64 protein-coding genes and 1 tRNA gene (1 of these 65 running past the window's edge) are annotated in these 57,002 nt (G+C 34.4%); 40 read left to right on the forward strand and 25 right to left on the reverse strand.

Annotated features, from left to right (window positions below):
• The first annotated feature begins 353 nt into the window (after positions 1-353).
• The 6 genes from ACFQZJ_RS13295 (at position 354) to ACFQZJ_RS13320 (ending at position 8,492) form a co-directional block, all read left to right on the forward strand.
• Complete coding sequence (locus ACFQZJ_RS13295) at positions 354-752, forward strand: BfmA/BtgA family mobilization protein (protein WP_379935185.1); 399 nt, start codon at positions 354-356, stop codon at positions 750-752.
• Positions 753-763: 11 nt separating this feature from the next.
• Positions 764-1,792 (forward strand): MobB family relaxase, encoded by a 1,029-nt coding sequence (gene mobB, locus ACFQZJ_RS13300; protein ID WP_379935186.1) that lies wholly within the window; start codon positions 764-766, stop codon positions 1,790-1,792.
• A gap of 3 nt (positions 1,793-1,795) precedes the next feature.
• On the forward strand, positions 1,796-3,376 hold the full coding sequence (locus tag ACFQZJ_RS13305; protein WP_379935188.1) for a type IV secretory system conjugative DNA transfer family protein: 1,581 nt from the start codon (positions 1,796-1,798) through the stop codon (positions 3,374-3,376).
• Positions 3,377-3,651: 275 nt separating this feature from the next.
• On the forward strand, positions 3,652-4,266 hold the full coding sequence (locus tag ACFQZJ_RS13310) for a recombinase family protein (protein WP_291960109.1): 615 nt from the start codon (positions 3,652-3,654) through the stop codon (positions 4,264-4,266).
• Between the two features lie 24 nt (positions 4,267-4,290).
• Positions 4,291-7,389: a type ISP restriction/modification enzyme gene (locus ACFQZJ_RS13315; protein ID WP_379935190.1), complete on the forward strand. Its 3,099-nt coding sequence runs from the start codon at positions 4,291-4,293 to the stop codon at positions 7,387-7,389.
• Positions 7,390-7,574: 185 nt separating this feature from the next.
• Positions 7,575-8,492: an Abi family protein gene (locus tag ACFQZJ_RS13320; protein ID WP_379935192.1), complete on the forward strand. Its 918-nt coding sequence runs from the start codon at positions 7,575-7,577 to the stop codon at positions 8,490-8,492.
• Between the two features lie 76 nt (positions 8,493-8,568).
• Here the strand turns inward: ACFQZJ_RS13320 and ACFQZJ_RS13325 are convergent, their stop codons facing one another.
• The 3 genes from ACFQZJ_RS13325 to ACFQZJ_RS13335 all read right to left on the reverse strand — a co-directional run bounded on the left by ACFQZJ_RS13325 (position 8,569) and on the right by ACFQZJ_RS13335 (position 10,618).
• Positions 8,569-8,910 carry a YegP family protein gene (locus ACFQZJ_RS13325; RefSeq protein WP_291960104.1) on the reverse strand — a complete coding sequence of 114 codons (342 nt, stop codon included), beginning with the start codon at positions 8,908-8,910 and terminating at the stop codon, positions 8,569-8,571.
• A gap of 117 nt (positions 8,911-9,027) precedes the next feature.
• A complete protein-coding gene (locus ACFQZJ_RS13330) occupies positions 9,028-10,389 on the reverse strand; it encodes a Dyp-type peroxidase (protein ID WP_379935194.1) in 1,362 nt (453 codons plus the stop codon).
• Positions 10,390-10,444: 55 nt separating this feature from the next.
• Positions 10,445-10,618: a hypothetical protein gene (locus ACFQZJ_RS13335; RefSeq protein ID WP_379935196.1), complete on the reverse strand. Its 174-nt coding sequence runs from the start codon at positions 10,616-10,618 to the stop codon at positions 10,445-10,447.
• Positions 10,619-10,765: 147 nt separating this feature from the next.
• Here ACFQZJ_RS13335 and ACFQZJ_RS13340 point away from each other — a divergent pair, with 147 nt between their 5' ends.
• From ACFQZJ_RS13340 to ACFQZJ_RS13475, 28 genes are all read left to right on the forward strand, one after another.
• Positions 10,766-11,113 (forward strand): helix-turn-helix domain-containing protein, encoded by a 348-nt coding sequence (locus ACFQZJ_RS13340; RefSeq protein ID WP_291960099.1) that lies wholly within the window; start codon positions 10,766-10,768, stop codon positions 11,111-11,113.
• A complete protein-coding gene (locus tag ACFQZJ_RS13345) occupies positions 11,082-11,693 on the forward strand; it encodes an ImmA/IrrE family metallo-endopeptidase (protein ID WP_379935198.1) in 612 nt (203 codons plus the stop codon). Before ACFQZJ_RS13340 ends, ACFQZJ_RS13345 begins: the two co-directional genes overlap by 32 nt.
• Before the next feature lie 314 nt (positions 11,694-12,007).
• The gene (locus ACFQZJ_RS13350) at positions 12,008-12,541 is read left to right on the forward strand and encodes a hypothetical protein (protein WP_379935199.1); all 534 of its coding nucleotides are present in this window, start codon (positions 12,008-12,010) and stop codon (positions 12,539-12,541) included.
• A complete protein-coding gene (locus ACFQZJ_RS13355; protein WP_379935201.1) occupies positions 12,538-13,356 on the forward strand; it encodes a tetratricopeptide repeat protein in 819 nt (272 codons plus the stop codon). Before ACFQZJ_RS13350 ends, ACFQZJ_RS13355 begins: the two co-directional genes overlap by 4 nt.
• Positions 13,357-13,529: 173 nt before the next feature.
• On the forward strand, positions 13,530-13,700 hold the full coding sequence (locus ACFQZJ_RS13360) for a hypothetical protein (RefSeq protein ID WP_379935312.1): 171 nt from the start codon (positions 13,530-13,532) through the stop codon (positions 13,698-13,700).
• Positions 13,701-13,844: 144 nt separating this feature from the next.
• A complete protein-coding gene (locus ACFQZJ_RS13365) occupies positions 13,845-14,510 on the forward strand; it encodes an NAD(P)-dependent oxidoreductase (protein WP_379935202.1) in 666 nt (221 codons plus the stop codon).
• A 29-nt stretch (positions 14,511-14,539) separates the two neighbouring features.
• Positions 14,540-15,055: a hypothetical protein gene (locus tag ACFQZJ_RS13370; protein WP_379935203.1), complete on the forward strand. Its 516-nt coding sequence runs from the start codon at positions 14,540-14,542 to the stop codon at positions 15,053-15,055.
• 1 nt (position 15,056) lies between these two features.
• Entirely contained in the window at positions 15,057-15,887 is an 831-nt protein-coding gene (locus ACFQZJ_RS13375) for a tetratricopeptide repeat protein (RefSeq protein WP_379935204.1), read from the forward strand.
• Positions 15,888-15,929: 42 nt separating this feature from the next.
• Positions 15,930-16,322 (forward strand): DUF4345 domain-containing protein, encoded by a 393-nt coding sequence (locus tag ACFQZJ_RS13380; RefSeq protein ID WP_379935205.1) that lies wholly within the window; start codon positions 15,930-15,932, stop codon positions 16,320-16,322.
• A gap of 290 nt (positions 16,323-16,612) precedes the next feature.
• On the forward strand, positions 16,613-17,710 hold the full coding sequence (gene tcmP / locus ACFQZJ_RS13385; protein WP_379935207.1) for a three-Cys-motif partner protein TcmP: 1,098 nt from the start codon (positions 16,613-16,615) through the stop codon (positions 17,708-17,710).
• 3 nt (positions 17,711-17,713) lie between these two features.
• Positions 17,714-18,478, forward strand: coding sequence for a DUF5131 family protein (locus ACFQZJ_RS13390; protein ID WP_379935209.1), 765 nt, complete (start codon positions 17,714-17,716; stop codon positions 18,476-18,478).
• 226 nt (positions 18,479-18,704) lie between these two features.
• Positions 18,705-19,313: a DUF4062 domain-containing protein gene (locus tag ACFQZJ_RS13395; RefSeq protein WP_379935211.1), complete on the forward strand. Its 609-nt coding sequence runs from the start codon at positions 18,705-18,707 to the stop codon at positions 19,311-19,313.
• Positions 19,310-20,797: an RNA-binding domain-containing protein gene (locus ACFQZJ_RS13400; protein ID WP_379935213.1), complete on the forward strand. Its 1,488-nt coding sequence runs from the start codon at positions 19,310-19,312 to the stop codon at positions 20,795-20,797. The genes ACFQZJ_RS13395 and ACFQZJ_RS13400 overlap by 4 nt, the downstream gene beginning before the upstream one ends.
• 384 nt (positions 20,798-21,181) lie before the next feature.
• On the forward strand, positions 21,182-23,116 hold the full coding sequence (locus ACFQZJ_RS13405; protein WP_379935215.1) for a carboxypeptidase-like regulatory domain-containing protein: 1,935 nt from the start codon (positions 21,182-21,184) through the stop codon (positions 23,114-23,116).
• A 228-nt stretch (positions 23,117-23,344) separates the two neighbouring features.
• The gene (locus tag ACFQZJ_RS13410) at positions 23,345-23,554 is read left to right on the forward strand and encodes a hypothetical protein (protein WP_103442984.1); all 210 of its coding nucleotides are present in this window, start codon (positions 23,345-23,347) and stop codon (positions 23,552-23,554) included.
• Positions 23,555-23,557: 3 nt separating this feature from the next.
• The gene (locus tag ACFQZJ_RS13415) at positions 23,558-23,806 is read left to right on the forward strand and encodes a hypothetical protein (RefSeq protein ID WP_379935217.1); all 249 of its coding nucleotides are present in this window, start codon (positions 23,558-23,560) and stop codon (positions 23,804-23,806) included.
• Positions 23,807-23,825: 19 nt separating this feature from the next.
• The gene (locus ACFQZJ_RS13420) at positions 23,826-24,038 is read left to right on the forward strand and encodes a hypothetical protein (protein WP_103442982.1); all 213 of its coding nucleotides are present in this window, start codon (positions 23,826-23,828) and stop codon (positions 24,036-24,038) included.
• 35 nt (positions 24,039-24,073) lie between these two features.
• Positions 24,074-24,691 (forward strand): hypothetical protein, encoded by a 618-nt coding sequence (locus tag ACFQZJ_RS13425; protein WP_379935219.1) that lies wholly within the window; start codon positions 24,074-24,076, stop codon positions 24,689-24,691.
• 37 nt (positions 24,692-24,728) lie between these two features.
• Positions 24,729-25,241, forward strand: coding sequence for a toxin-antitoxin system YwqK family antitoxin (locus ACFQZJ_RS13430; protein ID WP_379935221.1), 513 nt, complete (start codon positions 24,729-24,731; stop codon positions 25,239-25,241).
• 551 nt (positions 25,242-25,792) lie between these two features.
• A complete protein-coding gene (locus tag ACFQZJ_RS13435) occupies positions 25,793-26,362 on the forward strand; it encodes a GIY-YIG nuclease family protein (protein ID WP_379935223.1) in 570 nt (189 codons plus the stop codon).
• 43 nt (positions 26,363-26,405) lie between these two features.
• A complete protein-coding gene (locus ACFQZJ_RS13440) occupies positions 26,406-27,128 on the forward strand; it encodes an 8-oxoguanine DNA glycosylase OGG fold protein (protein ID WP_379935225.1) in 723 nt (240 codons plus the stop codon).
• A 16-nt stretch (positions 27,129-27,144) separates the two neighbouring features.
• Positions 27,145-27,963, forward strand: a complete 819-nt coding sequence (locus ACFQZJ_RS13445; protein WP_379935226.1) for a hypothetical protein — start codon at positions 27,145-27,147, stop codon at positions 27,961-27,963.
• Between the two features lie 59 nt (positions 27,964-28,022).
• A complete protein-coding gene (locus ACFQZJ_RS13450) occupies positions 28,023-28,418 on the forward strand; it encodes a hypothetical protein (RefSeq protein ID WP_379935228.1) in 396 nt (131 codons plus the stop codon).
• A gap of 41 nt (positions 28,419-28,459) precedes the next feature.
• On the forward strand, positions 28,460-29,098 hold the full coding sequence (locus ACFQZJ_RS13455; RefSeq protein WP_379935229.1) for an energy transducer TonB: 639 nt from the start codon (positions 28,460-28,462) through the stop codon (positions 29,096-29,098).
• Between the two features lie 14 nt (positions 29,099-29,112).
• Positions 29,113-29,748, forward strand: a complete 636-nt coding sequence (locus tag ACFQZJ_RS13460; protein ID WP_379935230.1) for a hypothetical protein — start codon at positions 29,113-29,115, stop codon at positions 29,746-29,748.
• Positions 29,749-29,901: 153 nt separating this feature from the next.
• Positions 29,902-30,153, forward strand: coding sequence for a type II toxin-antitoxin system ParD family antitoxin (locus tag ACFQZJ_RS13465; RefSeq protein WP_379935231.1), 252 nt, complete (start codon positions 29,902-29,904; stop codon positions 30,151-30,153).
• Complete coding sequence (locus ACFQZJ_RS13470; RefSeq protein ID WP_379935233.1) at positions 30,140-30,442, forward strand: type II toxin-antitoxin system RelE/ParE family toxin; 303 nt, start codon at positions 30,140-30,142, stop codon at positions 30,440-30,442. Before ACFQZJ_RS13465 ends, ACFQZJ_RS13470 begins: the two co-directional genes overlap by 14 nt.
• Before the next feature lie 14 nt (positions 30,443-30,456).
• Positions 30,457-30,678 carry a hypothetical protein gene (locus ACFQZJ_RS13475; RefSeq protein WP_379935235.1) on the forward strand — a complete coding sequence of 74 codons (222 nt, stop codon included), beginning with the start codon at positions 30,457-30,459 and terminating at the stop codon, positions 30,676-30,678.
• A gap of 42 nt (positions 30,679-30,720) precedes the next feature.
• Here ACFQZJ_RS13475 and ACFQZJ_RS13480 read toward each other — a convergent pair whose 3' ends face one another.
• The 9 genes from ACFQZJ_RS13480 to ACFQZJ_RS13520 are packed head-to-tail and all read right to left on the reverse strand — an operon-like array spanning position 30,721 to position 37,915.
• The gene (locus tag ACFQZJ_RS13480) at positions 30,721-31,086 is read right to left on the reverse strand and encodes a hypothetical protein (protein WP_379935237.1); all 366 of its coding nucleotides are present in this window, start codon (positions 31,084-31,086) and stop codon (positions 30,721-30,723) included.
• A gap of 7 nt (positions 31,087-31,093) precedes the next feature.
• Positions 31,094-31,927, reverse strand: coding sequence for a DUF4138 domain-containing protein (locus tag ACFQZJ_RS13485; RefSeq protein ID WP_379935239.1), 834 nt, complete (start codon positions 31,925-31,927; stop codon positions 31,094-31,096).
• Entirely contained in the window at positions 31,924-32,853 is a 930-nt protein-coding gene (gene traM / locus ACFQZJ_RS13490; protein WP_379935241.1) for a conjugative transposon protein TraM, read from the reverse strand. The genes ACFQZJ_RS13485 and traM overlap by 4 nt, the downstream gene beginning before the upstream one ends.
• 23 nt (positions 32,854-32,876) lie before the next feature.
• Positions 32,877-33,494 (reverse strand): conjugal transfer protein TraK, encoded by a 618-nt coding sequence (locus ACFQZJ_RS13495; protein ID WP_379935243.1) that lies wholly within the window; start codon positions 33,492-33,494, stop codon positions 32,877-32,879.
• Positions 33,495-33,504: 10 nt separating this feature from the next.
• Complete coding sequence (locus ACFQZJ_RS13500) at positions 33,505-34,347, reverse strand: hypothetical protein (RefSeq protein ID WP_379935245.1); 843 nt, start codon at positions 34,345-34,347, stop codon at positions 33,505-33,507.
• A 2-nt stretch (positions 34,348-34,349) separates the two neighbouring features.
• Positions 34,350-34,931, reverse strand: a complete 582-nt coding sequence (locus ACFQZJ_RS13505) for a conjugal transfer protein (protein WP_379935247.1) — start codon at positions 34,929-34,931, stop codon at positions 34,350-34,352.
• Between the two features lie 12 nt (positions 34,932-34,943).
• The gene (locus tag ACFQZJ_RS13510) at positions 34,944-37,343 is read right to left on the reverse strand and encodes a TraG family conjugative transposon ATPase (protein ID WP_379935249.1); all 2,400 of its coding nucleotides are present in this window, start codon (positions 37,341-37,343) and stop codon (positions 34,944-34,946) included.
• The gene (locus ACFQZJ_RS13515; protein WP_379935251.1) at positions 37,336-37,614 is read right to left on the reverse strand and encodes a hypothetical protein; all 279 of its coding nucleotides are present in this window, start codon (positions 37,612-37,614) and stop codon (positions 37,336-37,338) included. Before ACFQZJ_RS13515 ends, ACFQZJ_RS13510 begins: the two co-directional genes overlap by 8 nt.
• Before the next feature lie 31 nt (positions 37,615-37,645).
• On the reverse strand, positions 37,646-37,915 hold the full coding sequence (locus ACFQZJ_RS13520; protein ID WP_379935253.1) for a hypothetical protein: 270 nt from the start codon (positions 37,913-37,915) through the stop codon (positions 37,646-37,648).
• Positions 37,916-38,141: 226 nt separating this feature from the next.
• On the opposite strand from ACFQZJ_RS13520, the gene ACFQZJ_RS13525 reads away from it, so the two are divergent.
• The 3 genes from ACFQZJ_RS13525 (at position 38,142) to ACFQZJ_RS13535 (ending at position 43,711) form a co-directional block, all read left to right on the forward strand.
• The gene (locus ACFQZJ_RS13525) at positions 38,142-38,777 is read left to right on the forward strand and encodes an N-acetylmuramoyl-L-alanine amidase family protein (RefSeq protein ID WP_379935254.1); all 636 of its coding nucleotides are present in this window, start codon (positions 38,142-38,144) and stop codon (positions 38,775-38,777) included.
• A gap of 150 nt (positions 38,778-38,927) precedes the next feature.
• On the forward strand, positions 38,928-39,218 hold the full coding sequence (locus ACFQZJ_RS13530; protein WP_379935256.1) for a helix-turn-helix domain-containing protein: 291 nt from the start codon (positions 38,928-38,930) through the stop codon (positions 39,216-39,218).
• Between the two features lie 26 nt (positions 39,219-39,244).
• Positions 39,245-43,711 carry a hypothetical protein gene (locus tag ACFQZJ_RS13535; protein ID WP_379935258.1) on the forward strand — a complete coding sequence of 1,489 codons (4,467 nt, stop codon included), beginning with the start codon at positions 39,245-39,247 and terminating at the stop codon, positions 43,709-43,711.
• A 4-nt stretch (positions 43,712-43,715) separates the two neighbouring features.
• Here ACFQZJ_RS13535 and ACFQZJ_RS13540 read toward each other — a convergent pair whose 3' ends face one another.
• The 10 genes from ACFQZJ_RS13540 to ACFQZJ_RS13585 all read right to left on the reverse strand — a co-directional run bounded on the left by ACFQZJ_RS13540 (position 43,716) and on the right by ACFQZJ_RS13585 (position 51,836).
• Positions 43,716-44,483, reverse strand: coding sequence for an HNH endonuclease signature motif containing protein (locus ACFQZJ_RS13540; RefSeq protein ID WP_379935260.1), 768 nt, complete (start codon positions 44,481-44,483; stop codon positions 43,716-43,718).
• Positions 44,484-44,533: 50 nt separating this feature from the next.
• Positions 44,534-45,649: a hypothetical protein gene (locus ACFQZJ_RS13545; RefSeq protein ID WP_379935261.1), complete on the reverse strand. Its 1,116-nt coding sequence runs from the start codon at positions 45,647-45,649 to the stop codon at positions 44,534-44,536.
• 46 nt (positions 45,650-45,695) lie between these two features.
• On the reverse strand, positions 45,696-46,352 hold the full coding sequence (locus ACFQZJ_RS13550; RefSeq protein WP_379935263.1) for an ATPase: 657 nt from the start codon (positions 46,350-46,352) through the stop codon (positions 45,696-45,698).
• Positions 46,336-46,983: a hypothetical protein gene (locus ACFQZJ_RS13555; RefSeq protein ID WP_379935264.1), complete on the reverse strand. Its 648-nt coding sequence runs from the start codon at positions 46,981-46,983 to the stop codon at positions 46,336-46,338. Before ACFQZJ_RS13555 ends, ACFQZJ_RS13550 begins: the two co-directional genes overlap by 17 nt.
• Positions 46,980-47,270, reverse strand: a complete 291-nt coding sequence (locus tag ACFQZJ_RS13560; RefSeq protein WP_379935266.1) for a helix-turn-helix domain-containing protein — start codon at positions 47,268-47,270, stop codon at positions 46,980-46,982. Before ACFQZJ_RS13560 ends, ACFQZJ_RS13555 begins: the two co-directional genes overlap by 4 nt.
• Positions 47,271-47,596: 326 nt before the next feature.
• The gene (locus ACFQZJ_RS13565; RefSeq protein ID WP_379935267.1) at positions 47,597-48,433 is read right to left on the reverse strand and encodes an RteC domain-containing protein; all 837 of its coding nucleotides are present in this window, start codon (positions 48,431-48,433) and stop codon (positions 47,597-47,599) included.
• A 242-nt stretch (positions 48,434-48,675) separates the two neighbouring features.
• A complete protein-coding gene (locus ACFQZJ_RS13570; protein ID WP_379935269.1) occupies positions 48,676-49,602 on the reverse strand; it encodes a LuxR C-terminal-related transcriptional regulator in 927 nt (308 codons plus the stop codon).
• Positions 49,603-49,613: 11 nt separating this feature from the next.
• Positions 49,614-50,102 carry an asparaginase domain-containing protein gene (locus tag ACFQZJ_RS13575; protein WP_379935271.1) on the reverse strand — a complete coding sequence of 163 codons (489 nt, stop codon included), beginning with the start codon at positions 50,100-50,102 and terminating at the stop codon, positions 49,614-49,616.
• Between the two features lie 195 nt (positions 50,103-50,297).
• Entirely contained in the window at positions 50,298-51,521 is a 1,224-nt protein-coding gene (locus ACFQZJ_RS13580) for a site-specific integrase (RefSeq protein WP_379935273.1), read from the reverse strand.
• 239 nt (positions 51,522-51,760) lie between these two features.
• A tRNA-Lys gene (locus ACFQZJ_RS13585) sits at positions 51,761-51,836 on the reverse strand.
• A 137-nt stretch (positions 51,837-51,973) separates the two neighbouring features.
• Between ACFQZJ_RS13585 and ACFQZJ_RS13590 the strand changes: the two genes are divergently transcribed.
• Positions 51,974-52,489: a shikimate kinase gene (locus tag ACFQZJ_RS13590; protein WP_379935275.1), complete on the forward strand. Its 516-nt coding sequence runs from the start codon at positions 51,974-51,976 to the stop codon at positions 52,487-52,489.
• Here the strand turns inward: ACFQZJ_RS13590 and ACFQZJ_RS13595 are convergent.
• Together ACFQZJ_RS13595 and ACFQZJ_RS13600 are read right to left on the reverse strand one after the other, a co-directional pair.
• The gene (locus tag ACFQZJ_RS13595) at positions 52,481-52,978 is read right to left on the reverse strand and encodes a phosphoribosyltransferase family protein (protein WP_379935277.1); all 498 of its coding nucleotides are present in this window, start codon (positions 52,976-52,978) and stop codon (positions 52,481-52,483) included. The genes ACFQZJ_RS13590 and ACFQZJ_RS13595 overlap by 9 nt on opposite strands.
• Before the next feature lie 226 nt (positions 52,979-53,204).
• Positions 53,205-53,603 (reverse strand): RNA-binding S4 domain-containing protein, encoded by a 399-nt coding sequence (locus tag ACFQZJ_RS13600; RefSeq protein ID WP_379935279.1) that lies wholly within the window; start codon positions 53,601-53,603, stop codon positions 53,205-53,207.
• 74 nt (positions 53,604-53,677) lie between these two features.
• Here ACFQZJ_RS13600 and ACFQZJ_RS13605 point away from each other — a divergent pair, with 74 nt between their 5' ends.
• On the forward strand, positions 53,678-54,661 hold the full coding sequence (locus ACFQZJ_RS13605; protein ID WP_379935281.1) for an FKBP-type peptidyl-prolyl cis-trans isomerase: 984 nt from the start codon (positions 53,678-53,680) through the stop codon (positions 54,659-54,661).
• Between the two features lie 234 nt (positions 54,662-54,895).
• On the opposite strand, the gene ACFQZJ_RS13610 is transcribed toward ACFQZJ_RS13605, so the two are convergent.
• Positions 54,896-55,483: a porin family protein gene (locus ACFQZJ_RS13610; protein WP_379935283.1), complete on the reverse strand. Its 588-nt coding sequence runs from the start codon at positions 55,481-55,483 to the stop codon at positions 54,896-54,898.
• Between the two features lie 725 nt (positions 55,484-56,208).
• Here ACFQZJ_RS13610 and tgt point away from each other — a divergent pair.
• Positions 56,209-57,002 carry the 5' portion of a tRNA guanosine(34) transglycosylase Tgt gene (tgt, locus tag ACFQZJ_RS13615; RefSeq protein ID WP_379935285.1) on the forward strand. 337 nt of this gene lie beyond the right edge of the window, so 794 of the gene's 1,131 nt are visible here — the first part of the coding sequence; its start codon is at positions 56,209-56,211; its stop codon lies off the right edge, out of view.

Here is a 57,002-nt window from a genome sequence, read left to right on the forward strand (position 1 = left end):
AATCTCGGAGGTTTTTTTATATCTGCTATTCAAGAATCTGCAAGGGATTATAGTATTCGTTAAGGATACTTCTAAAATTGAGTATCTACAATCTTAAAAAATACTATTTGTTTTTCTTAGCCTCAAAACACCATTACATTCAAATGGAATGGTACGAAAATTTTCCGCGCGCGGAAAAAAGGAGTAGCAAGAGGGTAACACGCGTCGCGATGTTAGGACTCCTTTTTTATTTGCAAATCATTGATTTATAAGTGTTTGTGCTAAGATGGGATTTGTATGCTTTGGTGAACGAGCAAATTTTTCACTGAAAAACGCTGGCAGCCGAATAAAATCAACAAATTTTTCACGAAAAAATGGATAAAGGATATGAAAACGAGCGGTTTGAGAGTCTTAGCATTAAGACTACCACCGCTAATAAGTTTAGGAAGTATTGCAGGAAAATTTCCAAATCGCAATCGATGACCTTGCTTATGATGATAGAGTTTTTTGAAGACAATAAGATTTCTCCAATGGAATCGATGGGAACCAATATGGAAACTTTGGAGCGCTTAATAAAGAAGAGAATCAATGGAGTAATTGCTATTATGAAGGATATAGAAAAGAACCAGACCAAGCCAACCGTTACTATGATGCAATCGCTTTTTAAAGAAGCAGAACCGAAACGAAAAACACTCATACTAGAAAAGAAGGATTTCAAAAAAAATGAAAAACCACACTTCCATGAAGAACGAAAAGATGCTAACGAACATTAAAATCTAAGCTAATGTATATTTCAATTACGGCTCAAAAGCTAGGCGAAACATATACCCAAAGCTCTGCTGGATTTGTGGATTATCTGGAAAAGGAAAACCAAGGATTAGAACAGTCGGAAATGGAGCATTTTTTTAATCAAGATAGCGATGAAATAAGTGCTGCAGAAGTGGTTAAAGAAATAGATGGAAACACAGCTAAACTCAAAAAGAAAGAGCCGAAATTTTATTCTATAACCATAAACCCGAGTAAACGAGAACTACAACACCTGAAGAATAGTAGCGAAGATTTAAAACGCTACACTCGGGCGGTGATGCAAGATTATGTATCCTCCTTCAATCGACAAATCAATAGTAGGCCTATTACGGTTGATGATATTAAATACTATGCAAAAATAGAACACCAGCGAACCTTTAAGGGGAGTGATAAGCAAGTACAAGAAAACCAACCGTATGCGTCAAAAATTCTTCAACATAAACATGAGATTCGAAAAATAGAAAGGGAAGGGGCTGAAGGGAATGTTACCAAACTTCAACAGCAGATTAACCACCTAGAAAAGACAGCCCCTCATCAAATCAACGGAAAGCGTATTGTTCAGGGAATGAAAAAAGAAGGTAATCAAAGCCACATTCATATAATTATGAGCAGGAAGGACAAATCAAATTCTTACAGTCTATCGCCTGGCAGTAAATACAAATCATCTGAAACGGTTTTGAACGGTAAAAAGGTAAGACGAGGTTTTGATCGAGATGCTTTTTTCGAGAAAGCGGAAAAGCGGTTTGACAAAACCTTCGGGTACAAGAGAAATTATGCGGAATCCTATCAATCTAAAAAAGATTTTATTAAAAACCCCAAACGTTATTTCTCTGCCCTTCTTGGTCTTCCAACAAATGAAAGGGCAGTTGCTTTTAAAATTTTGGCGAAGTCGGGTGTACCCATAGCTAATATTCCTACCACACAAGTTCAACTGGCTTTGAAGGTAGTTCGGAGATTAAAGAAAGGGATAGACATTGCCGTAAAATCAAGTTCAATAGGTATTTAAAATATGGAAGCACACAATTTAGTTCTTTATGGTTGGATTTTTGTTGGAATGGGTTTGGTCCTTTTTAGTCTTTACCGAATAACGAGATATGCTTTCCTACTTTCAAGCCTATTGATTTTAGTCTGTCTTGCCCTGCTATGGGATGCAAATTTCATATACTATGCAAAAACGCTTTTGATATTAGGCTGTCCGCTCTTCTTAACCAATTTAGTATGTTATGTTTTTTTAAATAGGGATACCAGAAACTCTAAAAATATCTATCAGGTAAATCTAGAGGTAAAGGGAAGAAATCTTCAAATTGAAAACATTAAGCGAGGAGCTTCAGTTATTGGCTCGGCAGGTAGTGGAAAAACTGAAAGCGTTGTGTTTAATTTTCTAAAACACTTTAGAAAACATTCTTTTAGCGGCGTCATTCATGATTATAAGGATTTTGAAATCACAGAAATGGCCTATCCACTTTTCGAAGATAGCGACATAGATTTCCATATTATTTCCTTTGACGAGATATTTGAACGTGTGAATCCCATTCATCCCAAATACTTGCCCAATGAGGAAAGCGTAAATGAGATTACTAGGGTTTTAATGGAGAACCTTATGGAGCAAAAAGAGTCTTCAATTACGGGCGCATCAAAATTCTTTAATGATGCAGCAGAAGGACTTTTTGCAGGAATGATTTGGAAACAGCGAACTTCCTACCCAAAATACTGCACCCTGCCGCACATCATTGCTATTTACCATTTTTTAGATACGGATAGTCTTATTGCCTATTTAAGCTCGAACAACACCTCTAGGGCAATGGCAAATGCTTTTATTAATGGAAAGGATTCGGACCGACAAACTGCGGGAGTAAAAAGTACATTAGCAAATGCCTTAAAGAAAATAAGCACACAGCAAATTTTTATGGCGCTATGTGCGGATGAAGTCCCTTTAAATATCAATACCCGAAAAAAGCCGACTGTTATTTCGGTGGTTAATAATCCTAAATATGAGACTGCCTATTCTCCGATAATTGCAACGATTGTCCATACGATTACCAAGCAAATGAGTGTTCGAAATTCGAAACCATCTTTTTTGATGATGGAAGAGGCACCGACCATTCGATTGTTGAATATGCATCGCATTCCGGCGACCCTACGAAGCTATGACATTGCAACTATCTACGTAATGCAGGATAAGATTCAAAATGATATGATGTATGGAGACAAAGCAAGTAGAGCTATTTTGAGTAATCTATCTTATCAATTTTTTGGCAAGGCAAATGACCCCGACACCGCAAAATATTACGAACGTTTTTTCGAAATTGTTAAAAAGGAAACTACTAGTGTAAACCGTGGACACAATCTAAACTTTGATACTCGAATTACAACGGGTGAACGTGAAATACCAAAAATAAGGGCGGATGTCTTTTTTAGATTAAAGCAAGGGGAGTTTGTAACGTTTGCGGATGGGGAAGATAGGAAGGTACAATTTAAACTTCCTAAAATTAAAAAGCGATTGCCGAAACAAACTACAAAATACAGTCAAGAAGATATGGAAGAGAACTTTAATAAGATTTATATGGAGGTGCAATCTATTTTTAAATAATACCTGAGAAAAAGTTTTACTTTAAAATCCGTTGAAAAATTAATCCACAAATAAGTGTTTTGAATTAAGATTTTTTGTATTGTTTCGTAAAACGAGGGCTATTCGTAAATGGATACCGGCATTTTGAAGAGAATTATAATACGTGAATTTATTGTGTTTTATAACGACCGTTTTATTGAACTTTAGATTGCACCCTTGTTTATTGGTTTTAAAAAGTTTAAATTGACGTACTAATTTATTAGTATGTATTTTGACGTTTATTTAAACTTTATGTTATGGTTTTTGGTTACGCTAGGGTAAGTACCGCAGAACAGAATCTGGATCTGCAATTGGATGCCTTTTTAAAAGAAGGTATTGATGAAAAGAATATTTATACCGATAAAGTATCCAGTTCCCAAGAAGAACGTAAAAGTCTAAGTAAACTTTTGGAGTATGCCCGTGAAGGCGATACTATTGTGGTGTGGAAATTAGACCGCTTGGCCAGAAGCTTGATCCATTTTACAAATTTCATAAACCAGCTCAATGAAAAAGGTGTAAAGTTCCGCAGTATTACCGAACCATTCCTAGATACTACAGACAAGTCTTCGCATTCACAATTTATAGTAAACCTTTTTGCAGCCTTGGCGCAGTTAGAGCGTGACATTATTATTGAAAGGACAAAGGCGGGTTTGGCTTCTGCAAGGGCAAGGGGTAAAATACTTGGTGCCCCTACGGGAATCAGTAAAAAGAACCAGCAAAAAGCTATAATTTGCGAACAATACTTTAAAGAGGGTAAATTAAGCGTTTCTGAAATCTGCCATCGTGTAGGTATTTCTAGGGCAACTTATTATAAGTATTTAAAGTATCGAGGGCTTAAGGGGAAATTGAGGCCTTATAAACAAAAAGATTAATTATAGATATTGTACAAAACTGGAATGACAATAAAAGAATACATAGACATAGTAAGCAAAAGACTTCAATCTGGAATATCAAGAGAACATTCTTATAGAGGAGATTTAGAAACACTAATTAGAGAATTAGTAAGCGGAATTGAAATAACAAACGAACCTGCAAATGTAACCGATTGCGGAAACCCAGATTATGTAATTACAAAAGGAAAAATCCCTGTTGGTTATATTGAGGCAAAAGATATTGGAAAAGATCTTAACAGTAAATCTTACAAAGAACAATTTGGACGTTATAAAAAAGCACTTGACAATCTAATAATTACAGATTACATCTGGTTTCAATTCTTTCAAAACGGAGAGTTAGTTCACGAAATAAAAATAGGAGAAATTGAAAACAATTCCGTTAAACCAATTCCAGAAAACTTTTCAAAATTTGAGAACTTAATAAAAGACTTTTCTACCCACATTGGTCAAACCATCAAATCGTCAAAAAAATTGGCAGAGATGATGGCTGGCAAAGCACGTTTACTTCAAGATATTCTAGAACGAGCTATTACATCTGATGAAGAAACAAAAGAAAACACCTCTCTAAGAGGACAATATGATACGTTTAAAGAAATATTAATTCACGACTTAGAACCTAAAGGCTTTGCAGATATTTATGCTCAAACTTTAGCTTACGGAATGTTTGCAGCTCGTTTACACGACCCAACTTTAGATGATTTTAGTAGACAAGAAGCAGCAGAGTTAATCCCAAAATCAAATCCATTTTTACGTAAACTTTTTGGATACATTGCAGGACCAGATATTGATGATCGTATGGTTACGGTGGTAGATAATCTCGCAGAAGTATTTAGAGCAACAAATGTGGAGCAACTCTTGCATAACTTTGGAAAAAGCACACGAACTAATGACCCTATAATACATTTCTACGAAACGTTTTTGGCAGAATACGACCCAAAATTACGTAAAGCAAGAGGTGTTTGGTACACACCAGAACCCGTTGTAAATTTTATAGTACGTGCAGTAGATGATATTTTAAAAACCGAATTTGATTTACTCCAAGGTTTAGCAGATACGAGTAAAACGACAATAAAAGTTAATACGGATGTAGCCGACAAACGTTCTACAACAGGTTATAAACAAGTAGAAAAAGAAGTACATAGAGTACAAATACTAGATCCTGCAACAGGTACAGGAACATTTTTAGCAGAAGTGGTGAAGTTTATATACAACGAGAACTTTAAAGCAATGAAAGGTGCTTGGAGTGGTTATGTAGAAGAACACTTAATACCAAGACTAAACGGTTTTGAGTTATTAATGGCTTCCTACTCTATGGCACATCTAAAATTAGATATGTTGTTAACCGAAACAGGTTACAAATCCACTAAAAATGAACGATTAAATATTTACTTAACTAATTCTTTAGAAGAACACCACAAAGACACAGGAACTTTATTTTCTAATTGGTTAAGTAGTGAAGCCAATGAAGCCAATCATATAAAACGAGATACACCTGTAATGTGTGTTATTGGTAATCCACCTTATAGTGCCGAAAGTGCTAATAAAGGCGATTGGATAATGGATTTAATGCAGGACTATAAAAAAGAACCTGGTGGAAAAGTAAAATTAAAAGAAAGAAACCCAAAGTCTATAAATGACGATTATGTCAAATTTATACGTTATAGTCAACATTACATTGAAAAAAATAAGTCAGGAATTTTAGCATTTATAAATCCTCACGGTTTTTTAGATAATCCTACTTTTAGAGGAATGCGATGGAATTTACTTAAAACCTATGATAAAATATATACTATAGACTTACACGGAAATAGTAAAAAGAAAGAAGTAAGTCCTGACGGTTCTGTAGATGAAAATGTGTTCGATATAATGCAAGGTGTAGCTGTAACGTTTTTTGTAAAAACCGAAAATAAATCAAATAGTTTGGCGGAAGTTTTTCATTATGATTTATACGGTAAAAGAGAAGATAAATACGCGTTTTTAAATAAATCAAGTCTCAAAAATATTAAATTCAAACATTTGCCAAATGTCGAACCAATGTATTTTATGGTCGAAAAGGACTTCTCAACTTTTAAAGACTATGAAAAAGGATTTTTAATATCAGATTTATTCATTAAATCTGGAATGGGTATAGCAACTGGTAATGACAAAGAATATGTATCGTTCGATAGAAAAGAATTAGAAGAAAGATTTGAACATAATAAGCTAGTAAAAACTGTCAATTATAGACTGTTTGATAAAAGATATATCTATTACAATAATGACAAAATAGAAAGAGGAAGAGAAAGTCTAATGTCACATTTATTGGACAAGAATAATTTGGGTCTCATAAGTCTTAAACGTGTTCGTAATAATTTGACGTCTAAGTTTGGTATGGTTAATCACATAGTAGATAAATCAGTCATTTCAACTTTGGATAACGGTTATGTGTTTCCTTTATATCAGTACTATAATAGCAATCAAACGGAAATTGAAGTTTCGGCCAACAGAAACCCAAATTTAAACAAGGAAATCATAGGTAACTTTTCTAAGAAGATTGATTTAACTTTTACCAAAGAAAAAGAAGAAAGAAAGAATGTTTACGCACCAATAGACGTATTAGATTACATTTATGCAGTTTTGCACTCGCCTACCTATAGAGAGAAATATGAAGAGTTTTTAATGATTGATTTTCCAAGAGTACCTTATCCAAAAGACGAAAAAACTTTTTGGGATTTAGTGAAATTAGGAAAAGAAGTACGTGAAATTCATTTGTTAGAAAGTAATAAAATTGAGGATTACATTACGAGTTATGAAATGGCAGATAATGCAGAAAACGATCATAATGTAATTACCACAAAAATTGGAAAGAAAGATTGGGAAATAATCGACACCGAAAAACAATTGGGTAGGATTTGGATTAATGAAAGCAAATATTTTGACAATATTCCGGTAACTTCTTGGCAGTTTTATATTGGTGGTTACCAGCCTGCACAAAAATGGTTAAAAGACAGAAAAGAAAGAGAATTAAAATTTGAGGATATTTTACATTATCAAAAAATTATTGTTGCGCTCTCTGAAACCGATAGATTGATGAAAGAGATTGATAAAATAGAAATAGAGTAGATATTAAGGTGAACTAGAAATTTTGATTTAAATTAAAAAATGTTAAAAAATATTATAATAAGTGATAAAATATGTATTTTTGCTTATAACAGTACACACCACGCTACCCTTAAGAACAGCGTCCCAGGGTGTGTCTTTTGCTTTATACACCTTCTTGTTTTTAGAAATTTATTAATAAACTAAATATGTTCAGCAAAAAGGCACTAACCATAAAAGAGCAAATAGAGCAACTTCAACAAAGAGGCCTACATATACCTAACAATTTACTTGCTGAAAAATATTTATCCAATATAAGTTATTACCGATTAGGTGAGTATTGGTATGTAATGCAATTAGATAAGGAACAGCATATTTTTAAACCAAATAGTAAGTTTAAGGATGTGATAGCCCTCTATAATTTTGATGCTGAATTACGCTTACTACTATTTGATGTAATAGAAAAAATTGAAATCAGTTTACGTACCAAACTAATATATCATCTTTCGCATGAAATCGACCCATGGTGGTTTCAAAATTTTGAATTATTTAATGATAGTATGGCTTTAGTTAAAACTTTATCCAATTTACAAGAGGAATTAGAGAGGTCTAAGGATATTACGATTAAAAATCATTTTAAAAATCACAAGGATGACAAACGCTTTCCTCCAGCATGGAAGGCATTGGAGCAAACTAGTTTTGGGGCGTTATCAAAATTATATGGAAATTTAAAACCAACGGTACGTTCTAAAGATATTATAGCACAGGAATTAGGGGCTGTAAACCATACGTATTTGCCGAGCTGGTTACAGTCTATTGCCCAAATAAGAAATTATTGTGCACATCATTCAAGACTCTGGAATAGGAATTTACCAGGAACGGTGAAATTATTATCGAAGCCACCTCACCTATGGATAACCGAAGAGGGAAACATTCCAAAGCAGCATGAATTCAGTAAGCTTTATGTCCATTTGTGCCTTATGAAATATTTAATAAATGTTATCCAGCCAAAAAATAATTTTACTGACCGGTTAGACAATTTATTTACCAAATATCCAAATGTTGATTCTGATGCTTTAGGAATGAAACCTGATTGGACAAAAGAACCACTATGGCAACAACAGTAATTGTAAAATGCTAAAAAGTTCTAAAAAAGCAACGAATTATATCGTTGCTTTTTATTTTACAAAAATCCCGCTAATTCTATGATAAGTCTTCTACTGGTGCCGTTGGAGCGATAGTCTTAACAGCATATATACCGTTTTCACGTGAGGACACAGTTGTATATGTCTCACTTACACCTATGGGCTCTCCGTTTAAGGCTTTTAAGACAAAATAGTATTGGCCATTAGTAGCGTTTTTCCTATCATAACGCTCATCATTTGGAGAATTGCGTTTTACCGAATCAATACCGTTCAAACACCCTTGTTTTGAAGTATATCCTTCTCCATGAAGAATAATTTCACCATTTCTGGCTTTTAGTCTATAGCGGAATTCTGTGCCAGATTTGTAAATCTGGAATTTTGGATTTGTAATTGTACTCATAGATTTGAGGATTTGTATTAATAAAATTATTTTGAACCTTTTTAAGTCATTTTCAGGACTAAATTTCAATATATAATATGCTTGGCGTTTTATAAAAATAATTCGACTATGTAAAAATTAAATATTCTTTAAAAATGACAAGGATGGGGTAAAAAAGTACTCACCGCCTTTCATGGTCACAAAACCGCCTAGGGATTTATCCTCTCTAAGAACACTTGAATCATTGCCCCATTCTTTGAAATATACTTGTCCTCCAGTATCATTTCCCTGACCAATTATCGAATCAATACCATTTGGGCTATTCACTCCACCAGGAAAGCCAGTACTATTAGCCCAAGAGCTTTGCATTAATTCGAATTGACTACCAATATTACTATTATAGGCCATAAAAAGTAAACCAACCCCACTTTCTGCATTTTTGGATAAGTTACCTCCATATGTAATACCACGTCTAGGAAATTGAACACCATCAGGTATTATCGAATTTCTTTGATTCGTTTTTCTTATATGTGACCCAAATGGGCATTTTGAACCGGTTGTTCTATCTGAAGAATAATTAAAGTCATTCATTTTACCTGCCGAAGTAGGTTGCGGTGGCGAAATAGGAATCAATGGAGTGCCATTTCGATAACGTCCTACCATCTGGGCACCGGCGTAATCAACTGAAATTTGCATTTTCTCTGCTAATTTCTGCTCAGCGAGTCTAAATGCTTTTACATTCTGGTCTAGTTTTCTGAAAATCAAATAGCTGCCAAATGAATTTGGGCCTTCACCTCCAGGGTCTTCTACTAAAGCTAGGTTCAGTCTACCTTTTGGATTCCAATTTACTATACTAATTTTTCCATCATCAATTTTATCTGTTAGCATGTGGGGTTGCGAAATACCATCAACATATCCAAAGTGTTCTATGTGGTTGCCTTCATTATTTCTTATTCCTTTGCCTATTTCAACGTAAATTGATTTAATTACTTTATTGAGCTCTTTTTTTATTGTTGAAACTCTATTGCGTAAAATTTTTGAGCTTTTATTACTTACTATCATCACCGCGTGCCAATCTTTCTGATATTCCCCTTGCCAAAAATCTATCAAGGGGTCATTAAGGTTTCTTTGTTTAGATTTCATGCCATTTCGAAAGCTGCTATCCGTTGGAGTCTTATGCTCATCAATATCAAGAAATCGATATCCATTCATTGAGAAGCTAAAGTTTATAAAAGTCCTTAATCCATTACTTTCCCCTGTCTTAAATGCATCGCTATCGGCTTTTTGTTTAGCAGATGAAGTAATCCTGGCTACCAAATAATCCTTAATGAATTTTCGAGCACTTTGGGGGTTTTTGAATTCGATAAAGATATGCGCAGCATTATCTCGAGCATGAGGGGAAAGGATATTCCCCTGTAAATCGAACGACAATCTTTTAAACTCTTCCGAATTAGAGTTAATCGATTGATTTAAGTCAATCATTATATCTTGTTTATTCATAACGATAAGTATTATGTTATTGGTAAAATAGGTTTGGGGTTATATGGCTTATTGCTTAACTTTCTTTTCGTACTCCTTTAAATTTACCTCCAGTAGTCTTTATATCCATGAACTGACCGTTGTCGCTATTTCTCTTCACATATAGCTTTGTTTTAGGATTCAGAACTTGAGAACGATTTCTAACTGCTCCTTTTCTTGCATTGTCACCAACAGGTTTATTCTTTGCCATCTTTATATTATATTTATTTGTTATATATTTGAACTGTCTCTCAAAAGAAACGTTCGTCCCGACAAAGACACGAAATAATTTTTGTATCACCAAAGAAACATTTGTATTTTTAACGAAACGTTATTAACACTTTATCAACATCCTACAATGAACACTACTTTAGATACCGAAAAATTCTCGGAAATGATTAAATCAAAAAGGGGAAGCAAAGGGCTAAGATTACTAGCAAATGAAATAAGTATTAGTGCATCAACATTATCTAGAATAGAACAGGGAAACCTACCTGATATAGATACTTATTTAAAATTGTGTAATTGGTTAAATGTTTCAACGGAATATTTTGTATTAAAGAAAAAGCAAGATGAATTAAAAAACCATGGTGATGTAATAGCGCATCTAAGAGCTGATAAAACATTGCCCTCAACAACGGCAGAAGCATTAATTCAAATGATTAATCTAGCATATGAGTCAGCAAAAAAAGAAGCCCAAATTTAAAAGAGGTTTTAAAAAGTGGTCTGACGATAAATGCTTAGAGTTACGAAAGAAATTGGGGTTGAAGAATATATCTCCACTTTGTGGGTTTGACCTTTGCAAATTTTTTAAAATACCAATTTTAACTCCAGGTGAGATAAAAGGGCAAGACCCTAAGATGCTTAAGCATCTTTTGTCGAATGGAAGTAATGATTGGTCAGCAGCAACAGTTCCGTTAGGTAATGATAAATATTTGGTAATTCACAATAATACTCACAGTCTTCCCAGGCAGCAGAGTAATGTAATGCATGAGCTTGCACATATTATATGTGGCCACAAGGTAGATCAAGATAAGCTAAGCTTGGGGCTATCAGGTTTTTTGAGAGATTATAACGAGGAGCAGGAAAATGAAGCTGAATGGTTAGGTGCGTGTTTGCAACTACCCAGGCCCGCCTTAATTTGGGCGTTAAAAAAAGGAATGTCGGAGAGAGATATTGCAGATTATTTCAATGCAAGTATCGAAATGACCAGGTACCGTATAAATATAACTGGAGTCAAAGCACAACTTCATTACTCAAAGTTGAATCGTTATAACTATCCATGATTATGTAAGAATATAAAATAATAGACAACTCACCTGAAAATGAATTGACAAAGGAGGGCAATACCACCTTACAACAATTGAAAGTAATTTTACCTCAAGACGTCTATGAACGTCTCTTTATTCCCGGAACTATCTCGATCAAAGAAGATGCTGGTAATGAGAGCTATGAGATATCAAAAGTTTAATAAAAGGATTCTTTAAAGATTTTCAATAAACTCTTTTTCCACTATTTCTTAAATTGGACATATAAAAGATTTATATATCATATCATTTGTATCCTAACGTTTTTTGTAATTTCAAGAAAAATTTTGCTTATGAATAGTCTTTTTGAGATTAAGAAAATTTTGAGTGTAATACTATGCTCAATTCTATTCTCGTGTTCGGAATCGAAAACAAAAACGATAATTGAAAAAAAGTATTTCAACGACTTAGGTGAAATACCTTTTGATGAAAAACTTGATGATATAAATTTTAAAGTTTGCCATGAAGATATTACGTTTCCATTCAACTATGGAGGAGTAGGCTTAATCTACGAAGGCGAAAAAAAGGAGCTAGTAAAAACTTTCGCAGACAATTATCAATATTCTGAGAGAAAGGGGCAAAATGGTTTTATTACAATCCGTTTCATTATAAACTGTGAAGGAAAAGCTGGTAGATATAGAGCTGTAGGTATGGACTTTAATCTTAAGCCTAAAAAATTCGATGAGACGATCTTCAGTCAAGTATTAAATATAACTAAAAACCTTAGTGGATGGAAAGCATATGAATACCAAGGAAAAACTTACGACTATCAGCAATACCTGACATTTAAATTCGAAGACGGCAAATTAAAAGATATTTTACCATGAAAAAGTTTGTTTACATCCTAACTTTTCTATCATTTCAAACCAATATATTTGGGCAACAAAATTGCGAAATTTTAAAAGATGACCCTAAATGTTACCAAGCTTGTTTAACAATGAATCAAGAAAGTTTACATCATCAAGGTTCTTATGCATCCCAAAAGCATTTGAGCGATGCAATAGAAATGTGTCCTACTTTATCCAATGCATATTTTGAAAAATCAGTTGCCTTTTTAAAACGGGGTATGTTCATTGAATGGAAAGAGTTAATGGACAAAGCTGTAGAGATAAATCCAGAACAACATCTTTCATACCGAGCTTGGTGCCAGTTTATGTTTTTACATAACTATGAAGAAACCATCAAAGATTTAAACAAATTAGGAGAAATAAAAGGTACACCATTTATTGGCGTTGGTCAAAGTGGGGACTATGATTTACGAATGATTCTCGCACTTAGCTACAAATTAACTGACAGAAAGGAAAAAGCCATAGAAATAATTGAGATGGCAATGAAGGACGAGGATTACTATGTCGGACTTTATGATTATTTACACCTTGGGGTTATATCTCTTGAAAACAATAACCTGAATGAAGCATTAGAATCATTTAAAAAGCAAATAGAAGAAAATGAATTAGCAGAGGTATACTTCTATTTAGCTAAAACGTATTTAAGGTTAGATAACCCGTCCGAGGCTACAAAAAATATTGAGAAAGCATTCAAAATGTATAAGAGTGGTCGAAAAATGCACAGTAATTATTATCAATTTACCGACCAAATCTACGAACAAGACATATTGGATTTAAAAAACATTGCGGGCTAAAGCTTTACATAATAATTATTTTTATAAAAGGCCTTAATTCAATTTCTAACGTTCAATATGGGCAAAATAAAACATTTTCTCGGCGAACCAAAACAAAATAAAGGTTCAAATATAGGATTAATTAATTTTCAACTATGAAAGAGGGTCGTTTGACTGGCAAATATATTAGACAGATGCGCACGAAAAAAAAACTGTCACAAGTCGATTTGGGGAAATTGATTAATAGGCGCCCTGAACGTATTTGCGAATGGGAACAAGATACTTACTCTATCAAACTTGACGTCTTTCTGGAAATAGCTGACGCATTAAAATTCAAAAATTTCAATAAACTTTTTCGCAAATAAAAGTCTAAATAAAGGATTATTTAAAGCCAGTAAAATAAATCTTTTCATACTATTACTTAACTTGGGAGTTATCTCATATTCTTTGCGGAATTGTTTTCACCAAGCTAACATGCATTTGCCAATATCAATCGCTTAAAGAAATATATGAAAATATTAATACTCGGAGCAACTGGACGTACTGGGAAGTGGATTTTGGCGGAGGCTTTAGAACAGGGTTATAAGGTAAATTGTCTGGTTAGAAAACCGGAGGAAATCAATCAAAATCATAGTGCTTTAAAAATTTACAAGGGCTCACCCGAATCAATTTCAGAACTGGAATCAGCTCTAAAAGGTTGCGATGCAATAATCAGTGCTTTAAATATCTCCCGTAAATCGGATTTTCCTTGGTCGAAATTAAGAACGCCAAAAACATTTCTATCCGATGTAATGAAAAATATAATTACACTTACTACAAAGATCAAAATTGATCGAATTGTAGTTTGTTCAGCTTGGGGTGTTGCGGATACGGAAAAGGAAATTCCATTATGGTTTAACTGGTTTATTAAAAACAGTAACATCGGAGTTGCATATAAAGACCATGAAAGACAGGAAAATCTTTTAAAATCTTCTACATTAAACTGGACTATAGTAAGACCAAGTGGTCTCGTAGATTTAAGTAAGAGTCAGACTATAATTGAAAGTTATAACAACAAACCAAAACCTAAAATCACCATTAGTAGAAAAAGTGTAGCTGAGTTTATGGTTAATACTGTGTCCGATGAAAAACTGATCGGTAAGGCACCTGTAATTTCTGCAGAACTTATAAAATAAACAATGACATAGGTAAATCATAATAATACATGAATAAAGGTCTTTTCTATTTAGTAACATGCCTACTACTCACAAATTGTAATTCGCCAAAGGAGAAATCAGATTCTCAGGACGAAAAACCGGAAACAGTTGATAGTATTTATTTTGATAAAACAGTAGACGACCCTGATTTTAAACTTTGCCGTCCTTATGTTTACCAATATTTCAATGATTCCAAGGGTTTAATTTTCGAAGGAGGAAAACCGCTATTGGTAGAAGCGTTCAGTAACCAATATAATTCCGGAATTGTTCCAAAAGAAACAGGATTAGTCAGAATTCGATTTGTAGTTAATTGTAAAGGTGAAGCAGATAGATTTCGATTACTCGGAATGGATAACGACTACAAAGAAAAAGATTTTGACAAAACTATAACCGACCAACTTTTAAAAATCACAAAAAGCCTAAAAGGTTGGGGAGTCAAAGAATTAAGAGGGGATTCAGTGGATTATTATCAATACCTGATTTTCAGTATTAATGATGGCATAATAACGAAAATATTACCCTAGTATGAAACAGCTGATTTTTCTTTCTCTTTTTATCATTGTCGGTATTTCTTATGGACAAGGTAACTGCAATGCATATTTATGGCAAAAGGACACACTTAAATATGAAGCTTGTAAATTACTGGTAGATAATCAAGATAAATATTATCAATTCGATAGTCGCTTTCACAAACTGATGAAAGAAGCACTTGAAATTTGTCCTTACTATGCTTATCCCTATCGAGAACTTGCAGCCCCATATGTAAAAAGCGGTAATTTTTTAATGTGGAAGAAATACATAGACAAAGCTGTAAAATACAATCCAAAAGAATATTTATCAGTTAGGGCATCACTTCGATATAAATTTTTTGCAGACTACAAGGGTGCTATAAAGGACATTGATTCTTTAAGTAGTATTGTATCACATGACATTGGCTATAGTTCGAATGGAACATATCATTTAAATGTGGTGAAAGGACTATGTTTGAAATCTCTGGGTAGGACTGACGAGGCCATTGCAATAATTGCAAAACAAAGTGAAATAGAAGATGATTTTGGTATGTACAACTATTTACATTTGGGTGTTCTTTACATGGCAAAAGAAGACTACCAAAATGCCTTAGCCTCTTTTAAAAAACAATCAGTTATAAATAATCTCGCAGAAAATCAATATTATACCGCCTTATGTTATAAGAGTCTCAATGAACAGGCTAAGGCAGACAGTCATTTAAAGATGGCCTTGAATCTTTATCAATCCGAGCAAAGTATGTTTGATCCTTATAATGAATTATTTGACCAAATTTATTTATCTGATATAAAAAGGGAAATGGCGTCCATTGAGCAAAGTTTTAAATAATTTACAAGCCAATTAATTGAATGAAAAAAGGCTACAAAATATATGGAGATTAAAACTTGGATTTTTAAAAATATACACCTGTTAATCTCTTTATCCATTGTAGTTCCTACAGCGATAATTTATGGTTCGCCATCAGTTTTGCCTGAACATTTGGATATTCAGGTTAATTCTATCGATCTTTCAAATATGTTGAGAGCTATCATGTGCCTATATCTGGGAATCTCATTCGTATGGATATTTGGAATCTGGAAAACCGATTATTGGAAAATCGCTACTCAACTGAATGTTTTATTTATGTTGACTCTGGCGACCGGACGAGCGTTAAGTATGATAATAGATGGATTTCCAACGGGGGGTTATATTTTTGGAATAATAGCTGAACTGGTTCTTGGACTTTTTTCGATTTATCAACTAAAAAAATATGCGATCCAGTAAAATCATTGGCTTTAAGCAAAGTTCAAATGAACTATAATCATGTATAAGTATAAATAGTAGACAATTCGCCTGAAAAAGCATCCCTAAAAGAGGTATAGCCAGTTTGGAGCAATTGAAAAGCATATTGCCTAATGAAATCTATGAACAACTCTTAGTGTAAGTTCTATTTCAATCAAGGAAAATGCTGGCCATGAAATTTATGAGATTTCTAAAGTTTAAATAATCGATTAGATACAGTTATGGAAGAAGTATATAATAAAATTGACAAGTAAGGACTAAAAGAGAAACAGATGAGTAAAGATTTTTTCAAGAAATTTACAGAGGATACGAACGTAAAGCTTGAGCTGTATGAAGATTACCTGATGAAGTGGTTACCTGTTTTTATTGTGCCACCTAAACCAATTAGGAACACAGTTAATATTATGGATTTGTTTTGTGGCCCTGGCAAAGATGAAGAAGGAACACTTGGGAGTCCATTAATAGCTTTGAAAGTATTGAAAGTATATGAGGGTTATATCTTTAAATCACCAGTAACGATAAACTTATATTTTAATGATAAAGAACAAGAACATATTAATCAACTAAAGCTTAATATCGAAGAATTTGGATATAGAAAAGACCTTATAAACATCTACTATAGTTGTAGTGATTTCGAAGAATTATATCCTAAAATATATCAAATTTCAAATAAATCAGCTAACCTGATATTTCTTGATCAATTTGGAATCAAATATGTCAATCAAGAAAAGTTTATAGAAATTTGTCAACTAAGTGTTACTGACCTAATATTTTTCATTTCTTCAACTACCTTCAAAAGGTTTCATAGTGATCAGAATATATATAAGGTTCTAAATTTGACACCAGATGAAATTCAAAATGAAGAATTTTATAAGATTCATAGACTTGTGCACAAAGCATATAGCAGTTTCATTCCAGAGGGTCATTCATATGGATTAGCGCCATTTTCGATAAAAAAAGGATCTAACGTGTATGGCCTAATTTTTGGTAGTGGTCATCCTTTAGGATTAGAGAAATTTTTAGATATATGTTGGCTAAAAGACGAAACTACCGGTGAAGCAAATTTTGATATTCAAGGAGATGTGAAATTGAGGCATCAGCCGTCACTTTTTGCTGCCGAGGAGGCTAAAACACTCAAAATTGATATCTTTCAAGCAGAGTTGGAAAAAGCAATTTTAAACGGTGAATTAACTTCTGATTTACAGATTTATTTATTCGCCTTAAATAGGGGCTTTACTAATAAACATATAAGTCCTATTATTAAGAAACTAAAGACAGAAAAGAAAATAGACTTAAAATATCCATCCTTTAAATGCGGAACGGTATGGGACAGAAAACGAACACCAAGAGTAATTCAAATCAACAACTAGATTATGGCTTCAAAATCAAAAATAGAATGGACTGAAGTAACTTGGAACCCGGTTACTGGCTGTAGTAAAGTCTCAGCTGGCTGTAAGTTTTGTTATGCAGAAGTAATGGCTAAACGACTTAAAGCAATGGGAGTTGAACAATATAACGATGGCTTTAAACTCCGTTTAGCACCACATCAACTTAATGCACCGTTCAAATGGAAAAAAAAGAAATTGGTGTTTGTTAATTCTATGAGCGATTTGTTTCATGAAGATGTTCCTTTAGAATATATTCAACGTGTATTTAAAACAATGAATTCAACTAAGCATATCTATCAAGTTTTGACAAAACGATCAGAAAGATTATTAGAGTTGTCTCCGTTTCTTACTTGGACTCCAAATATTTGGATGGGAGTTTCAGTAGAGAATCAGAATTTTACTTATCGCGTAACTGATTTATTAGGTACAAATGCACAAGTTAAGTTCTTATCTATTGAGCCTCTTATTGGTAAAATAAATTTCATTAAACTAAAAGGAATTGATTGGGTAATTGTTGGCGGCGAATCTGGACCCAAGGCAAGACCATTAAAAAAAGAATGGATTCAAACTTTAAAAAACAAATGTGAAATTAGAGAAATTCCATTTTTCTTTAAGCAATGGGGTAAAAAAGAATTTAACGAAAACCCTAATGACCCTACAATACAAACTGAACACGACCAACATGCCAAAGGTGGTTGTCAAGTTGATGGAGAGGTGTACAGAGAAATGCCTGAGAATACATGTGTATAAAAAGTGATATCGGATTAGACTTGCTATCTCTGCGTACATTGCATATAACGGACCGCTAGCAAAGTTCAAAAAAGAATTATTTAAGGCCGGTTAAGAAATTCTTTTTCTACTAATTCTTAACTTGGACAAATAAGTAGGATATCAACAATAGTGATATCCTATAATGTTGTGCTTTATGCAAAAAAATACTGTATTTCAAAAATGGTTAAACAAGATAAAATAGTGAATGGCTAAAAAAGCAACTATACCAAAAATCAAAGTGATGGTAGCTTCTACCATTTTTGGTTATCAAGACCAATTGGAGCAGATATGCGCCACGCTTCAGGGCTATAAATATGAGGTTTGGAACTCTCATATGAAGACCATCCCTGTACATCCAGGTTTATCAAATACAGAAAACTGCTTAAGAGCAGTAGAATCATGCGATGTGTTTTTTGGCATAATTCGTTCTCGCTATGGAGCGGTTCCAGGTGGAGAATTATCTATTACACATCAGGAAATGCTCTGTGCCATTGAATTAAAAAAGCCAAGGTGGTTTATTGTACATAGGGATATTTCCATCGCTAGACAACTTCTCAAACAGTATATGTATTTAGAAAATGGAGACTCAAATCCAACTTTTAGCTATAGAAGAACAGAGGTACTTGATGATATCCAATTAATCAATTTATACAATGCCACCATTCTTAATGATGTTGCACCTGAAGATCGGGTTGGGCATTGGGTGGATGAGTTTTTTCGAGTTGGGGATATTCTAAATGTCATAAAAACGCAGTTTTCTGACCAAAAGCGAGTAAGGGAAATTATTGAACAAATGAAAGTTGAAGCGCCATGAAATCAGAACAACTCATAAAAGACCTTCTAAAGCAGGAAGAGAGCGGACAACTTGAGTTCAAAGAAGTTGTTAGTAAAGATGCCATTGCCAAAACCATTTGCGGTTTCTTAAATAATCAAGGGGGGCAGTTAGTGCTTGGGATTGCCGATAACAAGATTGTCAAAGGCGTTAAAGATGCGGAGAAACTCCAAAAAGAATTGGAGCAATATTTAACAAAGGAATTAGTACCAGAAGCTCCTGTCATGGTTTCTATTGAAAATTATGGAGATAAGCAATTACTGCTCATTAAAGTATGGGAAGGCTCCAAACAACCTTATATTTTTAATGGAAGCATTTATTACCGCAGAAAGGACAGAACTATTCAGGCTTCATCAAAAGAAATTTCAGCGCTTATACATAAACGTCAGGAAACAGAAATTCATTGGGAACGACAAGGCTGCCTAGGTGTAAAATTTGGCGATTTAGATTTAGAAGAAATTCAAAAGACCATAGAAGCTGCAAGATTTGACAGCAAACTAAGTGAATATAAACGTGAGCCAATGGACTTTTTATCCCATTATGGGCTTTATCAAAACGGCAATTTCACCAATGCTTCAGTGCTATTATTTGCTAAAAATCCTGCACGATTTATTCCTCAAGCCCGAGTTCGGGTTGCTCTATTGAAAGGCGGAAAGACGGGAAGTGAATTTACTGATGACCGGTTATTAGATGGGAATCTTTTTAAAAACCGAATAGCCATTCTCGATTTTTTCGAGAAACACCTGCAATTACAGAGAAAATTTGGCAACAAAGCATGGGAAAGAGAAGACGACTATGAAATACCCATGAAAGCGTTGCGTGAAGGCGTTATGAATGCACTGGTGCATCGTGAATATTCAATTCCCTCTAGTGCCATGGCTGTAATTGTCTATCCAGATAAAATTGAGGTGAGTAATACTGGGAAATCTCCTTACAAGCAAAGCGAACTCAAGAAGAGTCATCTTTCCATGCCTTACAATCCGGACATAGCGCATATGGTTTTTTTAAGAGGGTTTATCGAGAAGATAGGTAGAGGAACCATTATGATTTCAGATGAATGTAAAAAAGCAGGCCTTAAGGCACCAGTATGGGATATAGGAGAACATACAGTTAAACTCACTTTCTTTAGTAATAGTAGAATTGGCGGAACAGTTGATGGAGCTAATAAAAGTGCTGATGTATTAAGTGATGCTGTAAATGATGCTGTAAATGATGCTGTAAAAAGAAATGTTATTGATGCTGTAAGTGATACTGTAACTGATGCTCTAGGTGATGCTGTAAGAACAATAGCAGCAAATGATAAGGGAGCGTCAATAAGTCAAATAATGGCAAGAACAGGTAAATCTAATGCACAAGTAAAGCGATACTTAAAAACATTAAAAACTCTTGAACTGATAGAGTTTCAAGGTGCTGCAAAAACAGGCAAATACTATTTAACAAAGAAAATAAAAGCAAAATTGAAATAAAAAATAAGCACGAAAGCACAACAATCGTTATAAAACATGCCCTTCGGGATACGTTTCATAGCGGAGTTGTTGAAAGTTCAAATAAAGGATAGCTTATTACCTCTAATTAAAGCAAAAACTCACTTCTACAATAATCAATAATTTTTATAAATTTTAGTTCCGTAAAAAGTGAATCACCGGAACTACTAAAAAGAACGACAAATGGAACTGGAAATCAATCTACTTTCATTTCATTCCGTTAGTTCCCTGAATTGGCCGTTTTATGGTAATTGTATTTTCTTAGTTACTCATTGGTTTTAAATATGATATTCATGATAATATGTCAGGCAACCATTTAACAAATATTTGTGTCTTAGATATAAAGCAACTCAATAAATTTAGTGAATGAAATTGAATGTAACCATCCTCTATTTAATTATTTTCTTCGGTTTTCAAGGCGTATCTCAAGAACCTAATTCCTTTAACGTAGGCTTTAAGACTTTAAAATTAACGGATTCATCTAGGACCTATAAACCAAATACCTCTGAAACAGACAGGTTGCATTACCGCCCTTTAGATTTGGATATTTGGTATCCTTCAGATGAAAAAGGGGGGCAGCGATTAGCATTTGAAGACCTTTACCGACTTCATGAAGAAAGAGCAAATGAATATCAGGATGAAACTGATTACACAGGTATGTCTGATGAATTCGTACTCTATTTAGCCGCAGGGTTTGGTGTTGAAGCTAAAGATGGTAATCGCTTGTTGAAGGTTAAGACTGATAGTTATAAGAGTAGAAAGGCCGCTACTGGAAAATTTCCGCTAGTCATCTATATGGCTGGTTACAACGGGATGGGATGGGAAAGCTATCGCTTGCTAGAGCGATTGGCCGAAAACGGATTTATTGTATTGTCTATTTCTTCAATTGGAACCTACCCGGGGGACATGACCAATGGTCTACTAAATACAATGGAGCAGGTAAATGATGGAGAATTTGCCCTACAATTTCTAAAAGAGACAGGAGGATTACCTATAGATTATGACAAAATCGGAATTTTAGGCTTAAGTTGGGGCGGAATGAGTGGTATCATTATGTTGGATAATCATCCTGAATTTAAAGCGATGGTATCTTTGGATGGTTCGGATAATTTCTATTATGGCGACACCGAAGAAGATGATGCTTTTCTTCAAAAAATATATGATTCCAAAGTTATCAATCCAGAAAAAACAAAAGCCGCTTTCTTGCATATAGAGGCCGGTGATAGGCTTGATGAATTTACCCCTACCGGTGAATATCGTTACATAAACCAAATTAATTCCGAGAAGAGATACATGCGTTTTCTGAATAGTAAGCATAAAGATTTTGGAAGCATAGCTTGGGCACTTAAATCATCTGAAGGGCAAATTGAGACGTACGAGAAAATAATGGAAAGCACAGTATTGTTTTTTCAAAAGTATTTAAAGAACAAAGATGGTTTTACAAATTATTATACTAGTCTTTTAAAAGAAAAGAATGTAACCCAGACGCCTTTTGAGTATAGCACAGAAAAACCTAAAGAGCTAATTCTCTCTGGCTATGTTCAGGATTCCAAAACCAAAACAAGATTACCATATGTTAATATTGGGGTTTTGAATAAAGAAATAGGTACGGTCAGCAATAAAGAAGGCTCCTTCGATTTTCATCTTTTAGAATCAAATGCAAATGACACTATAAGATTATCAATGATTGGTTACAAACCCAAAATATTGGTTGTAAATAATTTACTTAATAAAAAAGGTAACATAGAGATTAATCTGGAAGAGGAAATTTCAGAGCTAAATGAAGTAGTGGTAACTGCTAGGAAGTGGAAGAAGAAAACTCTGGGAAACAAAACGAAGTCAACATTTATCGGACACCTTTTCTACTACGAGCAACTTGGAAAAGAAATGGGCATCAGAATGAATGTTGGAAGACGGCCAACATTTGTTGATGACTTTAATTTTCACATATCTTATAATCGATTTAGTGCAAAATCGTTTTTTAGATTGAATATGTATAAAATAGTAAATGGGAAGCCTTCTGAGAACATTCTTAAAAGCAACATAATTATATCGGTTGAACCTAAACAAACTGGTATGGTTTCGACCAGTTTAAAAGAATATGATATTGTTCTTACGGAGGATGTTATAGTGACTTTGGAATGGGTGGATAATGAAGGAGAAGTTATGCCAACCGAGGCCTTAATAATATCGGTTGGATTATTAACTGGCGGTACATATGAAAGAGGGTCAAAAGAATCTACTATGAGAAAAAAGCTGAAGGGAATGGGGCTTGGTTTCACTATGAACGTAAGATATTAATTTAGTCTTATTAGGTTAATATATATTTCATATAAATAACTACTCCCAACAATACTAAAATCCTAAAAATATATCTTACAAACATGCACAAAGTGGTTTCTGACTACAAATTGGCTCTTAAAGTCAATTTTGAGAAGTTATTTGTAGTTTTATAAAACCAACCTTTTTCGGAACTATAATTTCTAATCGTATCTTTATTAGCGACACAGTAAAGTTCAAATAAAGGATATGTTAGAAGATGGATTTAGGTCACATAGATATAGCGATATATTGGGAAACTTAGGCGAGAATGGTTTTCTGACCGCTGAGGATGTTGGTAAGCTGCTAAAAGAATTTACAACCACCCAAAAAATTACTTTTGATTGCATAAGCGATGAAAAAGCCCAAATTGTGTCGGAAGCATTAATTGATAATTATCAACGATCAAAGTCTAATTAAACCATGAAAGACCAAAAGGCCATATTGATAAAGTGTATCAAAAATGATGTCCCGGCGTTCGTGATTGCCGGTCACGATTTATTTGCCGTGCCGGCCTTGGAGGCCTATTACCAGATAGCAAAGGAGAACGGGGCGGATACCGAGTTTTTAAAAGACATGAATCTAGTCGTACAAGAAATGAAGGATTTTCAAAAGCAAGAACCGGATAGAATACGTATACCGAAGCTAAAAGCATTCGAAATCGAAAAATGAAAGGCAATCTAATAAAAGGATGAAAAAAGAAGAAATAGAAAAAATCAATCCTATACTAAAGGAAACGTTTCAACCGTTGTTTGAAAAAGGATTTATTAGCAAAGAAGAATATGATGAAATAATTACTTCTGAGATATCTAGTCCAGATACTTACTTGGTTAACTTATTCGGTCAATCTAGAACAAACGAGATTGAAACAGCAATGAGATTGGATTATTTAAAGTCTAAATAACGGATTATTTTAAACCAAACCAAAGGATTTTAAATATGAAAAAATTAATTGGACTTACATTTTTTATGTTCTTCCTTTCCGCAAGTTTAAGCGCTCAAAAAATGTACGTTTGGTGTCAAAAAGACCAAACACCTACCCCGAGAAAAGGATTTCTTGAAAACCGAGAGATTGACCTAGTGATATTTGACACTAGGATTATGACGGAGAAAAGTAAAATAGAGTGCGAAAGTGAAACGATTATTGAAAATCTTATAGACTTGATTAAGGAAACCTATCCGTCAGCTAGTTTTAACGTTCTAGAAAGCGATAGGTTTTACCAAAACCCAAAGGAAAATATACTAACTATTAAAATTGCAATTTCAGCCTATCACGCCGCATTTGGTGCTGACGTAAAAGTTGGAATCGGAAGTTCTGGTGGTAATTTTGTTTGGGGCATTTTTCCCGAAGGCAAATGGAATGCAGTTGCTGGATATTCCGTTATGATTTATAACTATGAAAATGGAGCCAAAAATAAAATGACAGAGGAATTTGGACAAGTATCTTCACGCCCAAATACTGGTGGATACAGAACAGCGAAAAACATTCTTAATACTGCGTACATTCAGGCGAATATGGAACTGTTCGGATTTATAGACAAATCACTCATGGAATAAAAACGACACGCCAACAAAACCGTTATGCACATAACAAATGAACTTAAGGATACTTTTTATAGTGTTATTTACAATCTTTTTTTCTTGCTCCACAACAAAAGGAATTAAAGAAAATAAAACCTCCGAAAACAAATTAAACGGAATTACAAAAGAATTCTATGAAAACGGAGATTTAAAATTTGAATGTAATTACAAAAACAACCAGTTGAATGGTATTACAAAGGAATACCATAAGGACGGAACATATTCTGAATGGCATTATGAAAATGGAGAAAAAAACGGAACTGCAACCAGATTCTTTAAGACTGGAGAAAAAGCAATCATTTGGGAATTTAAGAATGATATTATAATTAGTGGTATTGGCTATTATCCTACTGGCGAGAAAAATGTTGACATTGGTTATAAAAATGGCATACAAGAGGGAATTACAACTGAATACTATGAAACTGGGGAAAAGATATTTGAATGGAGATTTAAAAATGGTCAATTGAAAGGAGAAACAATTGAGTATTATAAAAACGGGAATGTAAAAAACGTATTGAATTATTAAATTAAACTGGTTACAAAGAACTAAGTGGTTAAAGTTCAAATAAACGATGTATAAAAAGTGTAAATATTGTTTTGGTTCGGGTCGTGTTCATAACCCCGCTAGAGGTACGGGAAGCATTCTCTATATATGTGGAGGACTAGGTTAAGTCTGGGTTCCGTTTCTTCCCAATTCAGACGAAGAGCAATCTAATTAGAAAACAGTTTAAAAAAGATACTATCATGAAAATCAAAAATTCACTATTGTGCCTTGTTTCATTATTAATGCTTAATTGTATTTCGATTAAAAAAATCCCCGCAGCAGCAAATTGTTAGTTGAGATAAGGAAGATTGATACATCAGCCGATACTATTGATGGACAAATTATAATTACAGTAAGTAATGGAGTTGAACCATACACATATGAATGGAAACATGACCCGAATGAAAAAGGTTCTAACATTGCAAATCTTGCCTCTGGACATTACTCAGTAATCATAACGGACAACACAGGAGAGAAAAGCATATCACAAGTCATTATTAATTAAAGTCTAAATAAACGATTGAAAATAGAGAATGGAACAGGAAGTAGTTAATGCAATATTGAATTCAAAATTACCGATGTCAAAAATTCAAAACCTTCCGGACAATCAAGGCATATATGCATATTTTTTAGATACAAATAAGGATTTGAACGAGTTCGGTGATATTGGCGACGTTATATATGTCGGTTTAGCCGTAAAAAGCCTTCAAGGAAGAGATACTATGACTCATTTGTCTTCCGGAAAAACGGGCTGGTCTAGTTTTCGTAGGTCTCTTGGTGCAATTTTAAAAGAAAGACTTAATTTAATTGCGATTAAAAGAGATAAAAATGGAACAAAACCAAGACCAGATAAATACAAGTTTACTGAAGACGGGGAATTGAAGTTAACCCAATGGATGATGACTAATCTAAAATTCGGATATTGGGAAAATCAAAGACCTTTTGACAAGGAAAATTTAAGAAGTTTAGAGGAAAAGGTTATTCTACGATTACGGCCCAAATTGGATTTAGACAGAAGAACTAGAAATAAGAATCCAAATGCTAATCTTCTGGACAATTATCGTGCTGTTTGTAGAGAAGAAGTGAAATCAAAGTTCAAATAAACGTTTATTTTTAAACAAATATTGAAAAAACGACAACTCAGAAATGACATTTCCCGAAATAAACTATCAATTTTGGCTTTCTAAATGGAATGAAAGCATTGGTCAAGGAAAAGTTTATACAAATAAGAATATTGAAAAATACATCAAATTTGAAAACAATATTAATGCATGTACAAATGAGATAATTGAGTTAACCAAATATGAAGAAATAACTAAGAAAAATGTATTCAGAGTTATTGATTTGATATATTCATGGGGAGGTCGATCCGGAAGGATGTTTTATTCAAAAACAAAAAATAGAATTAGTCCACGGGAGGAACTTGAAAAAGATTCAAATGTTTATGAGACTTATTTTGAGGGAATTATACTCGCAAAAAAAGGAAATACTGAAAGTATCAGTAAATTTAACTCAATTAGAGGTATTGGAGCTTCTTATGCTAGCAAGCATTCATATTTCTGGAGTATTAATAGCGATAATCCTTTAATTATAGTTGATTCAAAAATAGCGGGCGCTTTAGGCCACATATCAATAGATTCATTAGAGAAAAAATCAAAATATAGAGAAACTGTCCAGCTATTCATTGATAAAGCAGAAATAGAGTTCAATGACAAAAATCCAAGTAAAGTTGAAAGAGCATTGTTCGCTTTTCATAATTTTTATTTCTTGAATGATAATAGTGGGTGGAAAAATAGAATTGAGTTTGAAGATTTTAATCAAGCTAAATCCCTCGCAGAATTATTATTCGACAAACCAAAGTCTAAATAAACGATATTAAGAAATTTTGAAATACATCCCAAGTAAAGAACAATACAAGAAATGGAGTTTGCCTAGTAAGATGAGTTACATTGGAACTGTAGTTGGTGTTATTTCATTAGTCTTAAGCATCTCCATTTTAATACTAACAGCAATTTTGAAACAGACAGTAGATAATGAAATATTGGATAAAAAGTGGAATCCTGATAAAGCAGATGACGTTGTCATTCAATTGCTTAAAAGTTATGGTAACAACAAAGAGTATGGCTATACTCATGTAAATTCCATAGGCAGTCTAAAGCACTATATTTTAGACTATTATGTCGTTAATTATGATGATGATGAGTCAATTGTTGGAATTGGATATACTATTCCGGAAAACTGGGATTGTCATGTTTGTAGGCCTAAGTTAAGCGTTTTTGAATTTATGAAATCAGAAAATGGATGGTTCTTGAAAGAAAGTTATATTAACGCGATTGACGCTGGTTCTTGGGGAGCTCCACCGTCCAAAATAGATGTTCTACCAATTGGATTCAAAATATTTGGTGTAGTAATTCATTCTGGGGATTTGAACATGGGATATTCTACAGAATATGCTTCAATTTATTCATTCATTAAAGATGATATTAAGGAAATATTAACGACGCAAACTTTTAGTTCTAATTGGGGCACGGGGAATGTCTTCGAAAAAAAGACAGTAAAAATCAAAATTATTAAAGAAGGGGCTAATTATTATGATTTGTCTCTAATCAAAATTGATAGCTTGGATTCAGAAGAAATAGCTAATGAAATATCAAGATATCAGTTTAATGGATTAAAATATGTTCCGGTTAGTTCCATAGAATGAAACCAATAATCCGTGTAAAAGTTCAAATAAACCATTTTAATTTAGCTACATAATTAAAAATGAAAGATAGCATCGATAAAAACGGATTCGACCGCATTCATGATTTTGTTGTAGAATACAAAATCTTAAGTGAATCTGAAGGTGGTAGAAGGGCTTTACCTAGTCAAGGTATTAAGTGGGATTTTTGCTATGAGAACCCAAATCATGCTTCAAACCATTTATTTATGATTTGGCCACAATTTGTGGATAAATATGGGCAAGTAATTCCACAATCTGGAAACCCTGTTCCTTCAACTGGAAAAGCAAGAATGTGGATTGTCGATAATAAAATGAGAAAGTATCACAAACACAAAATTCATTTAGGATTAAAAGCAAATGGAATGGAAGGACCAAATGTTGTGGCAAATTACTTGATAACTGAAATAGCAGGGTTGCTGACAAACCCAGTAGTATGATTCAAAATTCAAATAAACGATTACCAATAATTTAAAACATAATGAAACAAATTTTCTTATCCATATTTCTCGTTTCCAATATTGCGATTGCACAATCAGAATCGAATACCACTTATTACAAGGATAAATATGGAAGAATGCAGTCTGATACAGGGGCTTATGCCCTTGAAGTGTCAAAAACTAATGATAGTGTAGTCACACAAATTTTCTTTAAAGTTAAAAACGGACAAAAAATTTGGACAAAATCATATTTGGGAGAACAACCGTATGGCAAATGGAACCGATATGATCGTAAGGGAAATATTGAATCTACATTGGACTATGATTTTGTGGTAAAATATGGTGAGTTAATTCCTGAGAGAGCACAATTATTAGAGGATTTAGGTATAACCGTAATGTCGGACATAAACACAGAGAAAATACAAAAACATATTCGTGATAAATTTAAGTATCCTGAAGTAGCCCAAGAAGAAAACATACAAGGAAAGGTGATTGTGCAGTTTACAATAAGTAGTGATGGTAAAGTTGATAACCTTCGAATTCTTGAAGGGGTTCATTCTTCTCTGGACACCGAATGTTATAGAATAATGAACTCACTGAAAGAATTGGAGCCTTACACAAAGGATGGCGAGAAGGTGATGGTATATCGAACTATTCCGATAACATTTAAAATGGTTTAAAGTTCAAATAAACGATGCATGATATCACCTTCATAAGTACGATTCACAAGGAAATTGGAAAATGTAACGCCAAAGAGCTTTATAAGATAATTAATAAATTAAATCCAGAGGTTATTTTTTTGGAGGCAATTGATGAAACTTATTCTGAATATGAAAACTATTTGTTTTCTACATATGGGGTATTTCATAATAAATTGGAAATTTCCGCAATTCAGCAATATAACTACAATACTTCCTTTCGATACATACCAGTTTGTGAAAATGGACTATCAGATGCATTTCACAAAAAAATCAAATTTGTTAGTCAAAATACAGAACTGCAAAAATTGATTGACAATTTTAACTGCTTAGCAGCCGAGAGAGGGTTTGAATTTCTCAATAGTTTAGAATGTATGAATTTTCAAGAAGAGATGCGAATGTTGGAAAGTCGAATTTTAAATAATAACGAGCTGGATAAAATTGTAATGGAGGACATTGAATCTTATGAAGAACCAATGATTCAGAATATCTATTCTTTTTGCAGCAATAACAATTTCGGTTCGGCAATTTTTATGTGTGGTACCGCACATAGAAAATCAATAATTAAAAAAATAGAGAAATCTAAGAACGGTAGGCAAAAGAATCTGTCTTGGACTATTTTTGGACAGTGATATGTAGCCTTCCCTGAAAATGTAGTCTTTCCTTTTTTCAACATTCCTGATAATTAATAAGTTGTAACTTTAACTGAAAGTTCAAAAAAACAATAGTTGCTTTGTTCAAATTATATTATTAAATTGAACCATTATTATTAATATTGGTTCATTATGGCGGTAATTAGAAAATCTATCACATTTACAGAACAGCAAGAAGCTTATGTAAAAAGCTTAATCGAACAAGGTTTTTACACTAACGACAGCGAATATGTCAGAGATATTATCCGGAAAGACCAGGAGCGAAGGAAGCGCATAGTAGATTTGAATGAGGCACTTATCGATGGTTTGGAGAGCGGGCCATCCGATGCCACTATAGATAGTATTTGGGAGGAAGCTATAAATGAGCACAATGCCCAAGAATAGATATGTAATAAGTGTCATGGCAAGGAGCGATATTAAGTCCATTGCCAAATACACAATAAAGAAATTTGGAGAAAGTCAATCCTTGAAATATGCTAAAGGTCTAAAGGAGATTTTAGGAGAATTAGCAAATAACCCCGATTTGGGTAGGCGATATGTGGCTATTAAAAACCAAATGCTTCTGAGGTATAGATACAAATCACACGTAATTTTTTATTATATCGACAGTAATGGAATTTTCATAGTAAGAGTCCTTGGAGGTAAGATGGACTTTCCAAAGCACCTGAAGTAAAGTATAATTAAACCATGAAACTTATTGAAGTAAAGAAGGGTAAAAGAGCACAATTTGTTAACGATGAGCATAATCACTTCATGGAAGTGTTCCTAGTTAGCGGCAGAAATATAGCAGCTGAAAATGGGTATAAAATTAGACTCAATGGGTCCCTAATAAATAGCTTCTCTGAATTTCAGCCTTTTTCAAGAAAATGCAGAGAATTGATAACGGAATTAGAACTAGAAGAAAATTAAAAGTTCAAATAAAGGATAATAAAATTAACTTGAAAGATAAAATCAAAAAGGCACCTCCTCATCAGCCTTCCGAGCAGTAGCCTTCCAAACACCATCAACCTTTACAAGCTTAAAAACCCCTGGAGTCTTATCATAAGAAGTCGAGTACTTTACCCAAGCAACATCACCTTCAACACTTTCGTCTAGGACTTTAAAATATGCTTCGGAACCTTTAGGTTTAGCAAACATTTTCATCAGATTGGAGTAGTTGGCAAAGCCTTCCGGAGTGGTGTGCTTTTTTAGGGTTTCATCATCACCTTGGTAGAAACTCTCAGCAACGGTTTTTGCAATGGAAGCGGGAGATGCATCTTGAGTTTCTCTGCAAGCGATAAATAATAGTACGGTTGTAAAAATGACCAATCTGTTCATAGCAATTCTATTTAGGGTTATTAATATATCTATGAGATACCTTAAGGCTTAGGTTACGCTCTCCGTCTTTTTCATTGAGTTCTAAGACGGCTCTTCGGTCATCGCTCAATGAAAATTTTGGCAGTACGTAAACCATTCTCACGGTTTTATTTTCTGCTACTTTGGTTGGTCGGTTATGGATAAACAGCGGTTCCTGATAAATGTTCTGTAGTGATTTCTTTTTCCCTTTTTGCCGTGTCTGGACAGAAAGTTGCAAGAAATTCAAATCGTAATCCAAGGTAGATGTATTCTTAATCTGGATAACGAAATAGAGTTCTTCTTTATCAAAAACAATATTCTCAATGCTCAAAACGATGCCTTCGTTTTGCCTTCTAATATTACCTATTCGCTGCTTTCGATTTAGCAGGTAGGAACAAAATTCCTGATAGTAATACGCTTTATTGTCAATTGACTTTTTTGGCGCATCAACTACAATCGATTCAGTTTTTTTTGGTCTTTCATTCCCAATACTACTTAAAGACGGAATGAAATAATTCAGCTTCGAGAGCTGTTTTTTATATACTACAATATACGAAAAAATTAAACCATTCTTATTGATAACCAGAAGATTACTTGCTTTTCCTGGCTTTGCTTGTAGTAGTCCAAAGTATTGTTCTTTATCGCGGTTGTACGTAAATATAAAATTGTCTGAACCGGTTACTCCTTGCCTTATCGTTTCTGGAAAAAACAGGGCGACATTCTTCTGGTCATTGGCATATATGGTATCGAGTGTTACAGAATCTTGTGCTTTCGTAGAAAAGCATATCAAAAGAAATATGGTGATAAAGAATTTATGTCTCATAACTTGGGTTTTAGAATTAATTTGTAATTATTGAGCACAGTCGCTCTCGTATTTCGATTGTTGCGGCGAAAAATTCTAGAAATACCACTTACCTGTGGAACACTGGGAATGTTAATATCTCCCATGATATCATCTAATACTTCAGTAGCAGCTTCTTCTCTAAAACTATTCTCGATGTAGATGCCTTCGCTGCCATCTGAAAGGTCATAGGCTTTTAGATTTGTTAGATGATGATTTATATTTTCAATGCTAATCAATGCTCTATTAGGCTGAAAGCTGATAAAACCAAAAACGAGGGCATTCTTTGGAATCAGCTTGTTGTTAATTAATGCAGCTTTCGTCAATCGCATTCGTAGACGTGTATTTGCCTTTACGACTTGACTACCATCAACCACCACATGAATTTCAGCATCTGTACTTCCCAAAATGGAAACCTTGTTTTCGAGCGGCGACGATGCAAAAAAGAGTTGATGTTCCAAGCCCAGTTCCTTTGCATGAATTTGGATCTCCCGTTTGATATCCGCTGAATCGACTTCTTCAATTACTTTGGGGATTGATTTTTTGTGACCTATGTTTTCATAGGTCCTATCGGAATAGTTAATGCGACTTGCATTGTAGATACTGTCAACGATTCTCTCTTTTTCTTTATCCCCCAAATCTGGGTCATAGAATCCAAGGGAGTCAATCAACTTTTCATCATAGATGCTAGGCGCATTTGTTTCGCGGACTTTTTTTAAATCGTTTATAGCTTCCAATTTGGAATCATATTCTTTTTGCTCTTGTTCAAGTTCTGGGACTAAGGTTTGTTTTAGATTTTCGTTTTCACTTTCATCATCCCTCATAATCAAAACTGAATAGGAGACTAGGAATATGAGAATCACGGCCAATAAGGATCCAAAGACTATTTTATTTTTTTCTAGTTTCATAAGAGTGTATTTAATATGGTCGATTATGGGCTTTCAGCCTCTATCTTTTTTAAGCTGTTTTCATAGTATTCTGTAATTAGCAATCCATGCGGATTGTTCGGAAAGTTTCGATTTACGGTAAGTAGTTTTCCTGAAGAAACAAGTTCATAAGTGTCTAGTATTGAACCTCTATTGATTTCGAAAATGGTAACTGTTCTAAAATCATATACACCGTCTTTTTCTTCAATTTTAGATTCGATACGTATTACTTTTTGAACTAATGAGAATTGTAATAATCGATTATATACCCCGTCGGACTTCTTCTGACGGTATAAATTATCAACCGAGCTATTCCCTAACCATAAAGCCTTCTCTAGATTTTTTTCATAATTACTAGCATCTATGTTATAGAAGTACTTATGGAACAGGTCTAGGTGCGCCAAAGCTTCCACTCCGAAATTCTCTTTTTGTTCCACTAGCTTTAGCGGAATGACTGTACCGTCCGTATTAATAGCAAAGGCGCTATTCATGGCTTTGGAATTGATGTTATAGACCATCCAAATGGAAAATAAACCTGAGAGCGTTGCAAAGATGACAGACGCTAACACAATGACCCTATTGATTTTTAGCACGGCGTAGATGTCTTTATATGATGTTTTCATTGTTTAGTTTTTAGTTTGTGAATAATCGTAAGGTGAAGGAAGTGGCTCTGCGGTATAGTTTGAATTTGAGGAATACGATAAAGCCTACGGACCCCAATTGCACGACCGGTGCGAAAAAGCCTTGCCCGAATTCAGTTCCGAAAAGATTCGTCCAGAAATTGGTGTTGATTTCGGTGTAAATAGCATTCACAAATACATTGACCAAAAAGAAAGCAGGTACGAGCATATAGACAGCAGCATATAATTTGAAAAAAGTATAAGCCAAAGACCGAAACTTCTCAAAAACCGCGAGACTAATTATCAGAGGAAAGAAGGCCTGCATTATCCCCAAAAGAAAAAAGCGTTCGGCAAGAAATAGTGGATAAATGAATAGGTCGAGAATCCACAGAAATGTGCTGATTACGAATGCGAATATTTTGAATCCGTATAAAGGGGTGACCAAAGCTTCGTAAAGTAAAGTCATGGCCATACTAGCAGCATCCAAAAGACTTACTTCTTCTTCAAGTGGTACGTCTTGCAATTGTAAAGGAAGTAGGGCAGGAGCTGTACCACGATATTGCCCCTCTATGGCCACCAAAATGTTATCGAAAAATCCCAACAGTTGCGTAGAGAAAATTACCAACACAACGATGGCAAAATTTTTAGCCAATTCTCCCGGACTCAATCCCCAGCTATATCCGTTTTTATCAGCTATTCCCTCATTATATTTTTTAAGAATATTGATTAGAAAAAACAGAACGGCGAGGGTTTTCATTCCTGCAATAGTGTATTGCGAGAAATTGCTGTTTTGTATGGTCTGGAATACGGTATCTATATATTCCAAGCCAATCCCTAGAAGTATGGTGGCTGTCATGTTTAGTAATTTGTTTCGCGGTTATTGACCATGTCTTGCATTTTTCGAAAGGAAATAATATCACGGTAACGTTTTGTCTTGATAGTCACGCTAGAAACCATTTCTTTTGATTCGAGTTCCTTTTCCTTTAGAATTGCCGTACGGTCTGCATCGGTCATTTTCATAAAATCACTGGAGAGAACTTGGTCTATAAAATCCATGGCGTCCAAAGAGTTTTCTACTACGGCACTAAAGGATTCTGAAACCCGAGCGACTTCTTCAGGTTTGATATATGGGGAGTTTAAGATGTCTTTTAAATCGCCTTGCATTACATTGATAAGACGCTTGTTGTTCTTTCCGATTTCTTGAACGGCTTTGAGTTGTTTTACGACGTCACTAACTTTTTCAAGATTCTCTTTTTGTTGTTTAAGAAACTTGACAGTTTTGATAATGTTTGCCGTCTGTTTACCCGACTCTACCAGTTGCTTTATCAAACTGATAAAATTGACATTATCATACGTAGGCATTCCTTGGGCCGTAGCACGTACAGGCAATAAAAAGGTTAGTGTAATAGCAACCACGAGTATTTGAATCTTTAATTTCATAGGATTTCTGATTTAAGAATTAATAAATATGTTTATGGCTTCTTCCATGGAGTCTGTTTCGTTATAAATCGCCATGATGGCATCATTTTCCTCACCGTCGGTGAGGTAAGCCACATAGACCTCTTTGGGAACTTCTAACCGAAAGATGTTACTCTCCTTTCCTATTTTGATAAACATTTCCGTGTATTTTCGAGGTCCGGTTAAATTATTTTTTATGGATTTTAATTGATTTAAATCGTGGCTAGAAAGGTTCAATCGTTTCTGAAGCTCATCGTATCCCTTTTCATTGTTTAGACTGTATATTACTTGGGTGTTTTCCAGTATACTAGCGGATGTGGAGTTGTTAGGTAACTGATTGATGGATTGCAGAATGATACCGATGGCACCATTCTGTTTACGAATGGCTTGGTAATAAAATTCAACACTTTCCAGAACGTTATCGAACTTTAGTTGCTTGGCAAACTCATCAAATAGGATGATGCCTTTTTCGGCTCTGTTTTTCCAAATGGTTCTTTGGATGGCTGACTTAATAAGCTTCAGCATTACGGAAAGGATTTCCTTATTATCCTTTACTTCATCCAATTCAAAAACTATCAAGCGTTTGTCCTCGATTTTGTAAGTCTGGTCTTCACTTACTTCAAATAGAAAGCTATATAGACCATCGCCAACATACTCCGACATCACGTGCAAAAAGCTCGTAACATTGAAGTAGTCAGGATGGATTTTAAGATTTTTTAAAAGGGCTGCCTGATTCGTTTCGATGAATTTGTAAAAGCCATCAAGCGAATGATTTTCAGGAGTACTATCGTAGTAATATTTAAGTATTTTTTTAATGGAAACCGATTGTGCTTTGGTCACCTTGATATCGGATGCGAACAGTTCAAAAAGGAACACCGATAAATCTTCCAATCGTTCAGTAGTCAAGTCTTTTACATTGCTGATGTAAAATGGATTGATACCTAAGTTCTTTCCACTTTCATATCTCAGCACGGTGTATTTCTCAGGATAGAGCTTGGCGAACTTGGTATAAGAACCTCCTAAATCGATAATGACCAGGCGAACACCACTTTCAAAATATTGACGCAGAATGTTGTTGGCCAAAAAGGATTTGCCTTCACCCGTAGGTGCAAAAATGGCAAAGTTTCTAGCCTTAATACGTTTCTTCTTTTCGTCCCAAACATCCTTTAAAACGGGAATGTTATGTTCTCTATCATTAAAGATGATTCCAGTAGGGTCAGACTTGTAGTTGCTGTTATTGATTAGTAAACACAAGGCGTGTTTTAAGTCAGTTACATACAAATCTTCATTGGAGAAGTTGGAGGAGAAGCAGCAGTAACTATTCAAAATATAGTTCTTGCGTTCTTCGCCTCTGGGGTAATAGGGAATAATATCAATCTCTTTGAATTCCGTTTTTATTTTCGAACCTATTTTTTCTAGTTCGCGGGGTTCCCGAGCCCAATAAATGATATTCAAATGGCCACGAATGACACGCGCATGGTCGTCCGTATTTATTTGGTCAAGAATGTGTTGAATTTTAGTTAGCACAACTTTGTTCTGTGAACCGAAATTGGAGCTTTTATTCAGTTCCTCTACTTTCTTGTCGAGCTGTTTCCGCCATTTCTGCTTGTCATCTAAATAGATAATTTGATTTACAATATGATTTTCATTGAATGTTAAACCGAGTCCATCTACAAAACCTTGATGGAAGACAAAATCATCAGAGGTAAATCGCTCATTGGTTTTGCTGGTTTGCACACTTTCGCCAAAACATAATTCACTATTGACTGCAAGCGCATCAAAGTAATTTTCTCCGATGTTTGTATTTGATTTTTCTAATAGAATATCCGTATCAAATCCAGAATTAAACCCGTTGAAATAATTGTGGGTTAGTTCATGTATTTCGTTTGCTCTAAGCGGAACAAATTCTATTTTACGACTGTTATTGATAAAGGAAACGGAATCGCTTACGGAACCTATAAAGCTGTGTACAGCCTCGTCCATTTCTCTAAGAATACCCTTTGCTAATTTGCGAAAAGGATTAACGAACTTTTTATTGTTAAGCGCATTGTTCTTCGTTAAAATGAAGAACAAATAACTGCGGTGTTCCATATATTCGCGACCTTTAAAATGCGCGTGGGTCGATTTCTCTAGAAAGGTTTCATTTGGAAGTTGCTCAGCGGTATACTTCTGTTTTAAATATACATCTTGCTTATGCACAACGCATCCTGTTGGCAATGACTTCAATGCTTGAAACCAAGCAACGTGCATATCCTCAAAATCTTTTTCTGATAAGGAATGGATTTCAGGAAGAATGCCCTGAAAACATAGTACTACATTGCCATTATTGGCAAACACCACATTTTCATTGATGTCCACTATTGGATAGTAGGATGCGAGGTTAATTTTATTCATAATTGAGTGCAGATGTTTTCTTGTTACTAATACTTTTCGGGAATACCTTGGCAATTTGAAGGAGCTGTGGGTTTTGGGCAAACTTGGTCAAGCCAATGTATAGTGCGCCGTTGAATACGAGTACGCCAATGATGATTCCGAAACCAAAAGAGAAAATGATGACTAATAGCGATGCGATTACCGCTATCATCATAAGCGCGAATAGCGATACGGGCAAACCAAAAATCATTGCCCGTTTTCGTATGTTTTTATAGACCTCGAATTTTTTCATAATCATTTTTTAATAAATCCCGCTGTGCAGATTAGACTACGATTGAGATTAGGTAGGTGAAGATGCCAGCTACTGCACCGGCGATAAGCACAAATACTAGCACGCGCGTAATACCCTTTTTGAGGTCTGCATTTTCGCCAAAGAAGTGACCTGCATTAAAAAGGAATCCAATAAGGAATATGACTCCAAGGATTATTGGAAAAATGGTTCTGATAGTGTCCGAAACGTCGTTGACGGAATCTTCAATCCCTCCGATTTGAGCAAAAGAGGGAGCTGTGATAAACAGCAAAACGATAAGCATAACAATTGATTTTTTCATAATAGGATATTTAGATTATAGTTTCTCCGCGCAGCAAGACATAATACGCCGTCTGCTAAGACTTAAGACAAACTTTTGTGAAATCTATTACGGTAGGCTTGTATTGGTAGAAATCCTCTAAATTTTAACGTGGTATGCTGTTAAATTTTGGAAGATTCTTATGAAAAAGAGAGAATCGTTGCATTTTGTGTAAACAAGAACAAACGTTATGAAAATTTCAAACTACGTTATAGCAGTACTTATTTATCTGTCAGTATTGCCACTTTCATATAGTCAAAGTCCTGATAAGCTTGTCATTGTCATCGACCCTGGTCATGGCGGAATAGATGCTGGAGCAATAGGAATAAATGGAGTTGCAGAAAAGGATATCGTCTTAAGTATTGCGATGAAGTTAGATAGTTTGAATAACAAGCTTTATGACAACCGATTTGATATCTACTTGACTAGATACCGTGACACCTTAATCTCTTTACGGGATAGAGTGCAGCTTGCCAAGAGACTACCTGCAGATGTTTTTATTTCGTTGCATTGCAATCAGGCAATAAACAAAAGAGCCAAAGGAACAGAAGTTTATGTAGATGAAATGGAAAAGCGTTTTTCTAAAACCTCAGTAGAATTGGCGTCTACTATTCAGAAAAGACTAAATGAGAAGCTTTCGTTTAGCAGTAGGGGCGTGAAGTTTGCCAACTTCCAAGTGCTGCGGGGGACTACCGATAGTTGTCCAGCAGTTTTATTAGAGCTAGGGTTTTTGTCATCTGTTGATGAAGCTAAGCATTTGACCAAAGAAGAAAAGCATAATGGTATTGCCCTTGCGATACTGGAATGTATTAATAAAATTAAATAGTTATGAGAGAGTTGTATTTGGAGGTTGTGAGGTGTTTACGGGATTTAATAATCACTAGTTACAAGGAGGTTATATTATTAATAAAGTTGAAAAGGAAATAATTTTTTTATCTTTGAATTAGACAAATTTTGACAAGAAATATTTTGACAAATGGAACAATTATCTCAATTATTAAAATCAAAACGTGAATCTAAAGGTCTATTGCTAAGAGAGGTCGCCTCTGAAATAGAAGTTGATACCGCTCTTGTAAGTAAAATTGAAAATAGTGATAGAAGGCCTACGAAAGAACAATTAAAAAAATTATCAAAAACTTTAGAAATTGACTTCAATAAACTTTTAATTATGTGGTATGTGGAGAAAATTTATGAAGAAATAAAGGATGAGAAGAATCTAAAAGAAATTGTCAAAGAGTTAAACAAAGTAATTAGAAAAGAAAAGTAAGTCAATTGAAAAGATAGATTATTCCTATGAGTCTAGAATATTTAAAAACTAAACCGTCTACTAATTATGGGTTGCCCATAGTGAGTAATGATATATTCTTACCCTTAGCACAAATGCTTTGGGAAGATTTCGAAAAACTTTGTCTCAGAATGGTTGAGTTTGTTGAACGCTTTGACAGGGGTGATTGTGAGATTTATGGAAGAAAAGGACAAAAGCAAGATGGAATTGATATTTACGCTTTGAAGGATAATGGGAAGTATTATTCATTTCAATGTAAAAAGTATAAATCTATTTCTCCTACAGATTTGAATGATATATTTTCTGAATTTCAAAATGGTGATTGGTACAGTAAATCTGAAAAATTCTTCATTTGTACCTCTGCTAACTTTGACGACATACACTTGCAAAAAAGATTCGAGGAACTAAAAAAAGTGCATAACAAGAATGGAATAAGAGTTGAAAAATGGGATTTTACAGCAATAAACAGGATACTTAAAACTCACCCAAAAATAGTTTATGATTTTTTTGGTCCTGAATGGTGCAAGAGATTCTGTGGAGAAGAGGTTTTTTTAAATGCAATAAACCCACTAGATTTTGATAAGCTCCAGAGGTCATTTACTAAGGCTTCTAATTTTCTATCAGGAGTAAAGAATTTTTTCGAAAGAAAACCTGAGAGTCATATTGCTAGAAATGAAACCAAGCAAATTGTTGATTGGGTTTCTGGCGATTTAAAAAATGGACAAAAAAATCTTCTGGTTTTAGAGGGAGATAAGGGGATGGGTAAATCTGTAATTCTAAAAGACGTCTATGAACAGCTAGTGGCTGAGAATTACATTGTTCTTGGGATTAAAGCTGATAAGTATTACGCTACCAACCCGAAGGAATTAGAAAGTAAAATATTTCTGGATGATGACATAAAGTTTTCCAGAATTATTGGAGCACTAAATACCTACAAACGTCAATTAATAGTAATAATTGACCAGTTAGATGCTTTGTCTCAAACATTATCGTCAAATAGAGAGTACATTCAAACATATAACAGGATAGTTAACGAGTTAATTGATGAAAAGAATATTAGAATAATTATTTCATCGAGAAGTTTTGACCTAAAATATGATGCAGAATTAAGTATTTACAAATCAAATAAATACGCTAATATAAAAACGTCCCTTCTAACAGAAAAGGATGTTACAAGTACACTTCAAAAATTTGGAGTTAATTGTTCGGTAAAAAAAGTTTTGAAACTATTACAAACTCCTAATCAGTTGGAGGTATTCTGCAAACTCCCGAATAAGAAAAAAATTAGTCTAGATACGTTGTCATCTTTAAAAGATTTATATGATGCCTTATGGGGAAGTCTTATTGCCCCAAAATCTAATTTAAAATTAGGTGAATTGTTGTTTAAAATGGCTATCGGAATGTATGATAGTCAACAGATAGTTATTAGCAGTAAATTTTCTGATAAGTATTATCAAGAGGTTCAATATCTACTTAGCAATCAATTAATAATTGAACAAGAGTCAAGTTTTCAATTTTTTCACCAAACCTTCTATGATTATTGCTTTTCGAGACAATTTGTGGAGAAAGGAAAAGATATATTTAAATACCTTAACGAGAATGAGCAGAACCTAGAGGTTAGGTCTGTAATCAAAATGGTCTTAGAGTATCTGCGAGAGTATGACCATAAGCGGTATAACTTAAGTATAAATTCTATCCTTAAATCTTCTAAGTACCGTTTTCATATAAAGTCTCTAGTAATAAGTAACCTTGGTATCATCGCAAATCCTTCAAGTCAAGAAAAAGAGATATTTCATAAAAAAATATTAAGGAATAGGCTCTTCGAAGATGTATTTATCCACTCTATTGTATCTAAGGAATGGACTGAATATTTGATTAAACAAAAAGTATTTGATAAGTTTTTATTCAACAAAGAAACCTTGGCAAATAAGGCGCATAGAGTTTACCAAAAACAGTCTGTATTTCGATTTGATTTTATTGAAAAGTATAATTTAAAAACCTCTATTGATTATCAAAGAAATCTCATTTGGAGGTTTTTAAGAAATAATATCAATCTCACTCCACTCATAATAATGGAGTATTTAGATGAATTTGAAGATTTTACTGATAAACAAAACTTTAATGAGAGAGTCCTAATGGGGCTCGATGACTGGCAAGATGAAAGACTCCTACCATACTTTGAAAAGTACATAAAGTTTAATGAAGAATCTAAAGGAAGAGACAACTTTTGGTATTATGAGTTCTTAGCAAAAATTTTTAAACATAATGATGATTATGTCTTTGGTTTAGTAAAACCAATATTTAAGAGTGTTTTTAATTTTGGAGATTCCTGGCATCATAATGAATTCTCTCACGAACAAGAGGAGTTATTGAAGAAGATGTATGATAATAGTCCTGAAAAAACTTTCAAATTTACTCTAGATATATACAAGAGTGTAATTAATGAAAATAAAGACAACTCAAATTTTGAAGAGGTTGATAGTCCTTTCTATAAATGCACAAAGTTCATCGATGGCTTTAGTTCTTCAAAAGATGCTCATATTGTTTTAGAGGAGTTTTTTGTTAAGCACTTAAAATCGCAAATAAATAATAGGGAATATATAGTCGATTTTTTCAATGAGTTTAAAAATACAAATTCGGTCATCCTTTTGCGTTTAGTGAGTTTGGTATTAAAAGAAGAAAAACCAAGATATGTTGATGAAATTTATGAACTGATTTCCATCGTTAATGATAAAAATGGATTTAATAGCTATGATGATAAATCACAACTATATCTGCGCCAAATGATAGGCTCTTCTTTTTCTTTTTTTACTGCAGAAAGAAAGAGGGTCATTTCCAAAATCTTATTGTCAATTAAAAGTCCGTATGATTTTAAATTTGGTAGGTATAAAGACTCTGATGAAAAAGAAATCATATCCTTTTATGGTCAGGACAAGAAGCAGTTTCTGTTTATCAAACAACTTCCCAAGAGAGAGATTTGGAGTATTCCACATTTGAAGAAAGTATATCAGGAGTTTTATAGAAAATTTGGAGACATAGAGTCAGACAAAGCACTTCACACTTCATCTTCCTCTGGTTCGTATGCTGTTGGTGCTCCTCTTTCTCAGAGTGCTTATAACAATATGGACTTTAAGAACTGGAAAAATAGCTTAACCAAATTTGATGATGATTATCAAGAAGGACACGGTCCTAGAGGAGGCAAGCTTGAACACTCTAGAGCATTTGGTGATAGTGTTAGAGGTAATCCTGGTAAATATTATGGATTTGTTCTATCGCTATTTGATGAGGAAAATGTTTCTCTTGACTATTTGTCTAAAGGTATAGATGGTTTAATTCAAGCAAAGTATGAACCGGAGAAAGTAAAGTTTTTGCATCAGAAATTCATCAAATTAGATTTGGACCGAATTAACTTGATGTATGCTATTTGGCACGTAGAATACTTATTAAAAAATGGCTTAGTGGATACAGAGCTAGTTGAATTTTTAAGTAATCACGCATTAAATCATCCTAATCCAAGTGAACCAATGAATGAAAATGACCCTTCATTTGACAGCTTGAATACAATTAGAGGTGCTGCGATTCATAAGCTGATGCTATGTTATGAGCATAAGTCTTCAGAAGAAATAATTTTTAATACAGTAGAAAAAGCAATTAATGACCCGCAAGCATCAGTTAGGGTAGCTATTATGCAAGAACTTGGATACTTGAATTATCTTGACCTAAATAGAAGTTTCAGAATTTTTATGAAGTTGATTAATAAAAATGATGTTAAAGTTCTTAAGAATTCTTTCAGAACATCTCAATATTTTAATGTAAAATTTCACTTAGAGATGCTTCCTTATTTTAATATGATTATTGAAAATGAAGATTTGCATAAGGATGGCAATGTCATAATTTTAAGTTGGCTCAATGATAAAATTTCTGATAAAAAGTTATATTCTGATTTTATAAAATCAAGTGACGAAGCTAAACTTTGTGCATTGAGAATTGCAGAAGCAAATTTATTTAATTCCAATGAGACAACCGCGGAAAGAGCTTTCGGTATATTGTATCAGTTTTTAGGGAAGAAAGGAGAAGATTTTGCTACAATGTATTCAAGTATAGTTCTTAGGAAATTTAAGCCTCACAATTTTAGAGAAACATATAGTTTTCTAGTTAAGTACTCAAAAAGCAAACTATGTATGGCGCAACCGAGCTATTTTTTACAACTACTTCTTACTTGTGTTAAGGATAATCCCATTAAATGTTTGGAATTAATAAAGAACCTAAAATATAATCGAGTTCCTAATGTACAGCGAAGAGGTTATTATGATAAGGAACCTATACAATTAATTTTGGCTATTTACTCCAAATTGAATATGGATTTAAGTAAAAATCGGAAACATATAAAAAGGTCTCTCGATATTTTTGATGATATGCTAAAACACAATCATTTAAGAAATACACTAAATGAAGCCCTTGACTTAATTACTTAAGTTTTCATTCCAATCCATAATACTTTAATTCTTCATAATACTTATCACTATTCAAAAGAATCATAGGAACTTCAGTAAAGAAATCATTATTGAAACCAAATTCAAAGAACATAGCATATTTTCCAAATAGAGGATTGAAAGTTTCCATAGATTCATCAAAAAGCTCCACTTTAAACTTAAAGGCTCTTGTCATTGGTACTTCTAACTCATCCTTTAATTTTGTTTCTTCAAACTCCCCATCAATAGGCATTTTGATTTTATATGTAATGGTTGGTCTTAAAATGTTAGGCAAAGGAATATGAGGTCCAGACATGCCTATCGGAAGTCTTTTTGCTTTCACTTTGATGCTCGTTACTAGTAGGGTTTTATTAGAATTATTTATTAAAGTAAAAATGAAAATTGGAAATAGAGACAGTTCGTAGACCACTTCAAAAGCATTTTTAGCATTTTTAAAAGGTCTCCAACCACAATTTTCTTCATCCACGGAAACAGATATAAACTGAACCAAAGACTCTCTATTTCTGAGATTTAGTTTTTTATCCATTACATCTTGCCTTGATATATCTTCTTTTGTTATTTTAGAATGACAGGTTGGACATAATAACAATAGATTAATGAATTCGTTATGCGAGGGGTCTTCATCTATATGATGAATTTGGAACTGACCAACTTCTTCACTTGAGCAAAATGGGCAAATCGAACCTATTTCTTTTTGTAATTTCGCTCTTACTTTAGTTTCTTGTGGTATCCTAACTCTTTTCTTCTTTGCCATTAAATTCATTATTAATTAAAACAAAGATGCGAAATCCGTAAGTCATTGGGTTAAAACTTCACCTTTCCCCAAACCAAAGGATGCTTACTAGCAGCGTTATATCTACTCGTAACCTCTTTGTAAGTAGACCACTGCGGCTTTTTCTTTGGCCACATTGCTTTACGGTTTAAGCCGCTATCTTGCATTTGTTCAAAGAGTGCCGGAGAGAATAGTAAATAATCTTTCTGTTTAATGTTTACACCCATTCGGTATGCGCCTAAACGAAAATAGGTGGCATCATCTCCTTCATCCGTTACGACATCAAAAGATAAGTGCTTGGTGATATCCTTTGCATCTGTATTTTGGAATAAGGGTGCTAATGAATCGCAGTAGGAGGGCGTATTAAAAGTTCCTGCAATAATAACATTGGGTTTTCCTTGGGCTAGTAGGGTTTTATAAATTTTGGCAATATCTTCAACTTGATTCTTTCTGATAGTATCGGCTATTTTTTGGTCATCAGTCTGATTGACGAGATTGGTTGCTAAAACATATATTTTCTCAGATGCAGGAGTGATAATTTCATATTCTACAAGGTTTTGGTATAGGTCACTATAACCACCAATTAAATGCGTTTTTATGGTTTCAAGTGTGTATCCTTCGCGCAACAGAATAGCAATTTCCAAGCCCTTCATGTCATTCGTCTGTATAACGAAGGAATGGTCGTAAGGTTCGCAACCGAACTTTGGTAGTAGCTCTCGGTTGAATTCTTCCAAAGAAGCTCTTCCTTCAACTTCTTGTAGTAGTAGAACATCCGCATTGACTTCCGCTATAACTTTTGCTTTGTTGTCTGTTGCAGAAGGCGGAATGGGCTTGGTTTGAAGTTCTATCCACCCGTTCCAGTTGGTTAAATGCCCAGCTCGTGTTTCCGTTGAGTGATGAATGCCTTTCATATAAAGAAAACCTGCTTTCCGTCTTAAAACGGCATAGGGTCTGGGTGCTGCTTTTTCAAATCCGAGTAAAAAAGATAAGTCCCGAATTCTATCTTGCTCAGTTTCGCTTTTGCTTGATTTTCTCATTAGGGTATCTAATTCTTGCATCCAATCTGTGAGACACTTACCAAATGGTTTTTCATTAAGACTTTTGTCTCTATGGAACAAATTCTGAATATTGAATGTTGCTATTTTCATAAGAATGACTTTTATTTTTCAATTCCGCGATGGCGGAAATCTGTTTCTACTTGCGTTTATCATTTGCATTTTTATCAAAGGCGACCAAATTGAATAATTTGCGCATTCTACTTCGTACCCGATTGCCATACATATCTTCCAATTCTTTAGCGCTCAGATTTGTAGTGGCGTGTGTTTTAATTTTAGTTTCAAGAAAAAACTCATAACGGGACAGAAGTATTTCACCCATTACGTTACAATCTTTTCCAAAATGTCTTCCGATGGGTTCTACGCCCAAATCGTCAAAGCAAAAGAATTGTCCGTTGCCAAAATCTTCTATGGTTTTATAGCCTATGTGATTAAAACCAAAAACAATATTACGAGCAGGAATTACGCAATACGGTCTCTGCATCGGAACGAGATGTTTCAATAGCCGCATCAATGTTGTTTTTCCGCAACCTACGGGGCCGGTTAGTAAAATTCCTTTGTCCGGGTCAATGTTATCTTCGGCGCACTTTTCTTTGTCGTTGATAAAGTAGTTGCAGAGTTTTAGTATGATTTTGTGGTCGTCGTCGTAGATTTTAAAATCTTTTCCAAAGAGTAATTTTCCTTTGGCATCGAGATACACCAGAATTTTAGGAAAATCATAGACCATGCTCTTTCCATCAAATTTTCCCAGGTTGTATTCCACACCACCTTCCACGATTTTACAGGGGTTCATCATAGTCTTTTATTTTAGTAGTTCGGAGGTTGTCCTTAAAATGGGACTGCTCTTTTGCCGTTTCAATTTGTTTTGCTTTCTGCATCCAGTTACTGGCACTTGCCGTCCAATCCACAATTTTTATTTTACCGCCTTGTTTCCACCCAATGGCTTGATAGTGATTGTAAAATTTTAATCCTTCCATAGGTGGCCATTTTTTGCTTTTAAAAAAATCAATCACCTCATTTTCATTTTTTGGCAGCTTAGGTTTACTATTGTTTTCTTTTTGTTTATTACTGTTTATATTAGATACCAGCCCTTGTTCAGTGCTTGTTTCATGGTTGGCCTTTGCTTGTCCAGAGGTTGTCCCAAAAATAGACATCCTCACTTCGCTGCCTTTGTACATGTTGTGTGAGGGTAAATATTCAATATACTTCCAGTTTGTTAAATCAGTTAAACATCTGTGATATGTACTTTTTGAACCTATTTTGCAGAGCTGCATCACTTCTTGACGATTTATGTAGAACACCTTTGCAAAGCGTGTAATATTCCAAAGTTGAAATAGGGCCATATATAAGCTCACATGTGTAGCATTCAGTCTAGAATCCTCCACGATTAACTGGAAAGCGGCATTGAGCTGTTTGATATAATTCATACATCCCGAATCGGTTTATGATTAATTCGATTAGAGAGCATTACTTTTTGTATTTCATCAGCATCATAGAAAATGATACCGCCCATTTTTGTATATGGAAGTGTGCCATTGATTCGAAGATTCTGTAAGGTACCCGGACTAATTTGAAGCAGTTCTCGAATCTCTGAAGATTTGAGATACTTCTTTAGCTTTCCTTGACTCTGTTTGGTGAGTAATTTTTTAATGTCATCGAGTAGTTCTAGTTTGAAATCTCGAAGGTCATCTGTTGTAATAATACTTGTCGGCATAATGAACTTTTTTAATAGAAAGGGACTATCAACGGTTACAATTTTTAAATGATAGTCCCTGACTTGATTTAGCTCACGAATTTTATATTTTCATAAATAAGTGTTCGTGAATCTTTCGATTTGACTTTCGTTCAACAAATTTGAAGCGGTTTATTCGATTTTATTCACCAGTAAGACCATAGTACGGTAAAAATTTAACATCTTGATATTTGATGCTATTTGAAGTTATTTAATGGTGAAGGGAGTGATTTAATGATGGAGAAAATCGCAAAATATATTGAGAATTATAAAAACAGGAGTTCAACCGTAGTACGGTTTTTTGAAGACTATTTTTCAGAGTCGTCCATTAGAGAAATAAGGTTTGTAGTTGCTCTATCTAAGAACTTAGTTCGGCTGTGTTTTCTGAACTTTATTTCCGCATATATTTTATAGAAATCGCCTAGGTCAAAGTGAAATACTTTTTGCAAAGCAGTTGCAATTTCTATGATGTCTGCGTTGCCACCATTTAACGCTCCACTTGCGTAAAGACCATACACCAATTCCGTAAGAGCTGCTTTAGTAGATGTCCATTGTAGTTTTTTAGTTATAGTTTCAGATTGATAGTTATTGATACCAGTTTTAGAGTTCTGTCTATTTTGGAGATAGTTAATAAATTTTCGATAGGCTTTAACTTTTGCTAGTAGCATATCGCGAGCAGTTGTGAAGTCTGGGTCTTGAAAGTAAAATTTGGAGGAGACAATGTGGTAGGGTTCTGCAAATTCTCTAGTGAAATATTGAAGGTCGAAATGGGAATGGTCTTGTTGAATGTATTGTATGAAATCAATGTTTTGAGTAAAGAAGCGGTTAAGTTTTGCTATCTTTTTATTGATATACTTTTTCTGCGAATTGGCATTAGCCATAGGGAATTGAAGCTCAAAAGAGCGCAGTTCTGAATAGTAAACCAGGGGTACAGCTGTAACCTGTTTGATATTTTTGAAAAATTCAATTTCATTTTCAATGGATTTGAAATCCTTTTGTAACAATAGACCTTTAAGTTCATGTAAGGTCCGGCGACAAAGAACTATTACACTATTGGCGCAATCCAAGATTTCAGGATGGTTAGTTTCAATGTCATCTAGCTTTGACGAGAATTCCTTAGATATTTCTTTGAGGCGTACAATCATTTCTTTAATTCAGTCTTCCGACTACATCAAGAAAATGGCCCAATTAGTTAAGCTTGTTATTCTGTTTTTTAATTTATGGATTTTAGATCTGCATGGGAAAAAATTCATTTGGGTTTTGTTCCATTGACATAGCTATTAAAATTAGCGAAACTGATATCAAAAGGGCCTGGTGTATTACCGTATTTTCTACGGAATCAGCCGTATTTTTATACGGATTAGCCAGGAATGTTGAGTATTTAAGGCTATTGAGAGCTTGACAATATTATGGAGTAACGTTGTAAAAAGGATTTCCTATTTTTTACTTCAGTTTTCTTAAAAATATTTGAGGCATGTTTGGAAACGGTACTTTCTGCAATGAATAAATCTTTTGCGATCTGTTTGTAGTTTTTATTTTCTAAAATAGACATCGCTACTTCCATTTCTCTTCTCGAGAGTCCGTTCTTATGAAGATTTGAAGCTACACTTGTACCTTTGAGGTTTTCATAATAATTAAATACTTCTTGCATTTTTCCTTTATTTTCAAGGAAGTATAGGTATCTATCTATTTCCATAAATGTAATACAATAGAAAGCAATATTTATAACTGTAAAAGTTAACCATTGATAATCTCCAATTACGGTAAGAATAGGCAGCAAACCAATGCACGTAATACTAATCAATGAAAATTTATTTCTACGAAGTACGAAGGGATAAGGTTTGTCAGGGTTTGAAATTTTCTTAAAAAACGCCCAGCAGATGTACAAACAGATTGCAGAAACTGGAACCGAAAAATATATTCTTGATAAGTCTATTGAGTCATTAAAATAGTAGGGAAGAAGAAACAATAAAACAAAACATGCAATAACATAGTAGGCGATATTAGCTACGGTCAATCTTAATTTTAAAACTACAATGTCATATTCATTATAGAGATATTTAACCACATAAACACACATGGCAATTGCCACACCATATGTAATAATATATTGTGAAATAAAGGGACCAGGAAAATCATTGACTGGAAGTAAACCGCCAGTTAAGTTATAACAGACGAATAGTAGCCCAAGAATTAAGTATCGATTAATATTGGTATGGTCAAGTCGCTTAGATTGTATCAAGGCTAAAATCACCAAAATCGTATTGATAAGGGTGTAAAAGAAAGTCGTCCAATGTAGCGAGGTTCCAAACATTGTTCATTGTTTTAATCCATCTTTTCTTCAAATCTATTTTGAACAATGTTCTTTTTGACCTTGTCCCAGCGCAAGACTTTTTCATTCATGGCGATGTAAACTCCTTTTTCTAATCTTTGAAGAGCAGCAATTGCAAAATCTAGATTGGCTGGTGCATCCGTGTCTTTTTTAGTTGCTAGAATAAATGCTCCTACCAGCACTATAGTCTTGTTCATATCAAGTTTGCCCAAATACTCAGCGGTCTCTACCATGGTAAGTGTACCATGCGTAATTAGAATATGTTCCGAATTGGCAGCTTTTACTTTGGTGCTAAGTAGTTCTCTATCCACTTGTGTTATGAAACGACTATCCTTGGAAAAAGCATTGTCAATCTCGTATTCGACTGAACATTTGGTCTTTTTCAGTAGGTTTTTAATTGAAACTGGAGCAACAATATTTTCGGACTCATTGTCATATTCGAGACCTTCAATCGTTCCGCCTGTAGTAATTATCCAAATCATTTTAAAATAAGATTTCTAATAAATGGAAATACCATCTTTACATGGCAAACTCTAAAATATAAAAGTGGTATCGGGGCTTTGGCAGTTAATTTGACTAACCTTAAGTTACGCAATTAATATTAAAAATCTTACAAGAATAATACAATTAAGACGAAATGCACATACATTGATTATAGTTCATAGCCTTCAATCCAATTAATTTAGTCTTTCTCTAAGGTTCTGCATGTCCTCGCTCAACTTTCTTTCGATAACTCTAGCATATATTTGAGTAGTAGCTAATTTGGTGTGACCAAGAAGTTTTGAAACAGTTTCAATGGGTACTCCGTTGGTCAAAGTAACAGTCGTTGCAAACGTATGTCGGGCCATGTGAAAGGTCAAGTTCTTTTGTATACCACATAAGTCTGCTATCTCTTTAAGATAGCTATTCAATCGTTGATTAGAAATTGTGGGAAGTAACTTGCCGTTAAATTGAGTGCGGTGATGATTTTCGTATTTCTGGATTAATGATTCAGCAGTTGGGAGTAGTGGGATTTTAAAGGGAGTGCCTGTTTTATTTCGATTCGCCATCAACCAACGATTATCATCGATACCACGAACAATAGATTTCTTAGTTAAGTCCATAATATCACCGTAAGATATTCCGGTATAACAGCTAAAGATGAACAGGTCTTTTACCACTGCTAGCCTTTCAATTGGTGTTTTTAAGGTTTCAATTTTTTCAAGTTCCCGTTTGGTCAGGAATTCGCGCTCTTTCTTTTCCATTTTTGCTTTGAACTTTACGAAAGGGTCTCTTTGTATCCATTCAATATGATAAGCTAGAGTTACCATTCTTCGAAGTCTTTGAATATGTTTCATTACTGCATTATTGCCGATTCTACCTTGATAGTGACTCGGTTTATAAGAGCGTAAAAAGCTTTCAAAGCCAAGAACAAATGAATAATCTAAATCTTGAAGATACATATCTGACTTTTTGTATTCATCTGAAATATAGGCTAGAAGGTATTTTTGGGTTGTACAGTAATGACATAGAGTTTTAGGGGCAAGCTTAATACCCATTTTATCGTTATGATATTTGAATATGTCTTTCAGGGAATAGATTTTTTTATCCTCACCCAAGTATCTGGCCTTAACTAATTCCGCAGTAACAACTTTACCTTCGTTCTTTAAATCTCTATAACTTTTAATTAATTCTGATTTTGTTTCGTCTAAATAGTAATTGGTTCTCCTTGCAGTTTCACTACTACCTCTTGCTTTTTGCTTGAGTGAATCCCACAAGTTCAAATCAATTTTTTGTTTGAGGCTTATACTGACCCGGTTTTTATTAATGGTAATCCTTGCATAAATCGGGGCAGAATTGTTTTTGTCTATTCTGGTGGAATGAACCCAAAATAGTACTGAGAATGTTGAAGTACTTCGCATGTTGTTCGTCTTTTAAATGAAACATTTGGTTAAACGAAAGTCAAATCAACAATGCAAGATTTTTGTCTTTAAAACGTAAATTATTAAAGTGTTACCAATTATGTTACCATTTTTAAAAAATGTTACCTTATTGTTACCATAATAAACTAAATCATATCATTTAATATGATTATCTAAAAAACAAAAAACCTCGCAAATCATAAGATTAGCAAGGTTTTGGTCTCGGATGGTTTCCGAATTGGTGACCTGGCTGGGGCTCGAACCCAGGACCCTCTCCTTAAAAGGGAGATGCTCTACCAACTGAGCTACCAGGTCAAAATTTTAACACATCCATGCCCTGAATGCGGGTGCAAATATAAGTTGATATCTTTACTTACCAAACGCTTTTTAAGATAAATTTCTTTTTTTTTGAAATACACATTATTTAGCTCAATTTTGCACAAAACAAACAGGTGAAAATAGTATTGGTAGGTTATATGGGTAGTGGTAAGTCAACCATCGGAAAGTTGGTAGCTAAACAATTGAAAATTAATTTTTTAGATTTAGACGAATACATAGAAAAAGCCGAAGGAAAGACAATAGACCAACTATTTTCAGATAATGGAGAGCTCTATTTTAGAAAAAAAGAATTTTTTTACTTGAATGAAATTTTAAGCTCGGAGTCAGATATTTTATTGTCTACAGGTGGAGGAACCCCCTGCTATGGAAATAATATGGACGCCATTACGACAGCAACAAAACATAATGTATACTTAAATGTTTCCTTAAAGGAACTCGTAAAAAGGTTGTCCGGTGAAAAAGCACATCGGCCCCTGATCGCAGGTATTAAGGATGAAGAGCTTCAAGAGTTTATTGGTAAGCATCTGTTCGAGCGCAGCTACTTTTATAACAAAGCCGCAAGGACCATTTCTTGTGACGGAAAGTCCGTTGAAGATGTAGCTCAAGAAATAATGCAAGGCTTAGTTTAAAAATACCCTATCGTTCTTGGCTTCAAAGAATACATTTACATGTTCTTGCAAAGAAGTAGACAAGGAGATTCCTTTATAATCTGCCTTAACCGGGTATTTTTTATGGTTCCGGTTAACTAGTACCGCGGTTTTAAGCTGTTTTAGGGGTGTTCTTAAGAAATGATGCACACCATAGATAAGCGTTGTACCCGAATTTAGAACGTCATCTACCAGCACAATAGATTTGTTTTGGTAGGCTTCTTCTGGGATAGAAGTGCTTACACCGCTTTTCAGCGGATTATTTTTGTCCATGATCACTTTACATAGCGTGATTTCTGTGGCGGTTATCTTTCGTAGGATACTAATTATTTTTTTTGCGAACTTAATACCACCACCTTCTATACCGGCGATAATAATTTCTTCGGTATTAACATTCGCCTCATAGATTTGATAGGCAATTCGTCTGACTTTAAATTGTATCTGCTCGTGGGTAAGAATAAGTTGTTCCATTTGCTAATTACTTTGATTTCTTTACTACCGTAATTTACTGCTTGTACATTCGCGCTATTAATAACAACTACTTGTTAATTCCAGAAACATCCACGCTCCATGTAAAATTAACAGAAAAAAATGGAACCAAAGTTACCTGTCTTTTATAAATTTTTGAACCTTGAACCTTGAACCTTGAACCTTGAACCTTGAGCCTTGAACCTTGAACCTTGAACCTTGAACCATTTCAATCCTCATTTTCCTCTTTAGGTTTCTCCATTGGCTCCTCCAAATAATCCTCTATTTCTCTTCTATCTTTCTTCGTAGGCCTACCTGCACCTTTTTTTCGATAGTACTCCTTGGAGTATTGTAACAGTTCGTTGTGTTCAAAAGCTTCTTTTGGAGTCGTATCCTTTCTATACATGTCTACCAATTTGGCTCCTACACGACTTGGGGGAATATCCAACACAGTGAATTGATAATTGATTTGATTTTTACGAACTGTAATATTATCCATCGGAAAAACCTCCCTACCCGGTTTAGCTAAATTGTCGTTTATTTTAATGTGACCCTTTTTACAGGCATTGGTGGCAATGTTACGAGTTTTAAAGTAGCGCGTGCTCCACAAGTATTTATCTATACGCATTGCAAATCAAAATCTTTGTTAAGGTTCTAAGCAAAAATAGGGGAAAATTGTATCTTGCGCGCTTAATAATTGTGATGATGAACGTTAAAAATTTCTATTGGGTTGTTTTTATTGCAGCTGCAATATGGTCTTGTAAAAGTGATGACGATAGTGGACCTCCACAACCCGAAAGAGTGCCACCAAGGTTGTTAAGTGAACAGGTCAATGAAGATGATGCAGAGATAGTGGCTTTTTTGAAGTCACATTTTTATAATTACGAGGAATTTCAAAGTCCTGCCGACGATTTTGATTATCAAATTCGATTCGATACCATTGCCGGGAATAATGCCGATAAAATATCAATTTTTGATAGCCCTAATTTGATTACGGAGACCATAAAAGTTTCTTCAGAAAGTTTTGGTAGAACTGATGGAGAAGAGATAGATCATGTATTATATGTGTTAATGGCACGTCAGGGTGCATCGGATAAGACGCCCTCCATTGGTGATAATGTTATTTTGAGATTAGAGGGTTTTGTACTCAATGGAAATTTGTTTGAATCCGTTATTAATCAGCCTACCAAAATTAACTTATCAGTTCTTGGTGACGGCGGATTCAATACTTATGGTTTAGGTAGAGGCATGCAATATTTCAAGACAGGAACGGATCCTGTAGAAAATGGGGACGGTACCTTTAGCTACCAAGGCTACGGAATTGGAGCGATTTTTATGCCTTCCGGTTTGGGGTATTTTAGTCAACCAATTAGTAATTTAGTTCCTCCCTACGCGCCATTGGTGTTTAAGGTGGATGCTTTTAGCTACGAGCCGAATACAGATTTAGATGGAGACGGAATTCCATCTATATTAGAAGACGTTAACAATAACGGCAATCTAAATGATGACAATACGGACAGTGAAGATGAAGTAAGGTCGTTTATACCTAACTATCAGGATGCAGACGACGATAACGACGGCATACCTACAATAGAAGAAATCAATTTAAAAGAAGATGGCAGTTATGACTCCTTTAGGTTTACGGATGATGATGACATCCCTGACCATTTGGATATAGACTCGTAATTTACACTGATAATGTATAGTAATAAGCCCTTTACGAGATTCGTAAAGGGCTTTTATATTTGGTGTTCTACCAGTTCTCTTTTGGTAAGCGGCCAAAGAAATTGAATCTAAATCATTCCCCAACGGCCGTGCCTCGGAGATTGTCAGTTTCAAGATTTTTTTATAGAACGGCAAAACTAAACTACGCATTGGCTGATTTATAGTTGGCAAATGCCAGTAGTGCACCAACACAGGCTATAATTTTAAAGAAAGGCTAAGTATAATCTGATCTGGTCTTGTGTCTACGCGATCTCCGTTTAGGGTAAGGATGTTACTGTTGATAAAATTCAATTCGTTCTCGCTAAATCCTCTTTCGTAGCGCACATCCAAACCAAATTTCCCAAAACTTACGCCTGCTCCTATATTAAGGCCAACCGTAAAGTCCTTCTCAACGTTATCTATGGTAACACCGTCAAACTTATTATTCAAAATATATTGAAATGCCGGGCCTGCAAAAATATTCAGTGGCCCTATGACCTTTAAGCCAACCAAAACGGGTACATCCAATTTATTAACTTTTAAGTCCCCCTCGTTATACCCTGAGGTAGTACTCGTGTAGACTAGCTCCGGTCTCAAGTATAACTTGTTGCCAAGTTTTCCAAAAACACCAACATGATAGCCTACATTTCTATCCGGTGAAGTAACGGCATTCTCTGCGGAATTGAAGAAATCTCCATTTCCTGCATAGTTGATACCACCTTTAATACCAAACCCGGAACCAGTTTGCGCTAAACCAAAAAATCCGGACAGGGCTACTACTGTAATAACTACTAATTTTTTCATAATCATTTTGTTTTGATGAATGAAATGGTAATCAATAACAATACCAAACATCCTGTTTCTCCATATACCATCAGAACGCAATGCCTTCTGCTTTATTGTTTTAGGCGTTCGCCTACTCTGTTAACTCGGATAAAAAGGAACAGCCCCGCAGAATTATCAGAGCAGGCTGTCCTATTTAGGAAATGGGTCGGAAACCCTTAACTTAAACTTAAAAGTAATACCATGTACCAATTGATAATAAGCCGATAAATCGTGTGTTTTTACGTCCTACTTCAAAATAAAAATAAGCCGTAGTTAGGCTATGCCCGGTTTTTCTTTTTCACAGGCCAAAAGAACAATTCAATTTCTTTGGCTGAATTTCAAACGCGAACTGGTATAATAGCCGTTAGGTTGAAAAATCATATAAACCTCCTTAAGCGTCTTAACCAATACCCGTTCGTTTACATAACTTTCCCTATAAGAAACAGGTACTGTAAAAGGGGATAGCGAGTTGTACAAAGTTCGCTGTGATAATGTTTAGTAAATCGTTATGAAGTAAAAACTTATACGTAAAATGGTTTTATTTTGGAATTAAATAGTATACCAAGTAGTTTGTCCAATTTCCAATTTCCAATTTCCAATTTTTCAAATCTCAAATCTAAGGCCTAGCATCCGATACATCTTTACTTTTATTTAAGTTTTGTCGAGGTTGAGTTCATTATATTTGCACTCTTATTCATAAGCTTTTGAAATTTACCTTACACAAGACAGATGTGCTTAGCAAAGCTAGGGCAGGGAGTATAGAAACGGACCACGGCACTATACAGACTCCAATTTTTATGCCGGTGGGTACCGTGGCTTCCGTTAAGGGAGTACATCAAAAAGAACTACGGGAAGAAATTGACCCCGATATTATCCTTGGCAACACCTATCATTTGTTTCTAAGACCCAAGACCCAGATTTTAAAACAAGCCGGGGGGCTGCATAAGTTTATGGGATGGGATAGGAACATCCTAACGGATAGTGGAGGCTACCAAGTATATTCCCTTTCCGCAAATAGAAAAATTAAGGAGGAAGGCGTAAAGTTTAAATCGCATATAGACGGTTCTACCCACATGTTCACGCCTGAGAATGTTATGGAAATACAACGGGTGATCGGTGCGGATATCATTATGGCCTTTGATGAGTGTACGCCATACCCCTGTGACTACAATTACGCAAAACGTTCCATGCACATGACACATCGCTGGTTGGATAGGTGTATTGATCACTTGGAAAAGACTCCTTTTGAGTATGATTACGCGCAGTCTTTTTTCCCCATTGTTCAGGGTTCCACATATAAAGATTTAAGAAGACAGTCCGCCGAATATATTGCGAACGCAGGAGCGGAAGGTAATGCAATAGGTGGCCTATCCGTAGGGGAGCCGGCCGATGAACTATATGCAATGACCGAGGTGGTCTGCGAAATTTTACCCGAAGACAAACCAAGATATTTAATGGGTGTAGGAACGCCAATAAATATTTTGGAAAACATTGCACT

The sequence above is a fragment of the Maribacter chungangensis genome, assembly GCF_042676845.1.
In the GTDB taxonomy this organism is placed as follows: domain Bacteria; phylum Bacteroidota; class Bacteroidia; order Flavobacteriales; family Flavobacteriaceae; genus Maribacter; species Maribacter chungangensis.

Coding starts and splice junctions, on each gene's coding strand:
- ACFQZJ_RS13295 (WP_379935185.1), top strand. CDS start 354: ATGGATAAAGGATATGAAAACGAGCGGTTTGAGAGTCTTAGCATTAAG.
- mobB (WP_379935186.1), top strand. CDS start 764: ATGTATATTTCAATTACGGCTCAAAAGCTAGGCGAAACATATACCCAA.
- ACFQZJ_RS13305 (WP_379935188.1), top strand. CDS start 1,796: ATGGAAGCACACAATTTAGTTCTTTATGGTTGGATTTTTGTTGGAATG.
- ACFQZJ_RS13310 (WP_291960109.1), top strand. CDS start 3,652: ATGGTTTTTGGTTACGCTAGGGTAAGTACCGCAGAACAGAATCTGGAT.
- ACFQZJ_RS13315 (WP_379935190.1), top strand. CDS start 4,291: ATGACAATAAAAGAATACATAGACATAGTAAGCAAAAGACTTCAATCT.
- ACFQZJ_RS13320 (WP_379935192.1), top strand. CDS start 7,575: ATGTTCAGCAAAAAGGCACTAACCATAAAAGAGCAAATAGAGCAACTT.
- ACFQZJ_RS13325 (WP_291960104.1), bottom strand. CDS start 8,910: ATGAGTACAATTACAAATCCAAAATTCCAGATTTACAAATCTGGCACA.
- ACFQZJ_RS13330 (WP_379935194.1), bottom strand. CDS start 10,389: ATGAATAAACAAGATATAATGATTGACTTAAATCAATCGATTAACTCT.
- ACFQZJ_RS13335 (WP_379935196.1), bottom strand. CDS start 10,618: ATGGCAAAGAATAAACCTGTTGGTGACAATGCAAGAAAAGGAGCAGTT.
- ACFQZJ_RS13340 (WP_291960099.1), top strand. CDS start 10,766: ATGAACACTACTTTAGATACCGAAAAATTCTCGGAAATGATTAAATCA.
- ACFQZJ_RS13345 (WP_379935198.1), top strand. CDS start 11,082: ATGAGTCAGCAAAAAAAGAAGCCCAAATTTAAAAGAGGTTTTAAAAAG.
- ACFQZJ_RS13350 (WP_379935199.1), top strand. CDS start 12,008: ATGAATAGTCTTTTTGAGATTAAGAAAATTTTGAGTGTAATACTATGC.
- ACFQZJ_RS13355 (WP_379935201.1), top strand. CDS start 12,538: ATGAAAAAGTTTGTTTACATCCTAACTTTTCTATCATTTCAAACCAAT.
- ACFQZJ_RS13360 (WP_379935312.1), top strand. CDS start 13,530: ATGCGCACGAAAAAAAAACTGTCACAAGTCGATTTGGGGAAATTGATT.
- ACFQZJ_RS13365 (WP_379935202.1), top strand. CDS start 13,845: ATGAAAATATTAATACTCGGAGCAACTGGACGTACTGGGAAGTGGATT.
- ACFQZJ_RS13370 (WP_379935203.1), top strand. CDS start 14,540: ATGAATAAAGGTCTTTTCTATTTAGTAACATGCCTACTACTCACAAAT.
- ACFQZJ_RS13375 (WP_379935204.1), top strand. CDS start 15,057: ATGAAACAGCTGATTTTTCTTTCTCTTTTTATCATTGTCGGTATTTCT.
- ACFQZJ_RS13380 (WP_379935205.1), top strand. CDS start 15,930: ATGGAGATTAAAACTTGGATTTTTAAAAATATACACCTGTTAATCTCT.
- tcmP (WP_379935207.1), top strand. CDS start 16,613: ATGAGTAAAGATTTTTTCAAGAAATTTACAGAGGATACGAACGTAAAG.
- ACFQZJ_RS13390 (WP_379935209.1), top strand. CDS start 17,714: ATGGCTTCAAAATCAAAAATAGAATGGACTGAAGTAACTTGGAACCCG.
- ACFQZJ_RS13395 (WP_379935211.1), top strand. CDS start 18,705: ATGGCTAAAAAAGCAACTATACCAAAAATCAAAGTGATGGTAGCTTCT.
- ACFQZJ_RS13400 (WP_379935213.1), top strand. CDS start 19,310: ATGAAATCAGAACAACTCATAAAAGACCTTCTAAAGCAGGAAGAGAGC.
- ACFQZJ_RS13405 (WP_379935215.1), top strand. CDS start 21,182: ATGAAATTGAATGTAACCATCCTCTATTTAATTATTTTCTTCGGTTTT.
- ACFQZJ_RS13410 (WP_103442984.1), top strand. CDS start 23,345: ATGTTAGAAGATGGATTTAGGTCACATAGATATAGCGATATATTGGGA.
- ACFQZJ_RS13415 (WP_379935217.1), top strand. CDS start 23,558: ATGAAAGACCAAAAGGCCATATTGATAAAGTGTATCAAAAATGATGTC.
- ACFQZJ_RS13420 (WP_103442982.1), top strand. CDS start 23,826: ATGAAAAAAGAAGAAATAGAAAAAATCAATCCTATACTAAAGGAAACG.
- ACFQZJ_RS13425 (WP_379935219.1), top strand. CDS start 24,074: ATGAAAAAATTAATTGGACTTACATTTTTTATGTTCTTCCTTTCCGCA.
- ACFQZJ_RS13430 (WP_379935221.1), top strand. CDS start 24,729: ATGAACTTAAGGATACTTTTTATAGTGTTATTTACAATCTTTTTTTCT.
- ACFQZJ_RS13435 (WP_379935223.1), top strand. CDS start 25,793: ATGGAACAGGAAGTAGTTAATGCAATATTGAATTCAAAATTACCGATG.
- ACFQZJ_RS13440 (WP_379935225.1), top strand. CDS start 26,406: ATGACATTTCCCGAAATAAACTATCAATTTTGGCTTTCTAAATGGAAT.
- ACFQZJ_RS13450 (WP_379935228.1), top strand. CDS start 28,023: ATGAAAGATAGCATCGATAAAAACGGATTCGACCGCATTCATGATTTT.
- ACFQZJ_RS13455 (WP_379935229.1), top strand. CDS start 28,460: ATGAAACAAATTTTCTTATCCATATTTCTCGTTTCCAATATTGCGATT.
- ACFQZJ_RS13460 (WP_379935230.1), top strand. CDS start 29,113: ATGCATGATATCACCTTCATAAGTACGATTCACAAGGAAATTGGAAAA.
- ACFQZJ_RS13465 (WP_379935231.1), top strand. CDS start 29,902: ATGGCGGTAATTAGAAAATCTATCACATTTACAGAACAGCAAGAAGCT.
- ACFQZJ_RS13470 (WP_379935233.1), top strand. CDS start 30,140: ATGCCCAAGAATAGATATGTAATAAGTGTCATGGCAAGGAGCGATATT.
- ACFQZJ_RS13475 (WP_379935235.1), top strand. CDS start 30,457: ATGAAACTTATTGAAGTAAAGAAGGGTAAAAGAGCACAATTTGTTAAC.
- ACFQZJ_RS13480 (WP_379935237.1), bottom strand. CDS start 31,086: ATGAACAGATTGGTCATTTTTACAACCGTACTATTATTTATCGCTTGC.
- ACFQZJ_RS13485 (WP_379935239.1), bottom strand. CDS start 31,927: ATGAGACATAAATTCTTTATCACCATATTTCTTTTGATATGCTTTTCT.
- traM (WP_379935241.1), bottom strand. CDS start 32,853: ATGAAACTAGAAAAAAATAAAATAGTCTTTGGATCCTTATTGGCCGTG.
- ACFQZJ_RS13495 (WP_379935243.1), bottom strand. CDS start 33,494: ATGAAAACATCATATAAAGACATCTACGCCGTGCTAAAAATCAATAGG.
- ACFQZJ_RS13500 (WP_379935245.1), bottom strand. CDS start 34,347: ATGACAGCCACCATACTTCTAGGGATTGGCTTGGAATATATAGATACC.
- ACFQZJ_RS13505 (WP_379935247.1), bottom strand. CDS start 34,931: ATGAAATTAAAGATTCAAATACTCGTGGTTGCTATTACACTAACCTTT.
- ACFQZJ_RS13510 (WP_379935249.1), bottom strand. CDS start 37,343: ATGAATAAAATTAACCTCGCATCCTACTATCCAATAGTGGACATCAAT.
- ACFQZJ_RS13515 (WP_379935251.1), bottom strand. CDS start 37,614: ATGAAAAAATTCGAGGTCTATAAAAACATACGAAAACGGGCAATGATT.
- ACFQZJ_RS13520 (WP_379935253.1), bottom strand. CDS start 37,915: ATGCTTATCGTTTTGCTGTTTATCACAGCTCCCTCTTTTGCTCAAATC.
- ACFQZJ_RS13525 (WP_379935254.1), top strand. CDS start 38,142: ATGAAAATTTCAAACTACGTTATAGCAGTACTTATTTATCTGTCAGTA.
- ACFQZJ_RS13530 (WP_379935256.1), top strand. CDS start 38,928: ATGGAACAATTATCTCAATTATTAAAATCAAAACGTGAATCTAAAGGT.
- ACFQZJ_RS13535 (WP_379935258.1), top strand. CDS start 39,245: ATGAGTCTAGAATATTTAAAAACTAAACCGTCTACTAATTATGGGTTG.
- ACFQZJ_RS13540 (WP_379935260.1), bottom strand. CDS start 44,483: ATGGCAAAGAAGAAAAGAGTTAGGATACCACAAGAAACTAAAGTAAGA.
- ACFQZJ_RS13545 (WP_379935261.1), bottom strand. CDS start 45,649: ATGAAAATAGCAACATTCAATATTCAGAATTTGTTCCATAGAGACAAA.
- ACFQZJ_RS13550 (WP_379935263.1), bottom strand. CDS start 46,352: ATGATGAACCCCTGTAAAATCGTGGAAGGTGGTGTGGAATACAACCTG.
- ACFQZJ_RS13555 (WP_379935264.1), bottom strand. CDS start 46,983: ATGAATTATATCAAACAGCTCAATGCCGCTTTCCAGTTAATCGTGGAG.
- ACFQZJ_RS13560 (WP_379935266.1), bottom strand. CDS start 47,270: ATGCCGACAAGTATTATTACAACAGATGACCTTCGAGATTTCAAACTA.
- ACFQZJ_RS13565 (WP_379935267.1), bottom strand. CDS start 48,433: ATGATTGTACGCCTCAAAGAAATATCTAAGGAATTCTCGTCAAAGCTA.
- ACFQZJ_RS13570 (WP_379935269.1), bottom strand. CDS start 49,602: ATGTTTGGAACCTCGCTACATTGGACGACTTTCTTTTACACCCTTATC.
- ACFQZJ_RS13575 (WP_379935271.1), bottom strand. CDS start 50,102: ATGATTTGGATAATTACTACAGGCGGAACGATTGAAGGTCTCGAATAT.
- ACFQZJ_RS13580 (WP_379935273.1), bottom strand. CDS start 51,521: ATGCGAAGTACTTCAACATTCTCAGTACTATTTTGGGTTCATTCCACC.
- ACFQZJ_RS13595 (WP_379935277.1), bottom strand. CDS start 52,978: ATGGAACAACTTATTCTTACCCACGAGCAGATACAATTTAAAGTCAGA.
- ACFQZJ_RS13600 (WP_379935279.1), bottom strand. CDS start 53,603: ATGCGTATAGATAAATACTTGTGGAGCACGCGCTACTTTAAAACTCGT.
- ACFQZJ_RS13605 (WP_379935281.1), top strand. CDS start 53,678: ATGATGAACGTTAAAAATTTCTATTGGGTTGTTTTTATTGCAGCTGCA.
- ACFQZJ_RS13610 (WP_379935283.1), bottom strand. CDS start 55,483: ATGAAAAAATTAGTAGTTATTACAGTAGTAGCCCTGTCCGGATTTTTT.